This is a genomic window from Breznakiella homolactica (assembly GCF_016616095.2).
Classification (GTDB): Bacteria; Spirochaetota; Spirochaetia; order Treponematales; family Breznakiellaceae; genus Breznakiella; species Breznakiella homolactica.
Window position 1 is genome coordinate 2,705,756 of sequence record NZ_CP067089.2, and the last position, 56,523, is coordinate 2,762,278.

Sequence of the window (56,523 nt, forward strand, 5' to 3'; positions counted from 1 at the left end):
TTTCCGCGGATAATTCCGCCGGTCATGGTGAAGGTGGTGGTATCGGGGTTATTCACGCCGCCGCCTTGAGGTGCTTCATTTTTTTCGATCAAAGTGTTGCCGGTCATGGTAAATGAAGCGCCCTGGGACAGATGAATCCCGCCGCCGCCCTGAGCGGTTGTTTTATTTCCGATTATTTTCGCGTCCCCTTCCATTCGGAATTGTCCGTACGCTACTTCCAAACCGCCGCCGCCGCCGCTGGAAGTATTTCCTTCCCCGGAGTTGTAACCGCCGATGGTTCCGCCTCTCATTATAAATGAGGATTGGTTGCCCCATACATATACCCCTCCGCCGTAAGTCGCATTGTTGCCCCAGATCGACGCATTCCCCTGGATAATGAGAGTCCCGTTGTTTCCAAGATATATTCCGCCGCCGCTTCCGATATCAAAGCGATTGTTTTGAATCACCGAATTGTCCTGTACGGTCAGGGACCCGCCGGTGTCTATATACATTCCTGCGCCGTTGCCCTCAAAGATGCCGAGGAAACTTCCGCCGCCGTCATCAAAAGCACTGTCCTCGATTGTAGTATTTCCCTGTATTACTGCGGCTCCTCCGCTGCCGACATATATCCCGCCTCCATATCCGCTAACAATTCCCATAGAAGTACTATCAGATAATTTATTGTTCTTAATTAACGTGTTTCCCTGGAGTGTGAGGTTCCCGCCGGCGGATATATATATACCGCCGCCGTAAATCGAGCTGCCGAAAGAAGGCGCTACTGCGGAATTATCCAAAACAGTACAATCTTCCACTGTCAATGTACCCGAAGCAAGATAGATTCCCCCTCCATTTTCGTATTTTCCATTCTTAATGATCAGATCCTTGAGAGTAACAGAAGCGGAGCTGTTGTCGATATATAAAACCCGGCCTGAATTTTCGGCATCCAGAACAGTGGCTCCGCCGTAGCCCCGGACCTTCAGCGTTGATCCGCTGAAGCCGATGATTTCAACGAGCCCGCCGCTCCCCATGCCAGGGTTCACAGTATCCCAGGTGCCCATGAGATACAGGGCGCCATCACGGACGGACTTGGAATTAAGCATTCCGATTCCCGTATTTACACTTTGAACCGGATACCCCGGGAACCAGCCTCTGCGGGGTTCTCCGGGGTCGGAATCTATTCCCGCCACGGGATCGATAAATACCGAACCGTACACAAGGATGAGGCTTTTGTTTTTTTCCGATTCGGTGCAGCCGGTTTTCGTCGACCAGGCGGTAACTTCGTCCCCGGCGTCGACCGTAAACGGCCCCCAATACTGCAGCGTGGTTCCCGCGTTCACCTTGTACCATATTTTATCCGCCGCGGCGGTAAGCCCCACCGCGGCGGTGCGGGCATCATTGTCCTCACTGACCGTTTCGATACTGACCAGCGGCGCCTGTGACAAACCAAAACCCGGCGTCGCCGCTTCGGCGGAGAATCCGTCGCCGTCATACAGGGTTACGCTGAAGTTGTAATGGTCCGTCAGGGAACTTCCCGCGGCCTGCGGCATGGGAAAGAGGATGCTGTACGTTTCGGATTGGGTGTCGTAGGTGATGGTTTTTCCCGAGGCGTTCCGCCAAAGGGTTTCCCCAAGCCGGGAATATTCATCCGCTATGGGTGAACCTTCCTTTTCCCGGTAACGGATTACCAGCTTTTCCACATCATCATGGTCGCCGGAAACATTCATAGTCCAGGAAGCCAGGGGGTAACTCCCCGAGAGAGTTACCGAAAGATTTTCCGCGGCCTCCGGCGGGGTGTTGCAGTGTATAAGAGGGACTTCATAGGATTCGAAGGTCCTGAGTCCGTCAGTGGTTCTGAAGCTGAGCCTGATCTGTATGGTATCCCGGATTTTCGCCTTGAATAATTTAATGAGCACCCGGTCGTAGCGTTCGGCTTCCGCCGCGGCAAAATCCGCCGCCGCCGTGCCGTAGGTACCATCCGTATTTTTCACCTCCACCGTATACACGAGGCTGTACTGCCGGGGATTGCGGAGACGGATGCTCAGAACCGCGGGATTTTCCGCCGTGGCCGGGGCGATAACAACATTGCCGTTATTGGGAGCTGTATCCCAGGAGGTGATGAATTCCCACCGTTCGGCAGAGGCGTTCGACGTATATTCATCTATGTAATCTGGCGCGGAAAGATTGAATAAGTCACAGCCCGGGAGAACCATACACAGGATATATGGAAACAGAACATAGAGGGAAAATTTACGTACAGAACTTTTTACCAGACCATATTTCACTTGTTTAATTATATCATTACTAAATCAATAAGACTATATTGATGAATAAAAAAGCCGGCAAACCAGAGGTTTACCGGCTCCTCAATCAGCTCTCGCGGTTTTACCGGTTAATAATAGCCGCCAGGGTGTCGGCGGTAAATCCCAGATGGGCGGCGACTTTGTCCCCGGGCCCGGATTCGCCGAACCGGTCGACAGCCATGATATCCCCGGGTTTTGCCCAGCGTTCCCAGCCCGTCTTTGTACCCGCTTCGCAGGTAACCACCCGTACGCCCGCGGGAACAATGGTGTTCCGGATGTTTTCCGGCTGGGACTCGAAGAGCTCCCGGCTTGCCATGGAAACCACCTGGACTTTTTTGCCCGGCACTTTTTCCGCGGCCGCCAGGGCAAGGGATACCTCGGACCCCGTGGCGATGACCACCACATCGGGGGTTCCTTCGGTTTTTTTAACAATATACGCGCCGGTCCGGATGGTATTTTTCCAGTCCGGGTCATCCTTGGCAAAAACCGTAAGATTCTGCCGGCTCAGGACAAGCACCGTGGGACCGTCGCGGCGTTCCATGGCCATGGTCCAGGCCTGGGCGGTTTCTTCCGCGTCCCCGGGCCGGAGTACCCGGACATTGGGGATAATCCGCAGGGACGTCACATGTTCCACCGGCTGATGGGTGGGGCCGTCCTCCCCGATAAAGATTGAATCATGGGTCATTACGTACACCACGGGCTGGTTCATCAGGGCTGAAAGCCGCAGTGCCGGCCGGAGGTAATCGGTAAACACCAGGAAGGTCGCGCAGAAGGCCCGGAGTCCGCCGTGGATCTGGATGCCGTTGGAAATTGCCGCCATACCGAATTCCCGGATACCGTAGTATAGGTACCTGCCGGTGCGGCTTTCCGGGGTATAGTCCCCGGCTTCGGGAATAGCCACCGCATTGGGTCCCTTGAGATCCGCTGACCCGCCGACCAGGTTGGTATTCGCCGCGGCGATAGCTGCCAGGACTTTATTGGAAGCGTTGCGGGTAGCGATTTTTTCACCGGTTTTGAATTCCGGAAGCGCCGCGGAAACGGCGGTACCCGAATGGAAGCTGTCCCATTCCTTCCGCTTGTCCGGATTTTCCTTTGACCAGGCTTCGAACATTTCCTGCCAGGCCGCATGGTTCTTCTTCCATTCACCCTGCTTTTCCGCGAAATACGCCGCGGATTCGGGGGCTGTGTAGAAATCGCCGGAAATACCGAGATTCGCCTTGGCGGCGGCCAGTTCCTCGGCGCCCAGGGGCGCGCCGTGAATGCCGGCGGTATCCTGTTTGTGGGGAGCCCCTTTCCCGATAATGGACTTGAGAATTATGAGAGTCGGTTTGCCCGTTTCCGCCTTGGCCTGGGCGGTAAGCCGCTGGATTTCCTCAAAATCGTACATCGACCCCTTCAGAACCTGCCAGCCGTAAGCCTCATAGCGCTTGGCCGTATCTTCGGTAAACGAAATATCCGTCCTGCCGTCAATGGTGATGCTGTTGGAATCGTAATACACAATGAGCTTGCCGAGTTTAAGATGGCCCGCCAGGGAGCTGGCTTCCGCGGATACACCTTCCTGGAGGCAGCCGTCGCCGGTGAGGGCGTAGGTATAATGGTCAACGACGTTATGCTTGCCGGTATTGAAGCGGGCGGCCAGCATGGATTCGGCGATGGCCATCCCCACGGCGTTGGCGATGCCCTGTCCAAGGGGGCCGGTGGTGGTTTCAATACCCGCGGCCATTCCGTATTCCGGATGGCCCGCGCAGGGAGAACCGATCTGGCGGAAGTTTTTGATATCATCCAATGTGATACTTTTGTAACCCGACAGATACAGCATTGAATACAGCAGCATTGAGCCGTGTCCGGCGGACAGCACAAAGCGGTCCCGGTCGGTCCAGGCGGGATCCGCCGGATCGTGTTTGAGGATTTCCCCATACAGGATCGCGCCTAATTCCGCGGCCCCCATGGGAAGTCCGGGATGGCCGGAATTGGCCTTTTCGATGGCGTCCATTGAAAGCGCCCTGACGCTGAGGGCGACTTTTTCCAAAGCCTTGATGTTCATATATAACTCCTCTTCAAGAAATTTCTCATATACAATCCGGCCGGGACAGACAGTCCGGCCTATCTTTTTTTGTACGGCTTAACGCTGATGGTACCAAGCACCGCGGAACCGTTGATTACCAGTTCCCGGGTGTTGTAGCCGTCCTTTCCGGTATCGATGCCCCGGGCAATCTTAGCCTCCCCCAGTACCGGGACCGCGTTCATCCTGACGGTTATCCCCGGAGGAACCCTGAACCGGACCTCTCCCAGAATGGCCACTACGTCGACTTCGGTCCGGCCCGGAGGCAGGTCGTCTTCGTATATATCGATGGTATGGGTGCCCAGCAGGCTGATAAAGGTCTGGCCTTTTTCCGCGATGGCATCCCCGGATACATTTCTTGTGGACAGTATGGCGAAACTTGTCAGGGCGGGACTTCCGGATGTCCGCCGCCGGGAATAGCCGGCTTCGCCCCGTTCATCCGGCCCCCGGGAATACAGGGACGATTCCCGGACTATTTTTTCAATTATCACCAGCTCCCGGTCGCTTTCGGCGCGGTTGATGTATTCCACAAGCCGTTCGTACTCTTCGAGAGGAAGCTCATTGTGGGAATACTGCACCGAAAGAGTTTCTATGGCTCTGTTTTTCCGTTCATCCAACCGGACTTCCTTTGGCATTCGTTCCATGCTGCGCCGCCTATCCCCAGGTCTCTTCGGCCGCCCGGACCGCCGCTAAAATTTCTTCCCCGGGAGCGTTATCTTTGAGCAGTCTCCGGAAGGATTCCTGCTGGCAGAGGAAACTTACGCCCGAAAGTATCTGCAGATGCTCTTTGGTCGACGCGGAAACGATCAGGATCAGGGTTGTTACGGGCTTACTGTCCAGGGCTTTCCAGTCCGTATCTTCTTTAAGAAAACAGACCGCCACAAACTGCTCATCGGGATTGCTGATCAGGGGGCTGCGCGGATGGGGAATGGCAATGCCGTTCCCCACAGAGGTGGGCATAAGATCCTCCCGCTCCAGCATAGCCCGGAGAAGCGCTTCCGGATCCAGGGACGGAGGCAGGTGAATTTTTTCTATACAGGACCGGAGAATTTCCTTTTCCCCTGATCCGGTGATACCGTAATGTATCCCGCCCCGGTTAATGAGTTCCGCAATGTCCGGCCCCGCCTGCAATGGCGCCATGGTTTCCTCCAATTCTTACATCCCAGAAATAGAATATCCGGGTTTTATTGTAGTCTTTTACCGCGTTTCTGAGAATGCCCGGGCAAGACGGCCGTTGTATTCCTCAAGGTCGAACGCGTTGGGATCGAAATCGGCCCCCAGTTCGTGGCGGGCCAGTTTATTTTCCGGACCCGTTTCGTGTTTAAGGGCGGAAACAAAACGCCGGAACCGCAGCGGTCCCCCAAGGGATTCCGGCGGGGACGCGCCGGCGCCGGATATACAGGCGACGGCGGTATCATCCTTCATTTCCTGGTTAAAAAGAAGCAGTATCTTTACCAGCCATTTGCTGCCGTATTCGTACCACAGTTCCATGATACTCTGGGATTTCAGGTCGCTTATCTTTAACTCCGGATCCAGGGGAGAACCGCTCTGCCCGGCGGTGTCCTGGGATTTTCCCTCGGTACTGAAACTGTACTGGTATTTTCCGGTCCAGCCGTACAGGATCTGGATAATACGGTGAACTTCCCGGAGACTGTATTGGTCGGAAACCACGAAGCGGCGCCATACATCGGTGCCGCCCAGGGTCGCCTGGACAACCATCCCCCCGAGGCCGGGTCCCGCCGCGGCGCCGGGCTTTACTACCGAAAGATTACACCGCCGGAAGCTGTCCATGGATTCATCTATAAGATCCTTCATGTCCTCATAGGTTTCTATCATGCTGTCCAGGGAATTTTCGATGGCTTCCAGTTCGGATTCCGACGGCGCTTCATCCACATCGAGATCCTCCAGCACGCTGGCGGCGTGCCCCTGGATCTGTGAAAGAATGACAAAGGTATGCTTGGGATACCATGAACTGTCGATATCCGCCCGCTTGAGCCGGGCCATAAGATCCGCCACCGCCGTATGGAGCTCCCCCACCCGGAGGCGGGTATCACCCATGGCTTTTTCCGCGAACCGCGAGTCCTGCTCTGAAAATTCAGCGTACACGTCTTCGATATACCGGGAAAGATACCGTTCCTCGTCCCGGTTAAGGGTAATAACCGGCGGCACTATCCGCCGCAGTATTTTTCCCGGATCCTCCTCCCTGCGGAACAGGGCATCGCGGATATAGGACTGCACCGCGTATTCCGAAACGGGAATACCATGGCGGAAGAGAACTTCTTCCACCAGGGTCCTGTCCGGAGGGGCCTGGTCCGCGTAGTAATGGACCTGATCGGGAATCTCCTTGCCGGCGTACCAGAAACGGGTCTCGATACCATAGGGGACGGTTTCAATCTGCTCTGTTTTGTTATAGATAAAATCGTCCAGAGCGTAGGCGGGAAGTTCCCGCATACGCTTGCCCCCGTACCAGTAGGCGTAGGAGATCTGTTCCTCCGTGGAGGAGCCGGGACCCTTGTATTTAAAGGCGTCCCGGAACCCCGCCTCGGCTGCCTCAAACCAGTCGTACAATTCTGTCTGGTTCCAGGTATCCTTAGGAACCCGTTCGAGCTCGAAGGTTCCGCCCTTCCAGTCAATGGTTTGTACCGAAAACACGTCGTCAGGTACAAACGAAGTTTCCCGGTATATATTCCGCATATCCAGGGTATGCAGGGAAACTTCCGGCGGGTCTTCGTAGGGGTCGGCGTTAAAGGCGCTCTCGTTTTCCGGATTATCCCGGGCAATATACTGGGGAGCGTACTCCTCCCCGAAAAGGCCGTAATAGGGATAAAACTCCTCCGGCGGCGCTTCGGTGGTGGTAAGGGGAATGGGTTCCCCCTTCCAGGTAAAGATATATTCGTGGGGAAGCAGAATGGGGTTGGCGAAGGGAACACACCGGTGGCCGGGAATAAGGATGCCGTTCATGATTTCAAGCCGGGAAGGCTTAATCACAAAACGGACCGGCTCAAAGCAGCCCCGCCGGGAAATAAGATGTTTTTTATCAATATGAAACGCCAGGTTCCGGGCGTTTACCAGGGCGGATATTTCCATGGACAGCCGCCGGGTTCCCTGGGAGTCAACCATACGGATAAATGAAATCACATCATCAATGGTAAATGGTTCTGTTGCATTTTCGAGAAAATCGTACAATGCATCTTCTTGGGTAACGGTCATCTATGATTACAATATTGCCCGGAAACGCCTATGGAATCAAGAGATGGGGGAGCACAGGGTTGTATATACACCAAACATCCGGTTATACCAGGACCGCGGGTCCTGACGTATAAAAAGGGGATTGGCTCCTCGTCGGCCTGCGGCCTCGAAAGGCGCTCAATCCCCTTTTTATACGCCACCCGGCGCTGCCATCATGGCCGGATGCTTGGTGCTTCTACCTGCAGGGGGTAACTGTTTCCGGCGGGCGGCTCCCCCTGACTCCAGCCTTGCCGGCCCATCTGTGGAGTTTTGCTCTGCAAAACTCCTAAAAGACTTGGCGCCGCAGGCGGCAAGTCTTACGCCACCCCCACTTCGGGTTCCTCGGTCCGGCTTTTTTTCCGGGCTGGGGCGGTTCCGGAGAACGGCAGTCCAAGCAGATCCATGCACGGTTATGAAAACAGCATATCTGGGTCACTTTTGACCGCGCAAAATCCCAAAATGACACACTTGGGTCGTTTTGACGCATTCCAGAAAATAAATATCGTTTCTCCGGAAAAACCTGCCGGGGGTTAAGAAAATTCCGTCCGCGCGGAATAGTTTAATTTCATCATATTTCTTTATAATACAATAAATTAAAAATTTTCGCCGAAAACCGGCAATCTTCTGAGAAACTTGGCACGGATCCTGCTTATATATACATGAGGATGCAAAAGGACAGTTGGTCCGGAACATCCCGGAAACTTTATATAAATGAACCTGGAGGTATCATATGAAATCTGTTACCCTTTACCGGCCCGTATCTATCGATAAGGCACTGAATGATTTTGACCGCTACATGGAGTCATTCTTCGGTGATTCACCTTTAACCCCCGCGATGCGGAGTGGGAACTTTGTTCCCGCGGCGGACATCAGGGAAAACGACGAAGGCTACACCATCGATGTGGAGCTTCCCGGCTATGATGAGAAAAGTGTAGAAGTCCACGCGGACGGAAGAACCCTCACCATAGAATCCAAGAAAGCCGAGGAAACCGAAAAGAAGGAAGACAATTTCGTCCTGCGTGAACGGAGGAGTTCGTCCTTCAGCAGGTCATTCAGACTGCCGGAAGACGCGGACCGGGAAAGCATTTCCGCCCGCTTCAAAAACGGTATTCTGAGTCTTGAAATTAAAAAACAGGCGGAAGCCAAGAAACGGCTCATCGAAATCGAGAGCAAGTAAGTGACGGAAAGTTCCGTCTGACGGAGCTTTGAAGGAAAGGAGCGGCCGGGGCATCACTGATGTTCCGGCCTTTTTTTGCGCAGGATTTAAAACCCGAATTCTCCGCCGATGAGAATCACCTTGATCCTGCCGGCGGGTTTGCACAGCCGGGTGGTGACAATATAGGAACAGATGGAATCCAGGGAACTGCAGTTTGCGCAGGCGCCGTTTACGCTGCAGGGGGCCGAAAGCGCGGGGAACCGTTGCATATTGATCGGACCGGCTATGGTCCGGGCCCGCTGCACCGCGTCCTCCAGGGTTTTGACAACCTTGTTCATCCCGGCGACAACGATAACGCTGCGCGGACCGAAGCACATCGCGGCGACCCGGTTGCCGTTGCCGTCGACATTAACCAACTGTCCGTCTTCGGTGACGGCGTTGGAGCTGGTGATAAAGGTATCGCACAGAAGAGCCTGACGCATAAGCTCGGTCCGCTCCTCCTTTGATTGGGCCGTATCACGGTCGATCACGGTATATCCCCGTTCCCTGAGGGTCTTCTGGATTCCCAGGGTTTCGGCGGTTACGGAACCGCCCCAGGATACCGTATCCGATTGGGGGATCAAATCGAATACCTGTTTCAGAGCGTCCGCCGGATCCGCGCAGTACCACGCCTCAAAGTGGCGTTTTTTCAGGGCATCGGCTATTCTCGGCCCCAGTTTATCGTTCCGCAGCTGATAGGGTGTCGTATCCATCTCCAAACTCCTCTCCAAAAATTTATCCCAGCAGGGCTTTAAGGGCCGCCAGGTCATTGGGAATTACGGAACTGTGAATGGTCCGGTCCATGGCCTCCCGGAGGGAGGGAGGAACCGGCACGGGTCCTGTCAGGGGTTCCACCACTTCGGAGAATTTGGCGGGATGGGCGGTTCCGAGAATGGCCAGGGGGCCCTGGGGAACGATGCCGCCGGCCAGAAGTGTGTCCGCCGCCTGCCAGCCCACGGCGCCGTGGGGATCCAGGAAATAAGCCGCTTTGCCGCGGACGTCCCGTATGGTTTCCCGGGTGGCTTCATCCGAAACAAAAGCGCCCCGGATCCGTCTTTTCATTTCATCATAGGACCAGTGGGAGGCCATGCGCTCAAAATTGCTGGGAGCGCCTACATCCATGGCGTTCGAGATTGTAGCCTTCGAAGGCATGGCGTTATAGATACCGCTTTCAAGGTACTCCGGTACGGTTTTGTTGATATTGGTAGCCGCGATAAACCCGGCGATGGGGGCGCCCATTTCCATGGCGTACAGCCCCGCGGTAAGGTTTCCGAAGTTGCCGCTGGGAACGCAGAATCTGACCGGATGGCCCCGGACCGGGCCGTTCGTTCCCGGAACGGCCGAGGGTCCTTTCCGGGGAGTCGCTTCCCCGTCGGGATGCACCCTGCCGTCAAAAGCCGTTCCCGCGGCGGCGGCGTAGTACACAGCCTGGGGGATGAGCCGGGACACATTTATGGAATTGGCCGAAGACAGCTCGTGGCGTTCCCGCAGCCCACGGTCCGCAAAGGCAGCTTTTACCAGGGCCTGGCAGTCGTCAAAGCTGCCTTCCACTGCGGCCGCGCTTATGTTGCCGCCGAGACCCGCGATCTGGCGTTCCTGAAGGGGCGAAACCCGGCCCCGGGGATAGAGAATGGTCACGTCGATTCCCTCCACCCCGAAGAACCCATCCGCCACCGCGCCGCCGGTGTCCCCGGAGGTAGCCACCAGTATCCGCAGAGGGCGGTCTTCCCCGCGGCGCAGGTACGCGAAGGCCCGGGCCATAAACCGGGCGCCGAAATCCTTGAACGCCGCGGTTGGCCCGTGGAAAAGCTCCAGGACCATCCGGTCGCCCACGGCAATCAGCGGGGCGGTAAAGGGGTACGCCGATTCAATAATACCGCCGAGCACCGGAACCGGGATATCATCCTGAACATAGGGCCTGATTGTTTCCATGGCCACCTCATGGAAGGCCATGGTTCCCAGGGATGTTTTTACGGCCCCGGAGTATTCCGGGATAGTTTCCGGCACAAACAGACCGCCGTCAGGAGCCAGGCCCGCCAGGGCGGCCCGGGCAAAGGAAACCGGATCGGACTGTTTTCTCGTACTGTAATATCGCATAAGGTTCCTCTGTATTAGGATTTCCGGCCCGCGGCCATTGGGTGCGTACCGCTTACTTCAGCTTTTTCCGCAGCTTCCGCCGGGTTTTGCGGGATTCTTCCCGTTCTTCCCGGTCTTTGGCCGACTGGGTATCCGGATCGAAGACCAGAGGTTTGCTGTCCGGAAGCCGGGAAGCCACGATAAGCCATATACCGCCCCCCAGGATCATGAGAAAACACAGCACCTGGCCGGTGGAAAAATTGAACAGCGATGAAAAGAGCGCCGGGGGTATGCCGTTTTTTACCAGTTCAATCCGGTATCCCAGGCCCTCATCGGGTTCCCGGAAATATTCGATGATGAAACGGAACAGGCCGTATCCGATCAGGTACATTCCCATCATGAAACCCCGGAAGGGTTTCCGGTTCCTGAGAGCCCAAAGGATGAACCACAGGATAACCCCCTCAAAAAGCGCTTCGTACAGCTGTGAGGGATGGCGCGGAAGGTTTATCAGGGCGTTGGGGTTTGTTATTTCAATACCCGCCTTCGCGGCGATATCCCGGACCCAATCCAGGCTGGCGGAATACGGTTTCGCGTGGGGGAAGATCATACCGAAGGGGCCGGCGGTTACCCGGCCGTAGAGTTCACCGTTGATAAAATTTCCGAGCCGCCCGAAGGTAAACCCCAGGGGAACACCGGTAACCACCATATCACCGATTTCGCGCATATCGTATTTTTTTCTGGCGCAGTAGATAATGACCGCGATAAGGCAGCCGATAACACCGCCGTGGTAACTCATTCCCTGGAGCCCGACAAACTGGCCGTCCCGGAAGGGCCAGAAAACCAGCCAGGGCTGGAGCCGGTATATATCGGTGGGTTCGTATACTATTGTTGAAAAAATCCGGGCTCCCAGGAGCAGCCCGAGAATTCCCCAGAAAAAAAGCCCCGAGATGCCGTCGTCATCCATGGGAAAATTGCGTTCCTTAACCTGCTTCCGGAACAGAACATACGCGATGGCAAAGGCCACCAGATACATCAGGCCGTACCAGCGGAAGGGCAGCCCCGGTATAATTTCCGGGTTAATCCAGGAAGGAAAATCAACAGCCAATAACATGAATACCTCTACTGCAGGGGCCTTTCTTGGATACGTCCCAGTTCCCTATCGAAATAGAAAACAACACGGCTCCGTTTCTGCTTTACTTCATAATAGCGGTCATGACTCTCCATGACCACCCCCGGATATATGGTACCCCGAACCCGGATTTCCGATTCCTGGTGTTCCTCGAATTTTTCCCGCAGATTGAATACCCGTAATCCGTACTGCTCCAGGAGCTTCATGTATTTTACTTTTTCCGCCCGGGCGGCGCTGAGCGCCGCGGGGATGTGTTCGGACTGTTTGATTTTTTTATCGATTGCCAGAAGGTGGGTTTTGAGCTTTTCAATTTCCCGTTCCGTTACTTCAATCTGATCCTTGATGAGGTAATCCTGGCCAAAGGAAATTTCGGTGCGGGTTCCCTGTTCGGTTCCAATACTCGCGGCATCAACCCCGCGGCGGGCCTTGCATACACCGCCCACAAGGCGCCCTTTTTCTCCGGTAAGGACCAGTTTCCCGTTGGTTTTTATATTGCAGAGCACGCAGCCGTTTTTGACGCGGATATCCTCCACCGCCAGAAGGGTCGCCTGCTCCACGAAAGCGGCCTCAATAGTGCTCCGGGCACGGACGACTCCCTTTCCGGCGCCGATTACCCCCTGGGCAATCACCACCCGGCCGCCCGCCGAAACCAGGGCGGATTCCGCGGTTTCCCCGATCAGCACATCCTGCCCGCCCATAACGGCAAACCCCGGCAGGACCTTCCCGGAGATCCGTACCTCCCCGGAAAATTTTATATTCCCCGTGGCCGGCCCGACATCGCCCTTAACGGAATGCAGGGTGGCGATACTCAGTTTGTTCCCCTTCAGGGTGAGTTCCCCGGACCGGGCCGCCACCAGCCGGATTCCCCGTCCGGCGGGCTCCTCCCGGACGGAGTCGTCATGTTCAAGCACCACCGAAGTTCCCTGCTCCGGCGGCAGGACGTTTCCTAAAACATCAAATCCCGCACGGCCGTCCTCACCCTGTCGGTTTATTTCCGCCAGGGGAGTGTTTTCATCAACCGAAACGAGACTGCCCCGGTTCTTATAATCCGCCCTGCCCGACGCCCCGATATTTACCTGCTGCGGCTTATTAAGGGCCACGAGCCATTTAACCGCGGAGCCGCCTTCGGAGACCGGCGCTTCCCCCCGGGCGACTATCTGCGCCGGGGAATGCCCTTTCGCCATGGCGGTTCTGTAGGCAGTCTCCAGGGCGGCCTTATCGACACCCCGGACGACTCCCGCGTCCTTGAGGGCGGCGGTGATCATATCCGGCTTCAGGGACCGGCCGGCGCCGGATTCTTTGACGAGTTCCATGGACGCTTCCATGGAATCCTCCGAAACCTGGACGATTACTTTTGAATCCCGGTAATCTATCACCTGGCCCCAAAAAGTATTCCCGTTTTCATGGATAAGGAGCAGACCGGGATATTCGGTTATGATATCCGTTCCCCGCTGGTGCAGACCCTGGAATAATTTTATGTCCGGGTCGTTTCCGGGCATACCGGGGAGCTCATTCCCGAAAACGTCCTTTCCCGATTCCCCTTCCCGGGCGGGGCTGATATTCGCGACCCGGAGATCGCCCCGGACCGGGGCAACGCGGTTGGTTTCGGATAAGGGAAAATACTTATCTTCGGTGAGCAGAGACTGCCATTGGGGAATCTGGCCGAGCCGGTCCAGATAGTCCTTTGCTTCCTCATCGGGGAGGAATTCAACCAGGTAATTAATCCCCCGGTCTTCCCCCCGGGAAGCGCTTCTTCCTTCCGCCAGGGTGTAATCCTTCAGCTCCAGGTCAGGCCCCTGCATAAACGCGAGGATATCCGCCTTTACCTTCTCCGCATCGTATTCCCGGACCCCGGAATCCTTAATCGCCTGGGAAATGGCCTTCATCTCCAGGGGGCGGGCCCCGGCAACGCCTTTTCTGAGCAGAAGCCGGGCGCTGAGCTTATCCGGGGAAACTATGACCTTCGCTTCCGCTTCCTGGGTGCGGAACAGGGGATATGCGAAAACAGCCTCGCCGGAAGCAACCGACCGCGCTATCTCGCCGTCAATTTCCCCGGAGGTTACCAGTTTGGATTCGTCCGCACCCTGCTCAAGGGCCGCAGCGATCACCGCCTGTCCCGATGGAACCGCGAACCGGGGATCCCCGGGTTCAAATTTAAAAAAAAGCGTTACCCCGTCGGATCCTTTTTCCACGGACCAGAGGGGCTTTGCCAGGGGCAGTATGTCGGCCCAGTCTTCGCCTATCCGGACAATACCGCCGGCATCCGCGTAAATTTCATTCTTCTCCCGCCGGATCCCGTTCCCAAAAAGGAAAAGCCCGTCCCCCAGCTGGGAGGGAGGAACAGGCCGGCCGAAAACATTTTTTCCGGGTTTTCCCGGCTTTGGAGGCGCTATGGTGCCGAGCTTCACGCCCCGGTCCGCGTACCGGGTTTCCCGGACTTCAGGATTAACCTCGGCGGGCTCCCGGGTTTCTTTTTTGTCCCAGGTTACCACCACCTCTTCCTTCGCGGGAAGGAACGGAAGCTTTGACGGTTTCGTTACAATGGTTTCGCGTTTTATCTTTTCGGTTTTGATCCGGAACAGTTCCGGGGGGCCGGCTTTGGAAAGGGTTTCTCCGGCAAACGGCGCCACATCGCCGGGGACCGGCAGTTCTTCCCACTGGACCTGTTCGGCGGCCGGATCCTCCGGCGGGATCCCCTCATACAGAACCGCCTCTATAGGAGCTTTAGCTTTAGCGGCTTTTTTTAGAAAATCCTCAATAATATTCGGCGGCGGAAGGGGCGCCAGGCGCTGCTCACCGATAATCTTGAACAGGGCATCCGCGTCCCACGCGAGGCCGTCCTCCTCGGGAGTGAATAGGATTTTCGCCTCCAGTTCCCGAGGGTCGATTTCAATAGATGCTGTTCCTTTAGCAAACAATCCTGCCATACCGCCAGCAGTTCCGCCTCACCGTAAAAATAGGGAACTTCTAAAAACTGAAATTTTTAGAGGTTCCTGTAGATTCACCAACCGGGTTATCTCACAAGTCTATTATACTTTAAATCCCTGGGATATTGCCTTGGTCAGCTTGCTTTTTAAGAAATTATTTTCCTTTTTTAATTTGACAATCTCGAACTGCTGGGTTTTGACGGTTTCAACCAGATCCCCCTGGGTAAGCACGCCGCTGTGGAGCAGTTCCTCCACGTATTCCATTTTATTGTTGAAGTCCGTTTCCGCTTCAATGGTAGCTTCCTGGAAACTTTCGTCGATATCCCGCTCACTGATGGAAAAGTCCTCGTCGTCGCTCTGGAGTATCTTGTCGGCGATACGGAAGATCGCCTGAGAAAGGACCGACTGGGGCTTGTAGAGCACAATGGGAAGCCGCGACGAAAGAGCCACATCCTGCATGTTGTCCCGGTACATTATTCCCAGGTGCTCAATTTTCAGATCCAGATACTCCTCACAGGAACGCCGGATTTTCATCGCCACATCCGCGTCCTTGGGGTCCTCAATCATGTTCATAATAAGCCTGGGATGGAAACGATCCATGGTTTCCCGGAATTTGGCGTAGGATTCGGGGTCGATTTTGCTGATTTCCTGGAGCATCCGGGGAATATACAGTTTCTGCAGACCCGTGCTGTCCCGCCGCATGGATTCGAGGTACTCCAGGGCCTTGGTTCCCTTGGTAAAAACCGTGTACATCAGCCGGAATACCGTATTCTTGAGGAACACATAGGCATTGAGGGTCGCGGTAACCGTGGGGGCGCTCACCACAATGCCCTGGCCGGACAGCAGGAAAAAATCAAGGATAAACTGGTGTGTCCCGGCCCCGAGGTCGAGGATCAGGATATCGGCGTCCAGGGAAAGAAGTCGCCGGACCAGGGCCTTGCGCTGCATGAGCTTGACATTGGCGCTTCCCGGTATTTCGCCGTCTCCGGGAATAAATCTAAGGTTCGGGATATCCGTATCGATTATTATTTTAGAAAAATCGGTTTTCGTGTCATTGAGGAACGTACCGATCCCCGCCTTCGGGGCCTGGCATCCGATGACCAAATGGAGGTTCGAGGCCCCCAGGTCAAGATCGGCCAGTACAACCCGCTGGCCTGCCTGGGCAAAAGCCACGGCGAGATTTGCGGCGACCAGGGATTTTCCGACGCCGCCCTTACCGCTGGCTATGGGAATAATACGCATTAAAAACCTCCGTTATCGGGCTCCCCGGCGGGTTCTTCCGAGGACTCCCGGGCCTGCAGGCGGCCTTCTTCCGTTTGACGCGGGCCTATGCGTCTGAGCAGCAGAGACACTCCCAGGATAGTACCAATATCGGCAAGACACAAAAGAAGTGTGAGCCCCAGGATCATGAGTCCCGAGACGGCATTCATGGGAAGTGACACGAGAATATTATTGAAGGAAAAGCCCAGCCAGGCGATAAAAGAACCAATGCCGATAAGCTTGCCCGCCAAATACAGCGGCAGATACGACGCGTACCTTGCAAGGCTGGCCCATATAAATAAACTCATCAGCGGAAAAAGCGCGTTGGGAGCCGCAAAAAATATGTACGGCATGATTCTGCTTCCCGGGTCACCCATGGAGGGACTGAAAAAAGCGACCATACAGACAACAAAAACAAGCCGGAAAAGATCGTAAACAAACAGGGCGAACCTGAAAGGCCGGTAAACTTCCATGCTAAAACTCTACGGTTCTCCGGGAATGCGGTCAAGGGGGAAGCACAGAATCTTTGAAACCGGAAAGCATCCGTGGGTATCGGTTCTGCGGGGCCTGTCATAGTGGAATGGGAATGGCTCCTCAGCGGCCTAAAGGCCTCGAAAGTCGTTTTATTCGAGAGACCCGGCGATACCGTTACGGCCCGGGTGCTTTCCGGCTTAACCGGCTCGGTACTTCCCTGCGCGGGGTGCTGGGTATGAGAAGCTATTCCGTATTAAGGAAAACCCGGGACGGAGATTGACCACTTGGCTTGACCGGCCACCTGACAATACTCGGCCCAGCATCCCACACCCACCCTCCCCGCGGAAGGGCAGCCGCAGTCCCGGAATCTTGCAGACAAGGCAAAGAAGCATGGCCCATAATGGTAACGCGGGGTATCCGGGGACATGGGGTATGAGCGACTTTCGAGGCCGCAGGCCGACACGGAGCCATCACCCTTTCTCTGTGACAGGACCCCCGGTCCCGGTATCCACCATGCTTCTTTGTGTTATATCCAGGGTACACTGCCGCTGCCCGGCAGTATCATTGACAAAACCCCAGGCTTTTCTAGAATGAAGTAATGAGAGAAGATATGTCACCGGCCCCAAAAGGCCCATTTCCCTTCAAATCACTCTGGGTTTTTTCAACCATTGCGTTGTGCGCTATATTCATTCTGGCTTCGGTGCCCCCGGCGGGAGCTCAGACCAGGGAACAGGATACCCGGCGTTATACATCGATTATCCAGAATGTGTTCGATTTTATTCAGAAACATTATGTGGAAGAAGTTGAGCCCCAGGCATTGTTCGAAGGCGCCATGAAAGGCATGTTCGATGCCCTGGAGGATCCCTATTCTTCGTTCCTGTCGGAATCCGACATGTCCGACCTGAACGAAACCACCCAGGGCAGTTTCGGCGGGGTCGGACTGTACATATCCAAGCCCGTGGGAGAAGGTACCGGCGGAAATCCGCCCTATGTGGAAGTGGCTTCACCTATCGAGGATACGCCGGGATGGCGGGCGGGGATCAGCCCCGGGGATCTCATAATTGAAATAAACGGGGAGTCCACCGACAAGCTGACCATGGACGAAGTGCTTGCCCGTCTCCGGGGGGAACCCGGTGTTGATGTGAAACTCATCATCCGCCGGGGAGAAAAACTGGAATTTCCCGTTACCCTGACCCGGGCAATTATCGAAGTTCCTACCATAAAATACGACATGATCGGCGACGTAGGGTACCTCAAGATCATAACCTTTACGCCCATGACGGTGGACCGCGCAAAGGACGCCATTGAATTCTTCAAAACCAAGAATTACAAATCCCTTATTATCGACCTCCGGAACAACTACGGCGGCCTGCTCCAGTCGGCTATCGGCATCTGCGACCTTTTCCTGGAAGGCGGAGTGGTGGTTTCCACAAAATCCCGGATTGCCTCGGAAAATATGGTGTTCACCGCGCGGCGCAGTACCGCCGTGCCGACGGCCATGCCCATCGTGGTGCTCATAAACCGGGGATCCGCGTCAGCATCGGAAATCGTTGCGGGGGCGCTGAAAGACCGCGGCCGGGCGTTGCTGGTGGGTGAAAAATCCTTCGGCAAGGGTTCGGTGCAGCAGGTATTCCCCATTGACCAGGTGGGTTTCAAGCTGACCACAGCCCGTTACTATACTCCCAGCGATGTTAATATCGATAAGATCGGAATCCCCCCGGATCGGGAGGTCAAATTCCCCGAAATAAATGAAGAACAGGCTGAAGCCTTGGGGCAGCTTATTATTTCAAACAAGATTCCCGATTTCGTAAAGGAACGGCCCGAGGCAACCCAAACTCAGATCGACGGGTTCGTCAGGGATCTCAACCGGGAATACGGTATTGACGCTTCCCTGCTCCGCCGCCTGGTCAGAAATGAACAGAACCGGACCACCATTGCCCCGGTTTACGACCTGGAATACGATGTACAGCTTCAGGAAGCGGTTAATATTATCGGGAACAGCAGTTACAATCAGCTCCTGCGGGACGCAAAGACACTGAAAACCCTGCAGGATGAAGCAGCCCGGGAAGAGGAGGCCATTGTGTCCTAAGGCTGGGCCCGTCCGCAGGACGGTTCCTTCCGCGGGACTCATACCATGAAGCAGTTTCTGCTGAAAACAGCACCGGATGATTCCGGCACTGTTTCCGTTACCGGCGACGATTTCCATTATCTCGTACGGGTACGGCGGCTTAAGCCCGGGGATGTCTTTTCCGCGGTCACCCCGTCGGGAGAAAAAGTGAACCTCCGGGTCGGCTCCGTGTCGTCCCGCCGGCTCACCGGGAGCTGCACCGCATCCACCGGGAATTCCGCGGAACTTCCGGAACAAACCGCGGTGACCTGTCCGGAACCCCGGATACTGCTGTTCCAGGCTATACCAAAGGGTTCAAAAATGGACCTTATCGTCCGGCAGGCCGCGGAAGGGGCGGTATCGGAAGTGGTTCCGTTTTATTCCGCCCATTCAATTCCCCGGGATACCGGGAGAGAAGCGAAAACCGAACGGTGGCGGAAAATTATCAGGGAAGCCCGCCAGCAAAGCGGTTCGCTGGTGGAAACCACTGTCAGGCCGCCGGACAGCATCGGAGGGATTCTTTCCTACTGGGAAACCATTAAAAGCCGGAACAGCAGCGCCCTGGGACTTCTGCTCCATCAGGACCCACTTGAACAGGGGTCCTTCCACGGCTATCTTGGAAGCAATCCCGAACTCGTTGCCCTGGCGGTTGGCCCGGAGGGCGGCTTTTCTGCAGCGGAAACCGCGTTATTTGCGGATGCGGGTTTTAAACCCCTGGTAATTGGATCCACCGTTCTCAGGACGGAAACCGCGGCGCTCTGCGGAGTCGCCGCGGTCAGAATTATACTTTTGGAGAAATCATCGTGGATGCCGCAGAGCAGACAGCAGCCGAACGGATAAGTATTTTAAAAGTTCCCCTGGACATTCTTCCCCCCGAAGCCATGGAAGAAAAAATTTACGGATTGCTGAAAACAGAGAAACCCCAGAATATTGTACTGCTTTCATTGTGGGACCTGCTCAGAGCCAGGAGAAACAGCGAGTACCGTTCCTACGTCCTCAACGCCGCCCTGGTAATTCCCATATCAAAAAGCCTCATCGGCGGGGCCCGCTTTTTAACCCGGAAAACCCCGGTACGGTACATGCCCTTTGACTTCGTGATCCGGCTCCTCACAATCCTGGAGAAGCGGGAATACTCCCTGTACCTGCTGGGCGGGAAAAAGTCCATACTCCAGAAAACCGAAAAGAACTTACGCCAGACCTTCCCCAAGCTGCGGATCGTCGGACGGTATATCGGACGGTTTGAGCAGGCGGAACAGGGAACTATCCTCCAGGCGATCCGCAAGGCCGGCCCGTCGCTGCTTCTGGTGGGGAAAGGCGTCCGGGGCCGGGAGAAATGGATTGCCCGGCACGGCGGCGCTCTCAATCCGGCGCTCAGGCTCTGGTGCAGCGATCTCTTTGATGTGTTCGCGGAACGCCGCCGGAGGCCTTCCGAAGGAGTTTTCAGACGCGGAATGGAATGGATCGGGTTCTGTCTGCGGAATCCCTTTAAACTATTCAGGATTTTTCCGTACCTGTACTACAAACTGCTCCTGGTGGTGTACCGCCTGTTCGTAAAACCCTCGGCTCCGGAGACCGGTTCCGAATGATTGCGCCGTTACTGCGGTGTTCTGTTTTTACCCCCAAGCCAGGCGATTTTGGTAAAAATGGCCTTAACATACCGGCCTTCCCTGATTGTCAGCCCCGCTCTTGAGAATAAATCCCTAAAAAAGCGCTCCTGTTCCTCCCGGCCCTGCTGCTTGTAGAATCCCAGGGTTTCCAGGGACGCGCTGACGGAGGCGGTCACCTCATCGGCAGCCTTCCGGTCCATCGGCGCCCACCGTTTTCCCGGCGGAGGGCCCAGGGCCGTATACAGCTCATAGGCGTATACCTGGACCGCGTGGGAAAGATTAAGGGAAGGAAAATCATCACAGGCGGGAATATGGGAAGCCAGGGTGCACAGGGCCAATTCGTCCCGGGTCAGACCGGTCCGCTCATTGCCGAATACCAGGGCGGCGGTTCCGTCTTTGCCGCTGAGGTACTCCGCAGTTTCCCGGGGGGTGATGGTGACGGATTTCCGGCGCTGCCCCATACGGCGGGTAGTCCCGATCACCAGAGAACGGTCGGCCAGGGCGTCCTCCAGGGAGGAAAAATGCCTTGCTTTGTCCCAGACATTTTCCGCGTGTACCGCCCGGGCCCGGATAACCGCCTCGTCGGGAACACATTCCGGGGCGACAATACGGAGATCCCCGAGCCCCATATTGGCCATGGCCCTGCAGACGGCCCCGATATTTCCGGATTCCGACGGCCGGACCAGGACAACCGCAATATCACCGGGACCCATAGGTTCCCCGCGGAAAAAAAGACAATATCCAGGGTAACTCGGAACGAACCATCACAGAACACCTCATTTTATGAGTCTCGCACACTCTGCACCGGCAGACTGGCGCCAGGGGCCATGTTCCTCACACACCCAGCCCTCCCGCGAAGGGCAGCATAGAGCCGGTTAAGCCGGAAAGCACCCGGGCCGTAATGGTAACACCGGGTCTGTCATATAAAACGACTTTCGAGGCCGAAGGCCGACACGGAGCCAATCCCCTTTTTATACACCAGGACCCGCGGCACCGGTACACCCCGGGTGCTTTCCGGATTGAAAGATTCTGTGCTTCCCCGCATAACTTTATATAAAAATTCGCTATAATAAAAGATATGGAACAGTGTTTCAGCGGCAGGAATGCCCTGGTTATCGGCGGAAGCGGCGGAATCGGAGCCGCGGTTTCGGTGCTCCTGGGTGAAGCGGGTGCCCGGGTCTGGGTCCACGGCGGGAATTCCCGGGAACGGCTCGGCCGGACCGTCACCGCCATCCGGGACAAAGGGGGAACCGCCGAGGGACTTCTCCTTGCCCTGGATAAACCGGAGGCGGTCCGGGAGATTTTTGACCGGGTTCCGCCGCCGGATATACTCGTCTGCGCCTGGGGCCCTTTCAAGCGGGGTTCTCTCGGCGCGATGGCCCCGGAAGACTGGACCAGTCTCGTATACGGCAACCTGGCCATTCCGGGGATCCTTGTGTCATGGGTGATCGGTAAAATGATGGAAACAGGCTGGGGACGGATACTGCTGTTCGGCGGTACCGGAACCGCCGCGGTAAGGGGTTTTACCAGCACAGCCGCGTATTCTTCGGCAAAAACAGCCCTGGGAGTCCTTGCCCAGTCAGCCGCCCGGCAGGCGGGGTCCCGGGGGGTTACCTGCAACGTCCTCTGCCCCGGCCTGGTGGATACAGAATATCTGAATGCGGAAGCCCGGGCGTACAACCGGGAACACAGTCCGGGGAATTCCCCCATGATCCCGGAAGATGTGGCGAAAACGGCTCTGACGGTGCTGGGGAACCCCCGGCTCAACGGCGCGGTCATTCCCTTTGACGGAGGTATCGTTTTATAATAAAAAATCGTGAAATATTGTAAAATTTGGGTATATTATTGGATACAGAATGGTATGAATGCAGTATCCCAGGTTTGACAAATTTATAGTGAAATAATAATATATAATGGAGCGTAAGTGGCCGATACTGTATTATATATATGATTTAATTAACCATCCAATTCCCGCGGGGGACAGGGTTTTGGGACGAAGGGAGCGTCATGACTAACAACGATATAGTTCCTGGATTTGATGATGAGAAAGATGAAAGCCTTAAAATAAAGCTTCAGAAGATTCCTGAGGTGGAAGGCTGTCTCGTTCTCTATCTTACAGGGTATATAGATACATACAACTCAAACTACTTCCAAAAACGTGTCGCCAAGGCGATTGAAGCGGGATTTATCCGGCTGATTTTCCAGTGCGGAGGGCTTAACTACGTATCATCCACGGGCATCGGTTCCTTTACCGCCTTTCTTAAGTCAGTAAAACCCAGAGGGGGGGATCTCGTGCTTCTTGAGATTCAGCCCAAGGTTTATGAAGTATTCCAGCTCCTTGGTTTCTCCCAGTTTTTTAATATCAAAGACAATCTGGATGATTCCATCGATTTTTTCCGCACCGGTTCATCAACGGAAAAGGTTTCGGTTTTTCCCAAAATTTTTGCCTGCCCGATCTGTTCAAAAAAACTCAAGGCAGTCAAATCCGGCCGGTTCCGGTGCTCCGAATGCAAAACAATCCTAGCAATCGACAATTCAGGTCAGGTATTCCTCGGCTAAGGACGGAACCGCTAATCCCAAACTCCGCAGAAGGAACAGTCCATGCAGGAAAACAAGGTTGAACAGTATCTCATCGAACTCATGTATACCTACCGTGAAATCGAAAAAAACATGTGGCTCATAGATGATGAGGAACACGATCTTGAAGGGATCGTTGTCATGTATACCGAACCCCTGGTGATCATCCGCGCGGTGATTATGGACGCCCCCCAGGAAAAAAGACTCGAGTTTTTCACCAAGCTGCTGGAATTGAACGCCAATGACGTCCTCCACGGAGCCTACGCACTGGAAGAAGATCAGATTGTATTAATTGATACCTTAGAATATAATTCTATGGACTTTACGGAGTTTAGGGCGACCCTGGATGCCTTTAGTCTGGCTTTGACCCAGCACTACCCTATTCTCTCAAAGTACCGCGCTCAATAGTACCGGTAAGCGCCGGCGTTTTAAGCCCGGCGGCAGGGAGGCAGGATAATATGGGAATTTTTTCGAGGTTAAAAACCCTCATTTCATCAAACGTAAATGATGCAATAAATAAAGCCGAAAAACCGGAGAAAATGCTCAACCAGCTGCTCATTGATATGAACCAGCAGCTGATCGAGTCCAAGAAAGCCGTGGCCATGGCCATCGCGGATGAAAAAAAGCTGGAACGGGAGGCCTTGAACCAGCAGACCCAGTCCCAGGAATGGGAACGGAAGGCCATGCTGGCGGTCCAGGCCGGCAAGGATGACCTGGCCAAGGAAGCCCTTCTCCGGAAACAGGAACACGACAACAATTTCGTTGAGTATCAGAAACAGTGGGAAACCCAGAAAGCGTCGGTGGACCGTCTCAAGGAATCCCTCAGGGACCTTCAGAATAAAATAGAGGAAGCCCAGCGGAAGAAAAACCTCCTCGTCGCCCGGGCAAAACGGGCGGAAGCCCAGCAGAAGATCCAGAGTACGATTTCTACCATGTCCGGAAACAAAACGGCCTTCGAAGCCTTTGACCGCATGGCCGAGAAGGTGGATCAGATGGAAGCCCAGGCCGAAGCCGCCCGGGAACTTGACGATCTTACCGCCGGTTCAAACCTGGAAAAACGTTTTGCGGAACTGGAAAAATCCGACACCTCCGCGGACCTGATGCTTCTCGAACTGAAAGAAAAAATGAAATCCCTGCCGGATAAATCGGAATAAACCCGGCGGCGGCGCAGGAAGGGGTTTACCGGACGCAATTCTTTATAGTGAGAGGAGTTGTCCGTCCGGCAGGACCCTGGCAGTCTGTTAATATTCTGTGGATAACTTGTTTATAGTTCATAATGACCCATACCACTGTATCCGTTTGTATACATTTGTAATTTTCCTATATAGAACCCACTACAGGCAAAAACACTTATCTCTTTATAATAAAAGGAATTATTTTAATAAAAACCGCGCTTCCCTAAAAATGACATCTGTAAATTGCTGATGACTGGAGTCATAAATCAATTTTTTTTTCAGTAAAAAAAATTCCTTCTGTGGAAAACCTGTGGATTATTTCCGTATTACCATTAAAAAACAAACCGGCCCCGGCAGTTCACGGATCTGCCTTTTGTCCGCAAATATCTCTTCGCGCTTGCATTCGGACTTCAGCCATGCTAGGCTAAAGTAGTGAAAGGTTTAGCGCGCTTAGTGATATTTTTTAGTATCTGTTTCGTTCTAACACTCCTGTTATCGTCTTCGGTTAAATTTATTGACATCTGGATCGGAGAAGCGCTGCAAATTCCGGCTAAATCCATCGCAGTACTCCCTGTGTTTCTTGATTCCGTAAAAAAATCGATACCCTTTACCATATATTTAACGGTTCTTCTTACCCTGAGCTATTCGGTCCGGCGAAAAATATCCGCCCCGGTGACTATTATTGCCGTTTTCGCGCTGTCCCTTGGGCTCACCGCGGCGGTTTTTATCGGCGGCAGGGATATATCGGGAATTCCGCCGAACCAAACCGTGACCGATCCGAAAACATTGGGTGAACCGGGGCTGATGCTTTCCGAGGGCCCCATCACCATGGTGCTTCTGGAGAGCCCCGCGAAAGCCGACGGAGCCCGGGTGGTGGCAATTCCGGGCCAGCCGCTGCTGTACCAGGCCGTTCCCCGGGGGCCCGGGAACACAATCCTGCCCCTGCCGGCGGCTTCGTTTTCCAATGAGGCGCCGTACTTTCTGAAAAGTATAATCCTGGATTTTTCTCTGGTTGCGGATAACTATGAAACCCTGGTCAACCAGGGGATTCTGCATTTTATACTCTACGCCGCCGCGGTTATCCTGCTGCTGAGCTCCCTTCGGTTTCTGTTTGAGATGAGTGTCTGGCCCCTGGCGAATCTTTTTTTGGGAGCCCTGGTATTCCGGGGGATTGTGGCCTTTGAAACGGCGCTGAATTCCCGGGAGGTCCGGGAACTCCTCACGGGGTTTACCCGGGACAGGATACCTTCTTTCGCTCTGGGACCTTCAATTCTCGCGGTCTTTGCGCTGCTGATCATCCTGTATACCATCCTGGTCCATATCGCCCGGGGAAAGAAGGCTGACAATGGATAAAAAAAACCAGCCATTTTCCGCGGTAAAAATATTCCTTCTGTATATTCCGGCTTCCCTGGTAATCATCCTGGGATTCAGGATGATATTTCCGGACCAGGCCGCTCCCCTGCCGGTATTTTCCTTTAAATGGCGGCTGATCCTGGGGCTGATTGATTTTATAAAGCTTTTTCCCGCCCTGGCTCTGTCGGCGCTGGTCATATCCTTCGGTCTACAAAGATCACCGGCGGAACAGTTCCGGAGTTTTTCATCCCAGTTTCTCGAAATAATCAAGGGCCATATAATAACAGCCATCATAGCCACGGCCCTGTACGGACTGCTTTTTCTGCTGGCCTATCCCTTGGCTCTTGACGCCCGGTCGGACATGGCTTTTGAGGGATACCTCTTCAGAACTTCAAAAGAACGGGCCCTGGAAGAAGCCGATACGGAGTCGTGGCCCGAAGCGGCCCAGTTCCTGGCCATCTGTGAACGAATCTGGCCCCAGAGCTACGAAACCGAATCCCTGCGGATCCGGGTATCCATAGGCCTCGACGAGCTCCGTCTGGCGGACGGGTCCGGGAACGCCTACGGGTATGAACCGCGGGCATCCCTGGGCATACCGGAAGAATGGGTTCCCGTGGATGCCACCGAGGCCTATACCATGGCCCAGGAAGCGTTCAGCCAGGAACGGTACTACGATGCCCACTGGCTGGCAACCCTTGCGGGGCGCCTTGCCAGGCAGGGAAGCGCGGAACAGCTGCGGTTTTCCCTCCTCGCCAATGAAGCCTGGAACGCCATAGCATCACTGGAACCGAACGCCCGGGAACAGTATTCCTATTCACTGTTTCATAAAAAACGGGACGGCTATAACGCGCTGGTTTCGGGAGATTGGATCAGGGCCTACTATATCTTCAAGGAACTGGAGGGACTCACACCCCAGGATCCGGATGTCCGCAATTTTCTTGCCCTGAGCGAAGACGGGGTCCGGGAAATAGCCTTTTTTATTGATGAAATGGACATGGCCATCGGGGAAATCCTCAACGGGGCAATTTTTTCCATACCCAGAACCGGGACCGGCGGAATCCCCGGAGGCCGTCTGGTGATTCGGTTCTCCTCACTTTCGAATTTCCCCGATTTTTCCTACGTTATTGGCGTCGAGGCAATTGCCTTTAACCGGGACGGCTCCATGGCTTTCCGGGTGGAAGCGCCCTACGGCAAGATACTTCCCCTGCGGCTCGATACGATGGATGAACGGACCCGGCGGACCAGTACCAGTAACCAGCTGGTGCTGCTCATGCGGACGCTGGACAGGGATCTCGAAACCATCCAATGGGGCCCCGAGTGGACCGGGCCGGAGCGGCCGGAACTGAGCGATACCCAGATGATTCTGAATATATCCTATAATGATTTTCTGCTCTCCGCGAAAACCCACCGGGGTCTTGAAAGCCTGTCCATCAGGGATCTTGCCGCCGGAGCCGCCGGGCTCGGAACCCGCGGGCATATACCGGAGGTTTTCCAGGCGGAAATGCTTCACAGAATCGCGGAACCGGTCATTCTGCTTCCCCTGGCAATCCTGGTGATTATTATGGGCTGGCGCTTCCGGGCGCTCCGGCGGCCCCGGTACCTCGGCATACCCATGCTCGTTATTATTCCCGCGGTTTTTGCCGGCATGATGGCTTTTCTGCGGTATTTCAGCGGCAGTATGGGTATCTGGATGATCCTGGTAATGGGTTTTTCCGCGGCCATGGTGGTATTCTGCGTGTTTTCCCTGGTGCTTTTTGTTACCGCTCTCATAATTCTCGCGGGACAGCATGGCTGATACGTTCCGGGGATTCCGGAATTTACGATCCGCCGCCGCCTCTTTATTGAAGAAACTGAAGAACCGGCGGTTCCCCTGGTTAGGCCCTCTTGCGGGGGGCCTTATCGGGCTTTTCGGCGGCGCCGCGGGGGTAATTATCGGTATTATCCTGGGCTATCTCATCCGGGAACTGTTCGGCCAGTTTAAGAGTGACCGGGATCTCCTGGAGTATCTGGTAAATCCCGGACAATCGAATTTCAGCGAACCGGACCCGGGAATGGCGGCGTACTGCGCCCTGGGGGTAATTATCATCGCGAAATCCCTGCAGGCCCGGGACCGCAGATACATCGCCGACGGCAGTGAGACGGCGCTCAAACCGGTCCAGATAAGCGCCGCGGAATCCTTTCCCAACGGCGGCGACCATGCCCCGGAACTCGAAGCCTTCTGCCGCCTGGCCGCTTCCAAGGCGGATATGCTCAACGCCGACCTGCTGGCTGAAAGTCTGGCCGCCCGCAGGCTCCCTTTCCGGGATCAGGCGTACCTCGGCCAGCAGCTGGAAATGCTGGCCTTCGGCCCGGGGATTGAAACCGGCTACTATATTCGGACACTTCTCGATCCCGATTATTCCGGCGGAGGGACACACGAAAACGCTTCCCGGGAAATACACACCGAAGCCGACCCATGGCTGATTCTCGGGCTCGACCCCGGGACTCCCCGCCACGAAGTAAAGTCAACCTTCCGGAAGCTGGCGGTCCAGTTCCATCCCGACTCGCTCCAGGAACTGGATAAAAAACACCAGGAAGATGCGGCGCGGGCCTTTATTACAATTAAGGAAGCCTACCGGCAAATCATGTCCCAGAGGGACAGCGGAAAACAGCCGGATCCTGTTTATCAGCAGTCGTCCCGGCGCTGAATACGCGCGCCCAGGGATGAAAGCCTGGCAGCCAGATTTTCATACCCCCGTTCAATCTGATAAACATTCCGGATAACGCTTTTTCCCTCGGCGGCCATGGCGGCGATCACCATGGCCATACCGGCCCGCACATCGGGGCTGGTGAGCTCCGTTCCGGTCAGCTTTGTCGGACCGGAAACAACAGCCCGGTGGGGATCGCACAGGACAATCCGCGCGCCCATACCGATAAGCTTATCCACAAAGAACATCCGGGACTCAAACATTTTTTCATGGACCAGCACGGTACCCTCAACCTGGGTGGCAACCACGGTTATAATACTTGTCAGATCAGGCGGAAATCCCGGCCACGGCGCGTCGTCGATCTTCGGAATCATGCCTCCGATATCACAGTTGACCTTGAGCTGCTGGTCCTTCGCGACCCGGAGGGTACTGCCTTCGTGTTCCCAGGTTATCCCCAGCTTGCTGAACGCCACCTTCGCGGGGCGCAGATCCATGGGCCTGGTTTCTTCGATTATAAGTTCGCCCCGGGTAGCCGCGGCCAGCCCCAAAAAGGAACCGACTTCCATAAAGTCAGCACCGATTTTGAAATCACAGCCGCCCAGTTTTTCGACACCGTTTATCGTGAGTATATTGGAACCGATGCCGTCAATCCGGGCGCCCATGGCCACAAGCATCCGGCAGAGATCCTGGACGTGGGGTTCGCTGGCGGCGTTGGTAAGAATCGTCTGGCCCTTGGCGAGAACCGCCGCCATGACGGCGTTTTCCGTGGCCGTCACCGAAGCTTCGTCCAGGAAAATGTCCGCACCCGTGAGCGCGGGGGCAGAAAAAATAAAGGCTCCGTTTATTTCAACCTGGGCGCCCAGTTCCGTAAGAGCCAGGAAGTGGGTATCCAGGCGGCGGCGGCCGATAACGTCACCCCCCGGGGGCGGGAGTACGGCCTTTGCGGTCCGGGCCAGCAGCGGTCCGGCAAACAGAATAGACGCCCGGATTTTCCGGGCATAATCCTCGGGGACCTCCGACTGCCTGATATTGCCGAGAACCATCCTGTAGGCATTGGGTTCCAGTTTTTCAACGGCCCCGCCGAAGGACCTGTACACATCCAGCATAACCTGGACGTCTTCAATATCGGGTATATTGCGGAGCACCACCGGTTCATCCGTGAGCAGCGTAGCGGCGATACAGGGCAGCGCGGCGTTTTTATTGCCGCTGGCCCGGATCGTTCCGCCTACGGGGTATCCGCCTTCAATTAAATACTCATTCATAAAACTGACTTTAACCCTCTATAGGAACCGCGTCAACAGTATTAGCGGTACCTGCATTATATGCAACTCAGCAAAGAAGCATGGGGATATTGGTCTTCGGGTCCTGCCCGGCTGTATGGGCTCTGGCTCCTCAGCGGCCTTCGGCCTCGAAAGTCGCTCAGAGCCCATACAGCCGGGCACCCCGTGTTACCGTTATTACACCCATGCTTCTTTGCTGCTTTTCTGTAGCAATGCAGATACCGCTGTTGGAAAAGAGGGTGGAAAACCGAAGATTTGGAGCCAGGGGGAGGAGCCCTTCCATGCAGGGCAGCATAGAGCCGGCTGAGCCGGAAAGGACCCGCGGCACCGGTAACTCCCGGGTGCTTTCCGGCTTGCCAGACTCTGTGCTCCCGCATAATACTGGAAATAAGGGGCTCGGGAATGAAAGCTTTGTCTATGCCGCGGCGGCTGGCGGTGCTTGCCGCGGGATTGTTTATTTTATGCAGCGCCGTTCCCGCGGCGGCCCAGAATTTCAAACCCTTCACCTTCCTCAGGTTCATCGAAACCGAACATTTCCGGATTATCTTCCCGAAGGAATCGGAATCCACCGCCAGGACACTTTCCCAGTACGCCGACGGACTTTACGAACGGATTTCATCCCTCCTGGGCATTACCGTGCCCGGGAAAATTCCCGTAACCATAACTCCGCACACGGACCAGTTCAACGGATACATGAATTCCATGCCCTACCCGCATATTGTTCTGTTCGATACGCCCATGGATCCGGAATGGACGGTTTTTGAGAATTCCCTGAAAAGCCTCTTCCTCCATGAGCTGACCCACGCGGTTTCCCTGAGCAGCCGCGGTCCTTTTCTGGAGGCGCTCCACAGGATTTTCGGCGGATGGGTATATCCCGCGGGACTGAACGCGCCGCTTTTTATGGTCGAAGGGGTAACGGTAAGTTTTGAAAGCCTGGACGGGTTCGGCAGGGCCAACGATCCGGTGATTAAGCAGAAACTCCGGCAGGCTATCCATGAGGGAAAATTTCTTACCCCATTCCAGGTGTCCGGGGTCTACGACCTGCCGCCGGATCAGGCGGCCTATTACGAATACGGCGGGCTTTTTTCAGCGTATCTGCAGGATACCTATGGTATGGAAAAATACGCCAGCCTCTGGCAGGCCATGGGCAGGCGGTTTTACCTTTCCCCGGTGGTGTATAATTCAGGGTACTACCATCTTTTTACTGCCGTCTATGGAATCACCTTTACCCAGGCCTGGGATGATTTCCAGGCGTCCCTGGCGCTGCAGGGCCTGAAAGAGAACAGCGATATAATTCCTCTGAAGGGACCGCGGCCTTTTATCGATGCCATGGCGGCGGGCGATGGCCGGGTGTTCCTGCTGGACCGGCGCGGCAGGAAAATTCTGGCCTATGATCCCGCGGCGGATTCCCTGGAAACCCTGGGCCCGGCGGATTCATCGGCCTATTATTTCGGTATTTCCCATGACGGAAAATACCTGCTCGTATCGGGCTACCGGTACGCCGATTCTCTGGCCGCCGCCGCGGCCGAGGAATACCGGACCGATACCGGAAGAAGAACCGGGCGGTCATGGAAAAACCTGTACAAAGCGGGATATTTCCGGAAGGGACTGATCGGGATCGGATCGGACCTTCACGCAAATACTGTTGTATACCAGCCATTCTCCGGAGAACGGGAAATCCTGTTTGCCGGCAGTGAGGAACTGGTCTTCTCCAATCCCTGCGCCATTGACGATTCCTGGATCGCCTTTGTCGCCGTCAGGCGCGGTATCCGGGAACTGTGCGTCTTTAATTACGATACGAAACAAACCTTTACGCTGCATTCGTCCCTGGAGGACGACGCGGAACGGTGGCGGTATATCCGGGACCTGCGGGTGTCCGGCGGCCGGATCTTTTTCAGCTACAACCACGATGACCGGATGTACAAACTGGGAATAATCGATGTTTCCGGGATTGCCTCGGCGGCCCCTTTAGGCACGGTGGAGGCTTTTTTCGGGGAAACGGATTTTTCCGGAGGGGTTTTCTCTCCCGTCGCCGTAAACGGTGAAATTTACTACCGCGGGGCCTTTGCCTCCCGGGACGGATTGCTGCGGTACCCTGGGATTCCGCAGGGTACCGCCGCGGCCCTGGAATTCAGGCCCTGGGAAGGAGAGGCGGAAGCCCGGCGGAACCGGCAGGTTCAGGAACCGCCGCCCCTGGAATGCCGGAAATACTTCGCCATCCGGTACCTCAACCCTTTTAAGCTGTGGCTTCCCACAGTTTCGGTACGGTATGAATCGGATTACCTGCGCTTCGGCGGGGTCGGAATCGCTTCGGTAATGATAGATCCCACGGATACCAATACGGTCATACTGCAGGCCGCGGCGGATATCCCCGCCGCAATGGCCATGGTGGATGTTCAATGGCAGAATTTGTGGTTCGGGATTCCCCTGACGGTCACGTTCTCCGATAAGGTTGACCGCATGACCGGAGATTCCTACCGGGCCACCCGGGCCGGCATCAGCGGCTCTTTTTCCCGGGGCATGGGGAACGAGCGGAATTACCTGAGCCTCAGCGCCGGAGTTTCGGCGGCCTTTACCGCGACAAATCCCAAGGACGGCTCCAGCGCGTATACCTGGGGATACGATGAATCACGGTACAGCGCGTCCCTGGGGATTGGTCTAACAAGTCTCCGCCGCCAAAGCTGGCAGTTTTTCGGCGATGGGATCAGCGGCTTTGCGTACGGCAGATCCCAGTTCAGCGCCTGGGAACCCCGCTTTGACGGGATTATCCGGGCAGGATTCGAATCCCGTTTTCCCCTGGGGCTGAGTTTTTACGGAGCCTGGGACGAGACCGGAATGGATCTTCATGGAAAATCGAGAACCTACGGCGGATCGCATTTCGATTCCCTGGCATCATCGGAATACCCGGCTCCGGGCAGCCTGGATCTAACGTGGCTCGCGGGGGGCGAAATGGCTATAAAAATATTCTCCCTGGAGATTCAGAAAAACCTGTCCCACCTGTATTTTAACCGGTTTTACGCGGCGGCGGCATACCGCGCGGCGGTCTATGACAGTCAGGGCCATCCCGATGCCCAGGGAACCGCGCTCGCCGGGGATATACGCCTGGCCCAGTCTGCGATTCTCCGGATTGCTCCGGTTATTTCTCTTATCCCCATAAAAGCCGTTCCCATCAGCGTGGAACCCAGCGTCTGGGGCGCGTGGAAACTTTCCAATACCCTGAATAAGTCCGCGGAAACATGGACCGACCACGTTATGTTCGGATTTTCCCTTTCCCTCGGCTGGTAGGAATTTCCAGCATGGCCAGAGTTACGCCGCCTATTACCAGGGCGGCGCCGGCCCACTGGAGCGGGGTCAGCCGGTCTCCCAGGATGAAGAATCCCGCGATACCCGTAACCACGGGAATGAGGTTAACGAAAACCGTGGAAACCACTGCCCCCAGGACCGCCAGGCTCTGGGCGTAGAGAAGATATCCCAGGGCGGAGCAGCAAATCCCCAGGAAAACCACGTGAAGGATGGTCCCGGCATCGGGGCTTCCCCAGCGCGGGAATTCCAGCGCCGCAAAGGGGAGGAACCCCAGGAGCCCGAAAACCGACTGCCAGAATACGATAAAGATCCGGGAATGCCGGGCAAAAAGCGGCCGGGTCAGGAAACAGTACGCCACCCAGCTCAGGGCGGCGCCGAGCATATACAGGTAACCTGTAATGCTTCCGGATACCGAAAAAGATACCCCCGCCACAAGCCAGACCCCTGCCACGGATACCCCCGCCCCGGCCCACCGGACAGCGGAAATCCTCGGCCGCGGGTCCGCTGCGGAATCCGGGTTTTTGCCGCGCCGCGCCCGTACAAACGCGATCCGGCCGCCGAGCCATTCGGCCGCCATGGTCAGAACGGGGATAGCGCCGACAATAATGGATGCCTCCGAAGCGGTCACCAGGGAAACACCGGTATTTTCAAAAAAGAAGTACAATGTAATACCGGTAATACCCGCCGCGATCAGCCCCGGCAGATCCCGCCGTCCGAGTTTTTCATCGGGTATAACAATTTTCTTAATAATGAAAAGAAAAAATACCGCTATGGCAAAACGGAAAGCCCCCAGGGTCATGGGAGGGAATACCCTCAGGGCAACCTTAATCGAAATAAAGGAAAAACCCCAAAACAGGACACACACAACAATCGCAGCTAAAGCCTTCCGCCGGTCATTCATGGGACTATGGTACAGAATGCAGCCAGTTAAGACAAGGAACGGACATACACTTTAAGCCCGAAAGCTCCCGGAGATACCGGGGCCGCGGGTCCTGTCATGAATAAAGGGGAATGGCTCCATGTCGGCCTCCGGCCTCGAAAGTCGCTCATTCCCCTTTATTCATAACACCCGGCGTTACCATTACGGCCGGGTGCTTTCCGGCGTGCCTGGTCAGTTGACCCTTCCGTATAGGCTGCTTCCAACCGGCGAAGGGGGTGTCACATGAAAAGAAATACCGCCCAGCGGGATTTCTTTTCATGTGACAGGCCCCCCGGACCCGGTATCTCCATGCTTCTGTGCTGGGCAGGCCGGATAGTGCAGGTACCCCGCGGTATTTAACTTGCATACTCGGCATAAGTAGGGTAAAACTATCTCAGAGGTAATATAATGAAACTTTGCCCCTGCGGTTCCGGGAGGGCGTACACTGAGTGCTGCGGGCCCTATATTACGGGAGCCCAAAAGGCCCCCACCGCCGAAGCGCTCATGCGCAGCAGATATTCAGCGTACGCGGAACACGAAATCAATTACATCCTCAATACCTGCACCAGCTCCGGGGAGCGGGACATTGATGAAAAGCAGACCCGGGACTGGAGCGAAAAATCAGAATGGCTGGGCCTGGAAATCCACTCGGTTATCAAGGGCGGCCCCGGGGATGATGAAGGAACGGTGGAATTCACCGCGTCGTATATGACGAACGGGCTTAAGGACCGCCACCACGAACGGGCACGGTTCACGAAGACCAACGGTGAATGGCTCTACAGCGACGGCGACATTATACCGGAAACCATCGTCCGCCAAGGGCCGAAAGTAGGCCGGAACGAACCCTGTCCCTGCGGAAGCGGGAAAAAATATAAACACTGCTGCGGCCGGGGAGCTTAATAAGGAGATGTCCATGAAAATCGATCCCAACCTGAAAAATCTCGATGACCTGTTTCCTTCCGATTTTACCGAAGACCAGAAAGCCCAGGCGAAAACGCTGTTCCTCAAGAACTTGTCCCTGGAAGCCCACAAATTCTACGGCGGAAAAATGCAGACCGTCCCCAAGTGCGGTATTTACAGCCTTAACTGGTTTAATGTCTGGTATACCCCGGGGGTATCGAAAATATCCACCACCATCCGGGATAACAACGATACGTCCTTTTCCCTTTCCAACCGCGGCAATCTCGTAGCGGTTGTTTCCGACTCCACCCGGGTACTCGGTGACGGGGACTGTACCCCTCCGGGCGGCCTCGGGGTCATGGAAGGAAAAGCCATGATCATGAAATACCTCGGCGGGGTCGACGCGGTCCCCCTGTGCATCGATTCCAAAGGAAAAGACGGCAAGAACGATCCCGATAAAATTATTGAATTCGTGAAAATGGTCCAGCATTCCTTCGGGGCGGTTAACCTTGAGGACATCAGCCAGCCGAACTGCTTTAAGGTCCTGGACGAACTCCGGGAAGCCTGTGACATTCCGGTTTGGCACGACGATGCCCAGGGAACGGCCTGCGTAACCCTGGCGGGTCTCATCAACGCCCTCAAGCTGGCGGGAAAGAAAATGAGCGACGCTAAGATCGTCCTCCTGGGAGCCGGTGCGTCCAATACCACCATTGCCCGGCTGATCCTCACCGACGGCGGCGATCCCTCAAAGATGGTCATCTTCGATTCCAAGGGCTCCCTGCATACCGGCCGGGAAGATATAAAGAACGATCCCCGGAATTACCGGAAATGGGAACTCTGCGAGCAGACCAACCCCAATAAGGTGGCCACCATGGAAGAAGCCATGGCCGGCGCCGATGTTCTGATCGCCCTCTCAACCCCGGGGCCGGATACGGTCAAGCGGGAATGGATCCGCTCCATGGCGGAAAAATCAATCGTATTCGTCTGCGCCAACCCCGTGCCGGAGATCTGGCCCTACGCGGCCAAAGAGGAAGGCGCCTTCATAGTCGCCACCGGCCGGGGAGACTTCCCCAACCAGGTCAACAACTCGGTCTGTTTCCCCGGGATCCTCAAAGGAGCGCTCCTGGTACGGGCCCGGAAGATCACCGACGGTATGGCCATCCGCTGCGCCCACTCCATCGCGGACTTTTCGGAGAAACGGGGCATCACCCCGGATAATATTATCGCGACTATGGAAGAGACCGAGGTCTTTGCCCAGGAAGCCGCCGACGTGGCAATGGAAGCGATCAAGGAAGGGGTCGCCCGGGTGGAGCTTACCCGGGACGAAGTGTACCGCAGAGCCAAAGAGGATATTGAAGCGGCCCGGGCTCTGGTGGAGGATATGAAAAAGCTGGGACACATTCCGGAGCCGCCGGCGGAAATGCTGGAAGCGGCGCTGGCGAAGGCGATCAGCGAAGTTAAGTAACAAAAAGGGCTCCTTATGGAGCCCTTTTTTATGTACCGCTGGTTTCCGCTATTTTCTTAAGCTGCGTAGTGGCGACCTTCGGATTGGCGATAACCAGGGGACCGGCGACACAGCCGCCGGAGCAGGCCATAACCTCAAGGATATTGCCCGTATGGTTTCCGTCGGACCAGGTCTTGAGGATTTTCATCCCCTCCTTGTTAAGGCCGTCCACAAGTTCCGGCCGGAATTCCGGAATGGATGATTCCGCCAGATTGAGTTTAACCGCCCCGGCAACACCGCCGGACCAGGGGAAACTCCGGCCGCCGGTTTTCGCCGGCCGCTCCACGGCGGTTTCTTCCACCGCCATGACATCGATGTCCATGGCGACAAACAGCGCGCCGATCTCCTCGGCGGTAAGCACATAGTCGACCAGCTGGTCGTCGATACCTTCCTTGCGTTTGGCAAGGCAGGGGCCGATAAAAACCCTGAGATGGTCCGGGTGCTCCCGTGCGGAAATCTCCGCGGTATAATGCATGGGGGTCCTGGTCTCCGATACCCGGGGAGCCAGACCGGGAATATGCTTTTTAACGGTCTGAACGTAGGCAGGACAGCAGCTGGTGGTCATGAAGGGCTCCCCCCGTTCCATGCGTTCGGCAAATTCCTTGGCTTCCTTTTCCGCGGTTATGTCCGCGCCCAGGGCAACTTCGTAGACCTCATCAAAACCCGCCAGCTTCAGGGCGTTGATCAGTTTACCCAGGGAAGCCCGGAACTGACCCGCCACCGCCGGAGCGAAGAGGGCGGAGAGTTTTTTTCCCGCCTTCTTCGCCGCCAGGACATCAACTATCTGGGATTTATCCATCATGGCGCCGAAGGGGCATTCCCGCATACAGCTTCCGCAGTACACGCATTTTTCATAATCGATCCGTTCTTTGCCGTCGGAGTCCTTGGAAATGGCCCCCACGGGGCAGGCTTCCTCACAGGGAACGGGAATTTTTATTATGGCGTGATAGGGACAGACCTGGAGGCAGATGCCGCAGTTGACACATTTTTCCTTGTCTATCACCGCGTGGCCATCCGCCATGGATACCGCTTTTTTGGGACAGTTCATATAACACGGCCGGGCAAGGCAGCCCTGGCAGGCATTGGTCACCAGGAACTGGGTTTTAACACAGGCGTTGCAGGCATCATCCAGCACCGTGAGGATCGGTTCTTCAATCTTCTTCCGGTCTAAAGCTTTGCGGACATACACAGCCAGGGAGGTGCCGTCATCCTCATATCCCTCCACCGAAAACCCGAGCCTGGCCAGCATTCTGGTTTTTAGGATCTCCCGGTCATGGAACACGCAGCACCGTATAGGCTGGTAATCCTTGTCTGAGGTCATTTCATAAGGAATCCGGTCGATGCCTTCCTCCAGTTTGTCTTCGAGAAAAAGCCGGATAATGGATACCAGCAGCTCCCGCTTTATCAGGGCCGCGTTATTGTTGTAATGCATCAGGTCTCTCCAAGTTTCTCCGCGATTATTTTCAGAACCTCCGGAATGGTTGCCTGGGATACGACTGTCCCGTCAACCTCCGCAAAAGGCGCCTTGCCGTTTTTTTTGTCCTTGCATAACCCGAGGCAGGGCGCTCCTTCCAACTGAACATTGTCTTTCCATTTTGCCGGTATGTGATCGTCCAAAACCAGCAGCTCCGATCCGCCCATGACGTAGCAGGCCGTACCGGAACACACAACAACCTTAACAATACTATCAGTCATAACCCTCTCCTTTTCCGCGGGAACAGCATCCGGGGTTCTAGATAAAACGAACCACAGTTTCCTTAAGGTACTTCTCTTCCAGAATCGCCGCAATACGTTTAACCACGTTCCGCCGTATTTCAAGCTCCACGGGCATGGCCGGATCCTGATGGGCTTCGTTGATTTTGGTGCCCACTACAAATTCAATCTGGTCGGAATCGAGGAACAGCTCCACCATACGGGACGCCGGGTTCGGCTTATACCGTTCCCCGCCGGAATACCCTTCGAGGATTTCCGCGACCTTCCCCAGAGTAATGATTCCCTCGGTAACGAGATCGGCGCCGTCCATGACCGAAGCCGGCGGCATCCCGGGATCAATGTCCTTAAGCGAAACCTTTACGGTTTTTCCCAGCTCCCGGGCCAGAATCTGGGCGGTTGTTCCGCCGCAGACCACCCGGCGGCCGGGGAAATTTTCAAAATTCTCCGCCATCTCCCGGTCGCGCTCTTTTTCCACCGACGGCCCGGTCATGACCAGGAGCTTCCGCGGCATCCTGAAGTACACCACCCCGCAGGTTATGTCATCCTTGGAAGTATAGGCGTCGTTGGCTTCCGCTTCCTTTACGATTCTCCGGGCCAGTTCCCGGGCGGAAAGATCGGGGTTGTCCCGGACCATGGTAAGGGCGTAGCGCTGGACCGCGGGATTCCCCCAGCCCAGGGGCTTCGTTTTCGTTCCCATTCCGGACTGGGTAACCCCGTCGGAGAAGAAAACGAGCCGGTCCCCGGGAAGGGCCAGAAATTCTGAATACTGCATCACCGCGTCCCGGATCTGCGGGACCGCAAGCACCGCGGTTCCGCCGCCTGTGGACCGCTTCCGTTCCCGGGGGCTTTCCCGGTGAACCGTGATGTCCCCTTTCATCGGCTCAATCTGGGTCTGCTCCCGGATGAGAATATAGGGCGGGTTGTCGTATTCGATAATCTTGACCCGGTCTTCGGTATCGATATCCACGATGGTGAATGTGGCGTAGCTGATCCGCCGTTCCTTGCAGACCGGCAGGGTTTTCATGATGATGTCCGCGGCCCGGCGGATGGGAATATCCTCGGCAATGAATTTCATAGCCATGGTCGCCGTCAGGGTCGCCAGGACCCCCGCTTTTATTCCCGAGCCCAAGCCGTCGGAGAGCACCGTAATGATCCGGCCGTCCTCGGTTTTTCTCGAAAGGAAAACATCCCCCTCCGCGCCCTGGCCGTGTTTTTTCGTCTGGTAATACCCGACCTCTACGAATGTTCCCCCGTTCATCGCCGGCTGTCCCCGCTTTCCTGGTCGGCCTTTCCCGAGTCATCAAAGGACTCTATTATTGAACTGAGGGTCGCTTCGGTTTCCGCGGCGTTTTCCCCGAGCAGGAAGGCGATTTTCTGGACCACCGCCAGGTTTTTTGAAATGACCTTCCGGGCCTGGGAGACGACCCGGTCCTTGCGAACCCAGGGGGCGGTAACATCCTGGAAAACCCCGCCGGCGAATTCTCCCCGTTCGATTCCAAAAATCGTGGCGTGGAAAATCCGCCGGTCCAGTTTGATATCCTTGTCCAGGGCGGGCGCGCCGTTGAGCACATCCCGGAAGTACCGGTGGAAGGGCACCATCTTATCGAGTTCCGCGCCTTCGAGTCCGGGCTTTGCCTCCCAGAGTTCTTCGGCGTCGCCGCCGATAAGTTTTACAAAGTTGCGGTTGCATTCCACGATCCTGAGGTCCTTGTCGACGATGACCACCCCGCTGGGGATAGCCCGGATGAGGCCGTTGGCTTTTTTCTGGGCCAGCTTCCGCATATAGGAAACACACATCTCCTGTTCGGCCTTGCCGCTGACCATGGCCCGGGCAAAATCACGGCAGGTATCGTAGCCGCAGCCGCCGCAGTTGAGTTCGTCCTCACGGCTGTATTTGCCAGTCCGGCGCAGGGCTCCGGCGATTTCTTCCGCCGACGGTTCGGTCTCCCGGATCGGTTTCATGTACCAGGTATTGGAAATATCCGGCGACGGCCCGGTGTAAATTTCCGGAGCGTCTTCTGCGTAGGAAAAAACCGAAAGCCGTTTCCTGATGGTTCCGGTCCGGCTCCGTACCCGGGGACCGTTGATACAGCCCCCGGCGCAGGCAAGCAGTTCCAGGAATACGGGAGCGTCCAGTTCCGTCTCGGACAGTTCCTTCAGAGCCCGGTCGATTTCGCCGATACCGGAAAACGCCATGTACCGTACCCCCGGAGGAATCGAATACCGCTTAACCGCGGCGATCATGCCGCCGTCCATGGGATACAGCGCGCCCTTTCCCGCCCGTTCGGGGATAAACGCGGCCTCGTCCGCCGGGCTGATGATTTCCGGCAGGATACCCTTTTCACCAAACCAGATTTCCAGATCCCTGAAGTCGATAACCGCCTCCACCAGATCCCGGTGCAGGTCCGACTCCCGTTTCTTTGAAATACAGGGACCGATAAAAACAACCGCTATATCATTGCCGTATAAGGCCTTAAGTTCCTCCGCGTGGGCCATCAGAGGCGAATGGAAATCCGTTACGCCGCTGCCGAAGGCCCCCTGGTATTTTTTTACGTACTCCACCACCGTGGGACATGCCGAAGAAATCAGCACCTTCGGGAATTTCCCTCCCCTATCTTCGTCCCGGACGGTCAGCTCCCGGGCAACCTGCCGCGCCACCAGATCAGCCCCGCGGGCCGTCTCCGACACTCCCCAGAATCCGAGTTTTTTCAGCGCCCCGGCGAGTTTACCCGGCGCGATACCGGAAAACTCCGACGCAAACGCCGGGGCCACCGACGCAATAACCCGCCGGCCGGACTCCAGGAGCAGTTTTGCCCGGGGAAGATCGTTCCGCACACGCTTCGCGCCCACGGGACAGACCTCGACACAGTGGCCGCAGAGGACACACAGCTCCGGCACGACCGCCGCGCGGCCCCCTTCAACCTTAATCGCCTTAACGGTACATTCCCGCAGGCATTTATAGCAATCCTGGCATTCGGCCTTTTCGGTATAAACGGGATTAAGCAAATCCATAATTACGCGGAAACCTCATCTCTCTTTTTCAGCAGATCCTGGAGCACAATGGGCGTAACATGCCGGTATACGGTTCCGTCGATGATCACAATGGGACCATCCTTGCACAGACCCTCGCAGAGGGTACCGGAAATTTCTGCGGAAGAAAATTTTCCGATGTTTTCACCGTCGGACATCATCCGCTGTATCAGCTCCGCGTTCAGCCCGTTGCCCCGGGAAAAACACGAACTTCCCATACATATCTGTATTGAACAAACCCCATCAGCCATACGTTGCTCCTTTTTCAGGATACGATCAATATATAAAATTATATCGATAAAGTCAACACGATATGCGGGGGAGCACCGGGTCTGACAATCCGGAAAGCACCCGTGTTTACCGGTACTGCGGGTCCTGTCGTATAAAAAGGGGATTGGCTCCTCAGCGGCCTGCGGCCTCGAAAGTCGTTTTATACAACAGACCCGGCGTTACCGTTACGGCCCGGGTGCTTTCCGGCTTAACCGTCCCGGTACTGCCCGGTTGCGCGGGCTGCTCCCCCTCGCTCCGAAGGTTTGTGCCACAGGTGACACAAACGCTTCTGCGCTGCCCCCTCTTCGAGTCCCCGGCTAGTCCCTATGTCAAAGCGCCCGCATCATACCAGAGAAGCAGCAGCGAAGCATGGTGCCATAATGGTAACGCGGGGTGCCGGAGAATATGGGGTATGAGCGACTTTCGAGGCCGCAGGCCGACGAGGAGCCATACCCCATATTCCCCGGCAGGACCCCCGGACCCGGTAAAACACCATGCTTCGCTGCTGAATACCGGCATAATGTATGCGCCTTGACATGGGGACCCCTTTCATGGGATTATTCACTATTGCTCTATAAGCATATCATCCGCTGATGCCAATCCGGATGAAGGTATTTTCAGTCCGGTGGACTGGAAACCCGGACCGCCGCATGGGTTTTAACCGTTACAAAAAATCCGTCCGGCTTCGGTAAAACTTAGTAACTTGAGTAAGGTATAGTATGAAAACTGTATTCGTTAAACCCGCGGAAGTGGAACGGAAATGGTTTGTGATCGACGCCGAAGGAAAAGTCCTCGGCAGAGTCGCAGCCAAAGCCGCGTCCATTGTACGGGGTAAAGAAAAACCCATATTTGCCCCGCACCAGGAAGTGGGTGATTATGTGGTGGTTATAAATGCCGATAAAATTGCCGTCACCGGCCGCAAAGCGCAGCAGAAGATGTACTACCGGCACACCGGTTACGTCGGCGGATTAAAGGCGGTTAACTTCGAAAAGCAGATTGCACGCCATCCCGCGTCGCCCCTGGAACTGGCTATCAAGGGAATGCTCCCCAAGGGGCCCCTGGGCCGCAAACTGCTCAAGAATGTAAAGGTGTATGCGGGGTCTGATCACCCCCATGCTGCTCAGAATCCCCAGGCTATCGAACTGTAATGAAGAGGTGATAAGGTGATAAAAAATCTCGGTATCGGAACAGGAAGAAGGAAAACCTCCGTTGCCCGGGTATATATTCGGGACGGTAACGGAAAAATCGTGATTAACGGCAAAGAGCTGAATCAGTATTTTCCCCAGGGCGAGCATGCCATGATGGTGCGCCAGCCCCTGATGGTCACTTCCAGTGAAAACAAATACGATATTCTCATTAATGTATACGGCGGCGGTATCAACGGCCAGGCCGGCGCCTGCCTGCACGGCCTTTCCCGGGCTCTGTGCCAGGTGGACCAGACCAATTATACCGCGCTGCGGAGCAATGGATACCTGACCCGGGATCCTCGTATGGTGGAACGGAAAAAATACGGCCAGGCCGGCGCACGCAAGCGCTTCCAGTTCTCCAAGCGCTAAAACAGCTCTATCGTTTACGTACCATGACGGTACTGTCTTTCAAACAGGGAACCGATCCGGAGGTCCTGCGAATAGGGCTTTCGGACGGTTCTTTATTTTCCCTGCGTATCATCTATTTGCCCAGCCATCTCCAGGACAGCACTCTTTTTAACCCCGAATCAGAACTATCCGAATCCCAGGAAGAAGCCCTCCGTTTCGCGTCCCGGTGCTTCCGGGCGGAAAAAGCCGCCCTGAGCCTCGTTTCGCGGGCGGAACAGTGCTGTTTTGGTATCACCCGGAAGCTGGAACAGCGGGGTCACTCCCGGGAGTGCACCGCGGCTGTTATCGGGCATCTTTCCGGTTTAGGCATTATCGATGACCGCCGTTTCGCGGAACGGCTGATCCGTTCCCGGATCTCCGGCGGAGATAGCCCCCTAAAAATGGCGAATGCCCTATGCCGCCGGGGAATACCCCAGCGCCAGGCATGGGAAGCGGTACGTTCATCCATGGATTCCGATACGGAAATGGAACTTTTGACGCTATTTCTCAAAAAAAAGAAATTAGATATCCAAGACGAGGCACAATCTGTAAAATACCGGCTGAAAGCCGAGAAATTCTCAAAAAGTGTGATAGACTGTTATTTTGAGCAGAAATAATTATGATTTTATTGAGCAATTATTACAAATTTTATGTTTAACATACTAGTCATGTATGATATACTCATATTAATATGATAAATGTAATATTTGTCATACGATAAATTAATGAGTTACAGCGCTGGGGGAGATTATGGCCAAGAACGAACGTAAGATAAGAATTTTCTCGGCCCTTGAGGTTGCAAATATTTGCGGTGTGGTAAACCAGACCGCAATCAACTGGATACGGAACGGTCATCTTAAGGCGTTTACCACGCCAGGCGGTCAATACCGGGTCTATGCTGAGGATCTGTCTTCTTTCTTGGATAAGCGGGGCATGCGGATTCCCGATGAAGTTACCAATATTCTTAAACGTGATATTGATTGGGATACCATGCTCATTGTCGATGACGACCGCGAGTTAAACGATCTCCTTAAACGGTGGGTGGAAAAAAAACTGCCCAAGTACCGGATTATTCAGGCCTATGACGGTTTTGAGGCGGGAAAGGAACTCATAGCTTCAAAACCAGGGTTCATTATTCTCGATATTGACCTGCCCGGAATTGACGGCTACGAATTGTGCCGGAAAATCAAGGAAGATCCTTCCTTAGGGAAACCTTTTGTAATCATAATTACCGGCCTCGATATCCCCAAGGAACGGAAGGATGTTATTTCCAACTGGGCCGACGCGTATCTGGCCAAACCGCTGAATTTCAACAGCCTTGCCAGTGAAATACTCGAACTGGAAAAAAAGGTCGTCGAGAAAGCTTATATCTGACAGCGGAATCCTGCGGTTTTATGGAACATAAAAAATCGGGCGCCTGCGCTTTTTTCGCGGTCGTCAGCGGCACTGTCCAGGGAGTAGGATTCAGGTATTCTGCGTTTACCGAAGCCCGCAGACAGGGTCTCTGCGGATGGGTACGCAATACCAGCGACGGAACCGTGGAGGTTTTTGCCCAGGGCCCCAAAGAAAAAACCGAAGCCTTTCTCCGGTGGCTCAGACACGGCCCGCCGGGCGCCCGGGTAGAATCGCTGCACCACGAAGCAAGGAACATTGACCGCCGATACAGCTCATTCACCATTGATTACTGACAGCAGGGTACCTGCTGCATTGTCCGGATAGGACTAGCCCCGGAACCCGGCGTCACAATTTTCCAGAAAAATCACCGCATCCAGCCCCCTGTCAAAGTCAGGGCAACCGCAGTGTATACGGAGAAATGTATAAAAGTATGGTGTGAAAAAGCGGAGCGGGGTGTCAGATGAAAAGAAATACCGCTTTGCGGATATTTTTTTCATCTGACGGGCCCCTCAGAATGTTCCTCCATACTTCTTTACCGTTATACACATGTATACTGCGGCTGCCCTGCAAGCCCGTTATTGACAAGCCATAGGGTTTCCGGTAGAGTAAAAATCCCGTAAGGTCCACCGAAGCGGCCGTTGTATAACGGTATTACCCGAGCTTCCCAAGCTCGTGACGCGGGTTCGACTCCCGTCGGCCGCTTCGGTGGGCTTTTTTATTTGGGGTACTCCAGCCTGTCCGGCCCGGGGTTCCCGATAACTTCACCGTACCTGCCGGCTTCCCACTTTGCCATATCCAGATTCTGTTCCTGCCAGTTCCCGCATTCCGCGGCTGCGGCTCCCGGAATGGGCCCCTCAAAAGCAAGAATCCATCGAATCATTTCGGAAAGAAGCGGAAGAATGTCCCGGGATTCCAGATCCCCTTCGAGAATAAGATAAAACCCGGTCCTGCACCCCATGGGGCCGAAATAGACCACCCGGCCGGACCAATCCGGATGGGACCGGAGAAAGGTTGCCCCCAGGTGCTCAATCGTATGCAGGGCCGGCATATCCATCACCGGCTCGTTGTTGGGTTCCTTAAAACGGAGATCAAAAGTCGTAAGCAGGGTTTCCCCGAAACGGTCCTTCCGGGAAACATACACACCGGGTTTGAGCCGCAGGTGATCAATCTGAAAACTGGCGATTTTTTCCATTGGTAAGTCCTTAAGAATCCCGCACTATCCGGCGGACAATTTCGCTGGAATGCTTGGAAGCCACCGGGAGAAATTCGTCAAAGGTGACCGGAGATTCCGTACCCGCGATATCCGAAAGCGCCCTGATGATAAGCGAGGGAACTGAAAACATGGAGCAGGCGTGGGCAATGGCGGCGCCTTCCATTTCAACGGCGCACATAGCGGGAAAAAGCTTTCTTGCTTCGGCGATCCGCTCCGGTTCGTGCATAAATACGTCCCCGGAACCGATAAGCCCCCGGACGTGGGTGAATTCCCTGGGAAGTGTCCCTTCCGCTTTGAGGCTGTCCACGGCGCTTTCGGCTCGGTTGATAAGGTCCGCAGGAACCGGAAAAATTTCCGGGCAGCCGGGAACCTGGCCCATCTTATAACCGAATGCGGTCACGTCCACATCGTGGTACACCAGCCCATTGGAAATAACCGCGTCCCCGAAATTCAGGCTGGGATCTATTCCTCCGGCGGAACCGGTATTGATAACGAAATCGGGGGCGAATTCCGTAACAAGCAGGGCACAGCCTACCGCGGCGTTGACTTTTCCGATGCCGCACCGCAGGAGAACCACCGCTTTTTTCTCGAGGTTTCCGCTGATGAATTCAAACTGGCCGACGGTTTTTGCCACCGCGCCTTCCATGGCGGAACGCAGAAGCGCGACTTCGTCTTCCATAGCTCCAATAATACCGATCATGGGCACCTCCAACGAAAAATATAGCCCATGCGCGGCAAAACCGCAATTGCCGGACAGCGGCGCTGCGATGGGGAATACTTCGGAATAAGGGAGGTGATTCTTTTAAATGCGGCTGTCCGGGGTTTCAGGAGCTGCCAAATCCGGCGATTCCGCCATTTCCCGCTGTCTCTTCAGCTCCCGCTCAATCCTGAACAGAAGGCCCATGCCCCACACGGTTGTCATATTCCGCCCCCGGGCTTTGGACAAATAGAGAGCCTCATCGGCACGGTTAATGATTTCGTCAGCGGTCATACCGGAGCGCTCGTCAAAGGTGATTACCCCGGCGCTGATGGTGACCTGGGGAAGCGGGGGGACCCAGGGCACTTTCATACCCGATATCGCCATTCTCAGGCGCTCCGCGACGGTCCAGGCCATTTCCTTGCCGGTGTTCGGCAGCAGGATGGTAAATTCCTCCCCGCCGAAACGGGAAGGTATGTCTTCGGAGCGGACACTTTTTTTTATTGAACGGCCGATGTATTCCAGAACCCGGTCACCCGCCAGATGGCCGTAGCTGTCATTGAAGTTTTTGAATTTATCAACATCCATGACAATCAGCGATGAAACCGTCCTGAACCGTTTTGTCCGGGCAATTTCCTCATTCATCCTGCTGATAAAAAACCCGTGGTTGAAGAGCCCCGTCTTAACATCCCTGACGGAATGTTCGTAATGAAGGTGGTTCTGAATGGCCTGGGAAACAAACCCCATGAGTCCGCCCAGATACGACAGCTCCCGGGAAGAATACTCATCCCCGAGCATTTTGGGCCCTATGAGGATGAGGCAGTACAGTCCCGAAGGTCCGAGGATCGGGACAACAATTTCGGGGTGGAGTTCTTCCAGGGGTTTGATGGCCTCATCGTCCGCCAGCTGGTAAACCAGAAGATCAAAATTAATGGGTTTTGGATACTTCTGGAAAAACGCTTCAAAGGGGCTTATGGTTTTTAGGTCCAGGGACAAATCGATCATTTTGTAATTTTTGTAGCCCTTGATGGTTATTTCTTCCCGGTTGTGAAGGGGCCTCCAGAGGAAAACAATAAATGACGGGAGGAATTGGTCGGAAATCTGCCATACCGTGGCGTCCATGATGTCGTTGATGGTGGTCCGGTTGAAAATATCCGCGGCGCTGCCGAGCAGGCTTTTGTAACTCCGGATTTCCCGGTTCATTTCGTCGATATATTTGAAAACGCCGATATCCTGGAGCAGTGTATAATTTTCTAAAACCTTAGGGCTGGTTAGAAAATCCTCAGCATGCTCGCCGTTGTTCATTACGTTGTAGAATACCTGTCGGCTACGGTTTTACGCCATTCGGCCCGGTTTTCTTTGTCTTCGCATTCGAAGACTTTTTTTATCTGGAAATTCCTGCGGTCCTGAGGGTTCGGATAATGGAGAATACCGAAACGGCCGCCGCCGATGTAGCTTACGGTATCGCCCTCGCCGAGGGGTTCCTTCGCGGCGATCTGGGCAGCCATGCATTCAAAATGGACCGGCTGGCCGAATTTTTTATCGGTAATGGCGGAGGCAATATCCTTGATGGGTTTTCCGCAGATGGGGCAATCCGGCACAGGCAGCGGCTCGGTGCTTACCTTCGGGGGAGCCCATTTCGGGCGGTCGACAATAACGCCTTTCTGTTTGTCGTACCGGGGTTTTTCGTTCCTGTTCCGGCCGTCCTGTGCCCAGGTTTCACGGTCACGGTTTTTAAAAGACCGCCGCCGCTTATTTCCGCCCCGTCCATTGCCGCTCATTGTAAGCCCCTCCCTCGGTGGTGCTGAGGATCTCATTGCTCAGAACCTGAGCAATCCGGTGTATCGCATTGTGCAGGTATTCCTCATTATCTACCATTTCACGGAGTTTTTCAATTCTCAAATCATCGGTGTGCTGCTTCAATTGATTTGCGGCCATACTTACTCCATAAATGCAGATACCAAATGCTGAATATCCCGGGGGCTCACGAACACTACGTCAAACCGGACTGCCATACTGTTATATTCTCGATGGGATGACAGGAAATACTTAGCGGTTTCTATGATCCGCCGCTGTTTTTTCATATCGATACTCTGTTCCAACGCGTCAAACCCGTAGCCGCGCCAGCTCTTAACTTCAACAAAAACGAGGGTATCCCCGTCCTTGGCAATAATATCAACCTCTCCGTATTGGGACCGGAAGTTCCGCCCGACAACGGACATTCCCGCGTCGGCAAGGAACCGGGCGGCCCGGCTTTCGCCCTGGGTCCCGGCGGCGGAATTGGTCACTGCTTTTTGTTAATTTCCTTGGGGTCAAGGGCCCGGGCGATAAAAAGGCTCTTTTCAGTGAGCAGTTCTATCAGGTCACCTTCATCCTGTTTGTAGACTTTGCCGAATTCATCTATAAGGATACGGATATTCGGCCGCAGGGGGGCGTCGCCCCTGACTTCCACTACCCGGGCAATGGCCCCGTTGTTGAGCAGGATAATGGAGCCGATGGGGTAAATTCCCATGGTCTGAATAAAGGCTTTGAGTACATCGGGATCAAAACGCCGGGAATTATCCGACAGCAGGTTTTTCATCGCCTGGTACCCCATCATGGAGTTGCGGTAGGGTTTCTCGCTGACCATGGCCTCAAAGGCGTCGGCCACGGATACAATCCGGGCGCCGATATCGATATTGGTACCCGCGATGCGGCGGGGATACCCCTCGCCGTCCCAGCGTTCATGGTGCTGCAGGGCAATGACACCCACATCCTCGGGATACAGCAGTTCCTTGCAGATTATTTTATAGGTATACAGGGGATGGGCCTGCATCCGCTGCAGCTCGGCGTCCGTAAGGCCGCCCTTCTTTTCCAGAATCTCCTTGGGAAGCCGGAGCATGCCCACATCGTGGAGAAGCGCGCCGGTGGTAATCTGCATTATCTTATGGTTGGGAAGCTTGAGCTCCATGGCGATCAGGGCGGAAAGGATGGCTGTGTTTACGGAACTTTTCGAAAGGCTGTGGCCGGTGACTTCGCCTCCCAGGATAAATCCGATAATCTGGTCCCGCTGCTCTCTGACCGCGTGGAGCAGGTTTCCGGCAATGTTGTCAATTGAACGGACTTCCACGGATATTCCCGAAGAAATGTTGGAAAAAACGTTTTCCAGCCGCTCGATAAGGTCTATGTAGGTACGGTAGGCCCCTTTGTTTTCCTGCACCGCGGAAAGGGAGAGCACACTCTTTGCCTGGCGTTTTTTGTCGGCCATTTCGGCGGCTTTACCGTCTTTTGCCTTCTGGGACTCGGTGATCATCGCACCGTCGGTGTATACCTCTTCAATGCCCCATGACTCAAGCCGGTCGATATCCTTTTTTCTGACCGCGATTCCCGCAGGGACCAGAAGGCTGTTTCCTTCGACATAGACCGGTTCGGTGAACGACTGTCCGGCCCGCAAAGATTTTACCGGTATTTTTTTCATTTCTGTTCCTTTGAAATTACGAATGCGAGAATCTTAGCCACAGCCTCCCAGCACCACTCCGGTATATATTCCCCCACTTTGGAACTTGAATCAAGTAGGGCCGCCAAAGCGGGGTCCTCCACGACTTCCACACCGGCCTTTTCGGCCGCCGCGACGATCAGCTCCGCATCCCTCCCCGAACCCTTGGCAATGACCTGGGGCGCGGGGGTTCCGGCGGTATACATTAGGGCGGAGGCTTTTTTCCTGCCCGGGCCTTTCACGCTACACCTCCTCGTTGACCGAAGGCAGTTCATCATTTCTGCCGTCGGGAAACCAGGAAAACCCATCCCCGTCAACGACCCGGACTCTCCGGACAAATCCGGCGAGCAATTCCGACAGCTCACGTTCCAGCTTCTTCCGCTCCGCTCCCATGGGGGAAACCTGGACCAGACCCGCTGAATCCGCTTCGCCGGGGCGGTCCAGTACAAAAAGCCACCGCCGGCGGGAGGAACGGATATCCGCGGCCAGCCGCCCGGCTTTGCAGGAAGAATTATTCTCCCCTATTAATAATATTCGTACAGTTACGGCAAATTCTTCACCCTGGGATTCAAATTTAAAGGGAAATACCGCCCATCTGCGGCCATTTTTGCCCGGAAGCCGGTTAAGTATGCCCTGAACGGTTTCTCCGGAAGCGCCGGCCGCGGCCATTTCCCGGACAGCGGATGCGTCCGGCGGGACCTGCCGCGGTTTATCCGTCTTTTTTTCCGGATCGCCGGCATCGTCCCTGGTTCCGCTGCCGGAGCGGCCGCTTCCTCCGCCGGAAGAATCCCCGGAATTGGATCCCGGGGGAGAATCTTCGCCGGAACCGCCCCGGGAGCCGGGATCAATGGCATCCGCGAACAGGTGGAGGGATTCCTTGGTAAGCACCGCCCCCTTGTCTTCCGCGGCGGCGGCCCCCAGGGCAGCGGCTTCCCGTCCATGCCTGAAGCTGCTGATAATCCGGTGAAACTGAAGCAGCCGGGAGGGTTCGAGGTCCAGGGAAAAATAACGGGCGAAGGAAATAAGGGACGCCGAAAGCGCATCCGGGGGAAGCCCCAAAGAAGTGATGAGCTGTTTTACATTCTGCGGAATTTCCGACCCCAGTTTATGGGGCTGCACAAAAAAAGCGTCCGCGGAGGGAAGAGATTTGCCGGCGTAGGCCGCAGCGGAATTGTTACTGTCTGCTGAATTTGATAAAAGCGGGGACGGCGCGTTTGTTTTAGCCTGGCCGGATGAAACATCACGTTTCATCCGGTGAGCGTCCGGGAAATCCGGAGGCGTCAGCCTCACGGAAAACCTCAGTTCTGGGCGGCTTCGGCTGTGGTATTGGCAGTTTCCGCCGCGGGAGCCGCTGCCTTGGCAGCCGCTTTAGCAGCGGGGTTCTTCTTGATGATAAGCTCTTTAATCTTCGCAGCCTTGCCGATCTTGCCCCGGATATAGTACAGTTTCGCCCGCCGTACTTTACCGGGCCGGACCAGTTCAACCCGGGCGATCCGGGGTGAATGAATGGGGAATACCCGTTCTACGCCGACGCCGTAGGAGTTTTTGCGCACGGTGAAGGTTTTTCCCACCCGGCTGTTTTTCATGGCAATAACCAGGCCTTCATACACCTGGATACGTTCGTTTTTTCCTTCAACAATTTTGAAGTGAACCTTGACGGTATCACCGACTTTGAACGAATCCAGTTCTTCCTTCATCTGGGAGGCTTCGATAGCCCTGATCTCATTCATGTTTCCCCCTCGGGATCCGCCGCGCAATCCTGCGCGTCCCGCATCTCCTGTATAAGTTTACGCGTCTCTGCGTCAAAGGCATCTTTTTCCAGTCCCCGGCGGATCAGATCCGGCCGGACCAGCAGGGTTTTTTCAACCCGCTGCCTTAAACGCCAACGCCGTATGTTTTCATGGTGACCCGAAAGCAGAACATCCGGGACCCGCATCGTACCATAAATTTCCGGCCGTGTATACTGGGGATATTCCAGCAGTCCGTCGGAAAAACTCTCTTCCTCCAGGGACTCCGGGGTTATCACCGCGTCAATAAGCCGGTAACTCGCGTCTATGACCACCAGGGCCGCTACTTCCCCGGAGGAAAGCACGTAATCCCCGATAGAAATTTCATCATCCACATAGGCATCGATAATCCGCTGGTCGATGCCTTCGTAGCGGCCGCAGATGAGCACCAGCTCTTCTTCCGCCGCGAATTCCCGGGCAAGCTCCTGGTTAAAGGGCTTCCCGGAAGGGGATAGATACACGACCCTTGGCCGGCTGGATTCCGACGGCGGTCTGCCCGGGACAACACCCTGGGCTTCCAGGGCCATCCCCAGGGGCTCGGCCATCATAAGCATTCCCGCGCCGCCGCCATAAGGGCTGTCGTCGCAGCTGTGGTGCTTATCCAGGGCAAAATCCCGTATATTGACGGCACGGTACCCGATTATGCCCCGCTGCACGGCCTTGGCCATGATGGAACTGGAAAAAAAGGCGTCCACAATCTCGGGAAAGAGGGTCAGGACCGTATACTTCATTCCAGAATCCATGGTTCCAGGAGCACCGCACGGCGCTCCGTAAGGTCTATGTCGCCGAAAAATTCCTTTCTGAAAGGAACGAGCCGGTATTCTCCGGAGCTGAGGCGGATCTCAATCAGTTCTCCGCCGCCGCCTTCCATAACATCGGTAATTTCCCCGACCGGGGATTCGGCATCCCCCGTATATACAACCCGAAGCCCCTTGAGGTCTTCGATATAGTATTCATCCTCATACAGCGGAACCGCCTGGTCCCGGTCAACCAGGATTTCCGCGCCCGCCAGAAGCTTTGCCGCTTCGGGGCTGTCGATTCCCCGGAATTTCACCAGCAGCGCCGCCGCCGTATCGGTTACTTCCTCAATTTCGTACTGCTGTTCCCGGCCTTTGTGCCAGAGGACAGCGTTTTTTAGTTCAAAAAAATGGTCCCGTTCACCGGAAAGGGACCGGATTTTTACAAAGCCTTTTATGCCGTGGGGACTCCCCACGAGGCCGGCAACAAAACGTTCAGTCAAAGGGAATCCTAGTCCAGTATCTCCAAAACAGTCCGCTTGCCGCTTTTTGCCGTGGCCGCCTGGAGCACCGTGCGGATAGCCTTGGCAATGCGCCCATGTTTTCCGATAACCTTGCCGATATCATCGGGGGCTACCCTAAGTTCGAGGATGGTGGATTTTTCTCCTTCAATGACATTTACCTGCACCGACGAAGGATCATCCACCAGGGATTTGACAATATATTCAACAAGATCTTTTTCCATTACAGACTCCTTATACGGGATATACCATTTTCCGCATTACACATTCCAATCCTGAGAACGCGCCGCGCCGCGGCATGTTAAGTAAAGAAAAGGATTATAAGGAGATGCTCTTTTTGTTCAGAATCTTATGGACCGTATCGGAAACCGTGGCGCCGTTGGAGAGCCAGGTTTTTACTTTCTCGGTATTCAGCTGAATCTGCTTGTCTTCGGTTTCAATCGGATGGTAGTATCCGAGTTCGTCAATGGTTTTGCCGTCCCGGGGAGCCCTGCTGTCCATGACAACGATACGGTAATAGGGTCTCTTCTTGCTGCCAAATTTCTTGAGCCTGATTCTTGCGGCCATTAAAGTCCTCCTAAAAGTTCCACTTTCGGTGAAGTCCGATCAGCTGGATTAAACCGGCAGGGGCTCGGACAAACCCGCCTGACGGTTACGGTTCGCCATCACAGGGCGTGGGATTCAGTTATACCGGAAAGCGGCTGATTAGTCAAGGATGAGGGGGAGCACTGAGCTGTATATGCACCAAGAACCCGAGAATCAGTTCTGCGGGTCCTGGTATACAACAGAGGGCATGGCTCCGTGTCGGCCTGCGGCCTCGAAAGTCGCTCATGCCCTCTGTTGTATACCACCCGGCGTTACCTTTTCGACCGGGTACTTGGTGCTTCTACCTGCCGGGGATAACTATTTCCGGCGGGCGGCTCCCCCTGATTTCAGCCTCATCGCGGGAAAACGTTCCGTTTTGCCGCTCCGGGGGCTTCCATCACCCCCACTTCTGGTTCTCGGTCCGGCTGCCTTTCAGGTGTCTGTGTTTTTAACGTCCCCAAAAGGGTTACTGCGGGTCCTGGGAGGGCTTTTCGGGGCCTTTTCCGGAGGGGCGGCCGCGGTCCTTCATATCGGCGATGCCCACCAGCACGACTACTATGCCCGCGAGGAACAAAAGAACCGGGACAAAACCTTTAAGGAAGAATACCACCGCGGGGCCCCAGCCGAGTCCGGCGGGGATAACCGCGGCAACGGCGGCGAGAAGAATTACAATCCCGATAATCAGCGATTTCATACACGGTCTCCTGGTGCGGGGCGCCTTATCTTCGGCGGGTTTTGCGGGCCACCATTACCATAAAGGCGGCGATAAAGAAAATCGTAGGCAGATTGGGCAGTATTATGGATACCAGCGGAATCCTGCCGATGGAGACCACATTGTCCCCGACAATACCAAAGTTTTCAAGTATGGAATATACGGTTTCCACGTAAGCCGCTATGGTCCCGATCACAATGAGCATCCACGCTATGTCCCTGGTTTTAGACCAAAGCATGATAGCGAAAAAAGACGCCAGCGCACCGAGCAGCAGACGGCTGGAAATAAATATAATTTCACCTATATCCATATTATATTCCTTTAATTTAAGTTTCTGATAATCAGAAACACTTACAATCGGAAATAGTCAAATAATTCAGATTATTTGACTATAGTATCCTTTCTTACGGCTGAAATGGCAAGAGTGAAATCAACAACCCCGCCCTGAAGTCGAACCTACGGTTCGGCGGGGTATGTTGGTTCTGCAAGGTATTCGCACATCGCGTAAGCGATGTATATAATCCTTTCCATATCAGAACCAGCCGAAGGCTGAAGGATTGTATGTGGGTTTAACCCAGGCGAAGCCTGGATTAAACCCACATGCGAATAAGTTTTGCCGCTTCCCCCGGAGACATTTCGCCGGGAAGTATAGCCGGAAGGTCCGGGGTCGGCGGAAGGATAAATCCGGCTTCCAGGAACCGGAGAAACAGGCTTTTGTAGGCTTCTTCGTCCAGGAGGTTCTGAAATACCAGATAGATACCGGTCCGTTTCCAGGGCCCGTTCTGAAGGGCTCGGTCCACGGCGGAGTAATTACGCCAGGACCGGAGGGCCTGCCCTTCCCCGGCCAGGGTATGGACAACCCTGGCGGCGGCGGAAAGCAGTACCGGCGAAACCGGATCGGATCCGGGAAATGCCGCCGCTGCCGAAGCATCGAGGGCGAGAACCCGGAAGGAATGCTCCAGGGGAAGGGGCAGAACCGGCATGAGAACGGGCTGGTCTTCCGGAACCGTGAATATCCGGGAGGGATCATCGGAAAGGAATGGCCGCCAGAGGGTGATGCCTCCGGACGCGGCCGGATCTGTTTTTAAGGCAAAAGCCGGGTCCAGCAGCGGCTTGTCCGCAGGAACCCGGTACCCCGCGGCTTCCAGAGCCGCCTCAAGGGAACGGTCATCCCGGTACACCCGGAATTCCCTGCCGGGGAACAGCCGGCCCAGGGCTTTTTCCAGCCGGCCCAGGCCTGTGGGGTCGAAAAAAGGCGCAAAGAGTCCCCGGGAGGCGGTGTTTTTCAGCACCTGGAGCATTCCCGGCGGATTGTGACCCAGGAGAGCCCTGCCGCCGTACTGCCAGAGATCCAGAAAACGGCGGCCGTCCCCGGTGTACAGCCGGTATCCCCGGGCGCGCCGGATAGGAGGAATATACTGCAGCAGTCCGGAACCGGACCCGTCATCATACATAGGCTGTCCTCAAAAATCGTCCGCTTGGATTTTCATAAACCGGGAACTCTGGAATTCGCTTAAAAAACGGACTTCTCTTCCGGTTTCAAACCCGACCTGAATCACCGGGCCGTCATCCCCTTCCCGGATATTGGTCACCGCCCCGTACCCGTAATCATCGTGGAACACCCGGTCCCCAACCTGCCAGCGGCCGTCGGAGGACCGTTTCGCCTGCCCGTTTATCGGTCCGCTCCGGTTCGGAACCATCCCGGAGGACCGGTCCGCCGGGGGCTGCTCCGTCGGGGTAAACCCGTAGGGACAGCTTCCTATGATACGGACAGCGTCGGGGGTTATTTCATGGAGAAACAGGGAGGGCTGCGTCGGCTGGGTCCGGCCGAACAAACGGCGCTGGGCGCAGGAAGTGATATACAGTTCATCCATGGCCCGGGTGGCCCCGACGTAAAACAGCCGCCGCTCTTCCTCAAGGTCATCCCCCTTCTTGTCGTCCCGGGGGAACACCCCCTGTTCAAGGCCGGTCATGATGACCCGGGGAAATTCCAGTCCCTTGGTGTTGTGCAGAGTAATCAGGGTAACCGCATCATCAACGCCTTCATCCTGTTCCATAGAACGGTCCAGTTCCACGTGCTCCAGAAATTCCAGAAGCCCCTCCTCGCCGGCGGGGTACAGACTGGCGGCGTTGGCCAGTTCCTGGAGGTTGGCGATCCGCTGGTTGCCGGCAATTTCATCGTGGGCCAGATGGTATTCGGCGATCCCCGCGTCCTGGACGAGCCGGACCACACAGGCGGAAAGGCCCACGCCGCCCCGGAGATCGGGGGCGGCTTCCTTTTTTTTCCCGCCCTTCTTTGATTTGGTTTTCGGGCTTTCAGGGTCAGAGGCGGAACCACCGCCGTCATCTTCACCGCCGGGACCGTCCCCCGAGAGAAGCGTCCGGGCGCCCTCCACCGCGGAAAGAAAGGTCTCAAGACCGGCTTTTGCCTTCGCGGACAGCGAAGAAAGCACTCGCCGGGAAGCGGCGGCCAAATCGCCCTCCAGTCCGTCCTGGGATAAGCCAAGGCCGCCGTCTCCGGCAAACATCCCGGCGGACGCTTCCAGAACGATACGGTCCACAGTGGCCGCTCCCACCCCGCGGGCGGGCTTATTCACTACCCGGCGGAAGGCGACTTCGTCCCGTGGATTCACCAGGAATGAAAGGAGGGCCAGGGCGTCCTTGACTTCCTCCCGTTCGTAAAACTTAAGGGATCCCACCACCCGGTAGGGGATGCGCCGCCGGAGAAATTCCGTCTCAAATCCCAGGGACTGGGCGTTGGTCCGGTACAGA

Annotated in this window: 57 protein-coding genes and 1 tRNA gene (2 of these 58 only partly in view); 21 read left to right on the forward strand and 37 right to left on the reverse strand. The window is 55.4% G+C overall.

Annotated features, from left to right (window positions below; genetic code table 11):
• From JFL75_RS12210 to JFL75_RS12230, 5 genes are all read right to left on the reverse strand, one after another.
• Positions 1 to 2,189 carry the 5' portion of a right-handed parallel beta-helix repeat-containing protein gene (locus JFL75_RS12210; RefSeq protein ID WP_215626963.1) on the reverse strand. It extends 802 nt beyond the left edge of the window, so only the first 2,189 of its 2,991 coding nucleotides appear in the window; its start codon is at positions 2,187 to 2,189; its stop codon lies off the left edge, out of view.
• A gap of 172 nt (positions 2,190 to 2,361) precedes the next feature.
• The gene (gene tkt, locus JFL75_RS12215; protein ID WP_215626964.1) at positions 2,362 to 4,323 is read right to left on the reverse strand and encodes a transketolase; all 1,962 of its coding nucleotides are present in this window, start codon (positions 4,321 to 4,323) and stop codon (positions 2,362 to 2,364) included.
• 59 nt (positions 4,324 to 4,382) lie between these two features.
• A complete protein-coding gene (locus tag JFL75_RS12220) occupies positions 4,383 to 4,985 on the reverse strand; it encodes a LiaF domain-containing protein (protein WP_215626965.1) in 603 nt (200 codons plus the stop codon).
• Between the two features lie 10 nt (positions 4,986 to 4,995).
• Entirely contained in the window at positions 4,996 to 5,481 is a 486-nt protein-coding gene (locus JFL75_RS12225) for a PTS sugar transporter subunit IIA (RefSeq protein ID WP_215626966.1), read from the reverse strand.
• Positions 5,482 to 5,538: 57 nt separating this feature from the next.
• A complete protein-coding gene (locus JFL75_RS12230) occupies positions 5,539 to 7,551 on the reverse strand; it encodes a plasmid pRiA4b ORF-3 family protein (protein ID WP_215626967.1) in 2,013 nt (670 codons plus the stop codon).
• Between the two features lie 748 nt (positions 7,552 to 8,299).
• Here JFL75_RS12230 and JFL75_RS12235 point away from each other — a divergent pair.
• Positions 8,300 to 8,746 carry an Hsp20/alpha crystallin family protein gene (locus tag JFL75_RS12235; RefSeq protein ID WP_215626968.1) on the forward strand — a complete coding sequence of 149 codons (447 nt, stop codon included), beginning with the start codon at positions 8,300 to 8,302 and terminating at the stop codon, positions 8,744 to 8,746.
• A gap of 86 nt (positions 8,747 to 8,832) precedes the next feature.
• On the opposite strand, the gene JFL75_RS12240 is transcribed toward JFL75_RS12235, so the two are convergent.
• The 6 genes from JFL75_RS12240 to JFL75_RS12265 all read right to left on the reverse strand — a co-directional run bounded on the left by JFL75_RS12240 (position 8,833) and on the right by JFL75_RS12265 (position 16,629).
• The gene (locus JFL75_RS12240; protein WP_215626969.1) at positions 8,833 to 9,477 is read right to left on the reverse strand and encodes a lactate utilization protein; all 645 of its coding nucleotides are present in this window, start codon (positions 9,475 to 9,477) and stop codon (positions 8,833 to 8,835) included.
• A gap of 22 nt (positions 9,478 to 9,499) precedes the next feature.
• Complete coding sequence (locus JFL75_RS12245; protein WP_215626970.1) at positions 9,500 to 10,861, reverse strand: pyridoxal-phosphate dependent enzyme; 1,362 nt, start codon at positions 10,859 to 10,861, stop codon at positions 9,500 to 9,502.
• 52 nt (positions 10,862 to 10,913) lie between these two features.
• The gene (lgt, locus tag JFL75_RS12250) at positions 10,914 to 11,951 is read right to left on the reverse strand and encodes a prolipoprotein diacylglyceryl transferase (RefSeq protein ID WP_215626971.1); all 1,038 of its coding nucleotides are present in this window, start codon (positions 11,949 to 11,951) and stop codon (positions 10,914 to 10,916) included.
• A gap of 8 nt (positions 11,952 to 11,959) precedes the next feature.
• The gene (locus JFL75_RS12255; protein ID WP_215626972.1) at positions 11,960 to 14,896 is read right to left on the reverse strand and encodes a FapA family protein; all 2,937 of its coding nucleotides are present in this window, start codon (positions 14,894 to 14,896) and stop codon (positions 11,960 to 11,962) included.
• Positions 14,897 to 14,998: 102 nt separating this feature from the next.
• Positions 14,999 to 16,138 (reverse strand): nucleotide-binding protein, encoded by a 1,140-nt coding sequence (locus JFL75_RS12260; RefSeq protein WP_215626973.1) that lies wholly within the window; start codon positions 16,136 to 16,138, stop codon positions 14,999 to 15,001.
• Positions 16,138 to 16,629: a hypothetical protein gene (locus JFL75_RS12265; RefSeq protein ID WP_215626974.1), complete on the reverse strand. Its 492-nt coding sequence runs from the start codon at positions 16,627 to 16,629 to the stop codon at positions 16,138 to 16,140. Before JFL75_RS12265 ends, JFL75_RS12260 begins: the two co-directional genes overlap by 1 nt.
• A gap of 72 nt (positions 16,630 to 16,701) precedes the next feature.
• Here JFL75_RS12265 and JFL75_RS12270 point away from each other — a divergent pair, with 72 nt between their 5' ends.
• From JFL75_RS12270 to JFL75_RS12285, 4 genes are all read left to right on the forward strand, one after another.
• Complete coding sequence (locus tag JFL75_RS12270) at positions 16,702 to 16,869, forward strand: hypothetical protein (protein WP_215626975.1); 168 nt, start codon at positions 16,702 to 16,704, stop codon at positions 16,867 to 16,869.
• Between the two features lie 371 nt (positions 16,870 to 17,240).
• Complete coding sequence (locus JFL75_RS12275) at positions 17,241 to 18,719, forward strand: S41 family peptidase (protein WP_223292641.1); 1,479 nt, start codon at positions 17,241 to 17,243, stop codon at positions 18,717 to 18,719.
• A 45-nt stretch (positions 18,720 to 18,764) separates the two neighbouring features.
• The gene (locus tag JFL75_RS12280; RefSeq protein WP_215626977.1) at positions 18,765 to 19,577 is read left to right on the forward strand and encodes an RsmE family RNA methyltransferase; all 813 of its coding nucleotides are present in this window, start codon (positions 18,765 to 18,767) and stop codon (positions 19,575 to 19,577) included.
• On the forward strand, positions 19,541 to 20,323 hold the full coding sequence (locus tag JFL75_RS12285; RefSeq protein WP_223292642.1) for a WecB/TagA/CpsF family glycosyltransferase: 783 nt from the start codon (positions 19,541 to 19,543) through the stop codon (positions 20,321 to 20,323). Before JFL75_RS12280 ends, JFL75_RS12285 begins: the two co-directional genes overlap by 37 nt.
• Positions 20,324 to 20,331: 8 nt before the next feature.
• Here the strand turns inward: JFL75_RS12285 and JFL75_RS12290 are convergent, their stop codons facing one another.
• Positions 20,332 to 21,057, reverse strand: coding sequence for an RNA methyltransferase (locus tag JFL75_RS12290; RefSeq protein ID WP_215626978.1), 726 nt, complete (start codon positions 21,055 to 21,057; stop codon positions 20,332 to 20,334).
• 365 nt (positions 21,058 to 21,422) lie between these two features.
• Here JFL75_RS12290 and JFL75_RS12295 point away from each other — a divergent pair, with 365 nt between their 5' ends.
• The 7 genes from JFL75_RS12295 (at position 21,423) to JFL75_RS12325 (ending at position 28,136) form a co-directional block, all read left to right on the forward strand.
• Positions 21,423 to 22,151, forward strand: coding sequence for an SDR family NAD(P)-dependent oxidoreductase (locus tag JFL75_RS12295; protein WP_215626979.1), 729 nt, complete (start codon positions 21,423 to 21,425; stop codon positions 22,149 to 22,151).
• Between the two features lie 200 nt (positions 22,152 to 22,351).
• Positions 22,352 to 22,903, forward strand: a complete 552-nt coding sequence (locus JFL75_RS12300) for an STAS domain-containing protein (RefSeq protein ID WP_215626980.1) — start codon at positions 22,352 to 22,354, stop codon at positions 22,901 to 22,903.
• Between the two features lie 42 nt (positions 22,904 to 22,945).
• Positions 22,946 to 23,329, forward strand: a complete 384-nt coding sequence (locus tag JFL75_RS12305; protein WP_215626981.1) for a YbjN domain-containing protein — start codon at positions 22,946 to 22,948, stop codon at positions 23,327 to 23,329.
• Positions 23,330 to 23,379: 50 nt separating this feature from the next.
• Positions 23,380 to 24,075 (forward strand): PspA/IM30 family protein, encoded by a 696-nt coding sequence (locus tag JFL75_RS12310; RefSeq protein ID WP_215626982.1) that lies wholly within the window; start codon positions 23,380 to 23,382, stop codon positions 24,073 to 24,075.
• Between the two features lie 594 nt (positions 24,076 to 24,669).
• Positions 24,670 to 25,449, forward strand: coding sequence for a hypothetical protein (locus JFL75_RS12315; RefSeq protein WP_215626983.1), 780 nt, complete (start codon positions 24,670 to 24,672; stop codon positions 25,447 to 25,449).
• Entirely contained in the window at positions 25,442 to 27,244 is a 1,803-nt protein-coding gene (locus tag JFL75_RS12320; RefSeq protein WP_215626984.1) for a hypothetical protein, read from the forward strand. The genes JFL75_RS12315 and JFL75_RS12320 overlap by 8 nt, the downstream gene beginning before the upstream one ends.
• A complete protein-coding gene (locus JFL75_RS12325) occupies positions 27,237 to 28,136 on the forward strand; it encodes a J domain-containing protein (RefSeq protein ID WP_215626985.1) in 900 nt (299 codons plus the stop codon). The genes JFL75_RS12320 and JFL75_RS12325 overlap by 8 nt, the downstream gene beginning before the upstream one ends.
• Here JFL75_RS12325 and murA read toward each other — a convergent pair.
• Entirely contained in the window at positions 28,115 to 29,398 is a 1,284-nt protein-coding gene (murA, locus tag JFL75_RS12330; protein WP_215626986.1) for a UDP-N-acetylglucosamine 1-carboxyvinyltransferase, read from the reverse strand. The two genes, JFL75_RS12325 and murA, sit on opposite strands and share 22 nt — an antisense overlap.
• Positions 29,399 to 29,818: 420 nt before the next feature.
• Between murA and JFL75_RS12335 the strand changes: the two genes are divergently transcribed.
• Positions 29,819 to 32,701, forward strand: coding sequence for a hypothetical protein (locus JFL75_RS12335; RefSeq protein ID WP_215626987.1), 2,883 nt, complete (start codon positions 29,819 to 29,821; stop codon positions 32,699 to 32,701).
• Here the strand turns inward: JFL75_RS12335 and JFL75_RS12340 are convergent.
• Positions 32,667 to 33,620 (reverse strand): DMT family transporter, encoded by a 954-nt coding sequence (locus JFL75_RS12340; protein WP_215626988.1) that lies wholly within the window; start codon positions 33,618 to 33,620, stop codon positions 32,667 to 32,669. The genes JFL75_RS12335 and JFL75_RS12340 overlap by 35 nt on opposite strands.
• Positions 33,621 to 34,046: 426 nt before the next feature.
• Between JFL75_RS12340 and JFL75_RS12345 the strand changes: the two genes are divergently transcribed.
• On the forward strand, positions 34,047 to 34,538 hold the full coding sequence (locus tag JFL75_RS12345) for a YchJ family protein (protein WP_215626989.1): 492 nt from the start codon (positions 34,047 to 34,049) through the stop codon (positions 34,536 to 34,538).
• A 13-nt stretch (positions 34,539 to 34,551) separates the two neighbouring features.
• Complete coding sequence (locus JFL75_RS12350; protein WP_215626990.1) at positions 34,552 to 36,003, forward strand: NAD(P)-dependent malic enzyme; 1,452 nt, start codon at positions 34,552 to 34,554, stop codon at positions 36,001 to 36,003.
• Between the two features lie 28 nt (positions 36,004 to 36,031).
• On the opposite strand, the gene JFL75_RS12355 is transcribed toward JFL75_RS12350, so the two are convergent.
• From JFL75_RS12355 to JFL75_RS12375, 5 genes are read right to left on the reverse strand one after another with little or no spacing between them, the layout of a single operon-like run.
• Positions 36,032 to 37,474, reverse strand: a complete 1,443-nt coding sequence (locus JFL75_RS12355) for a monomeric [FeFe] hydrogenase (protein ID WP_251106203.1) — start codon at positions 37,472 to 37,474, stop codon at positions 36,032 to 36,034.
• A complete protein-coding gene (locus JFL75_RS12360) occupies positions 37,474 to 37,737 on the reverse strand; it encodes an NAD(P)H-dependent oxidoreductase subunit E (RefSeq protein WP_215626991.1) in 264 nt (87 codons plus the stop codon). The genes JFL75_RS12355 and JFL75_RS12360 overlap by 1 nt, the downstream gene beginning before the upstream one ends.
• Positions 37,738 to 37,774: 37 nt before the next feature.
• Complete coding sequence (locus tag JFL75_RS12365) at positions 37,775 to 39,013, reverse strand: SpoIIE family protein phosphatase (RefSeq protein WP_215626992.1); 1,239 nt, start codon at positions 39,011 to 39,013, stop codon at positions 37,775 to 37,777.
• On the reverse strand, positions 39,010 to 40,767 hold the full coding sequence (locus tag JFL75_RS12370; protein ID WP_215626993.1) for a [Fe-Fe] hydrogenase large subunit C-terminal domain-containing protein: 1,758 nt from the start codon (positions 40,765 to 40,767) through the stop codon (positions 39,010 to 39,012). Before JFL75_RS12370 ends, JFL75_RS12365 begins: the two co-directional genes overlap by 4 nt.
• A 2-nt stretch (positions 40,768 to 40,769) precedes the next feature.
• On the reverse strand, positions 40,770 to 41,036 hold the full coding sequence (locus JFL75_RS12375; protein ID WP_215626994.1) for a (2Fe-2S) ferredoxin domain-containing protein: 267 nt from the start codon (positions 41,034 to 41,036) through the stop codon (positions 40,770 to 40,772).
• Between the two features lie 738 nt (positions 41,037 to 41,774).
• On the opposite strand from JFL75_RS12375, the gene rplM reads away from it, so the two are divergent.
• The 6 genes from rplM (at position 41,775) to JFL75_RS12405 (ending at position 44,726) form a co-directional block, all read left to right on the forward strand.
• The gene (gene rplM / locus JFL75_RS12380) at positions 41,775 to 42,203 is read left to right on the forward strand and encodes a 50S ribosomal protein L13 (protein WP_215626995.1); all 429 of its coding nucleotides are present in this window, start codon (positions 41,775 to 41,777) and stop codon (positions 42,201 to 42,203) included.
• A 15-nt stretch (positions 42,204 to 42,218) separates the two neighbouring features.
• A complete protein-coding gene (rpsI, locus tag JFL75_RS12385) occupies positions 42,219 to 42,611 on the forward strand; it encodes a 30S ribosomal protein S9 (protein WP_215626996.1) in 393 nt (130 codons plus the stop codon).
• A gap of 23 nt (positions 42,612 to 42,634) precedes the next feature.
• Positions 42,635 to 43,246, forward strand: a complete 612-nt coding sequence (locus tag JFL75_RS12390; protein WP_215626997.1) for a regulatory protein RecX — start codon at positions 42,635 to 42,637, stop codon at positions 43,244 to 43,246.
• Positions 43,247 to 43,379: 133 nt separating this feature from the next.
• A complete protein-coding gene (locus JFL75_RS12395; protein ID WP_215626998.1) occupies positions 43,380 to 44,003 on the forward strand; it encodes a response regulator in 624 nt (207 codons plus the stop codon).
• 20 nt (positions 44,004 to 44,023) lie between these two features.
• Complete coding sequence (locus JFL75_RS12400) at positions 44,024 to 44,317, forward strand: acylphosphatase (RefSeq protein ID WP_215626999.1); 294 nt, start codon at positions 44,024 to 44,026, stop codon at positions 44,315 to 44,317.
• Between the two features lie 338 nt (positions 44,318 to 44,655).
• Positions 44,656 to 44,726 (forward strand) — tRNA-Gly (locus JFL75_RS12405).
• Between the two features lie 13 nt (positions 44,727 to 44,739).
• Here JFL75_RS12405 and JFL75_RS12410 read toward each other — a convergent pair.
• From JFL75_RS12410 to JFL75_RS12495, 18 genes are all read right to left on the reverse strand, one after another.
• Positions 44,740 to 45,216, reverse strand: a complete 477-nt coding sequence (locus tag JFL75_RS12410) for an S-ribosylhomocysteine lyase (protein ID WP_215627000.1) — start codon at positions 45,214 to 45,216, stop codon at positions 44,740 to 44,742.
• A 10-nt stretch (positions 45,217 to 45,226) separates the two neighbouring features.
• Positions 45,227 to 45,937, reverse strand: a complete 711-nt coding sequence (gene mtnN / locus JFL75_RS12415; RefSeq protein WP_215627001.1) for a 5'-methylthioadenosine/S-adenosylhomocysteine nucleosidase — start codon at positions 45,935 to 45,937, stop codon at positions 45,227 to 45,229.
• 102 nt (positions 45,938 to 46,039) lie between these two features.
• Entirely contained in the window at positions 46,040 to 47,239 is a 1,200-nt protein-coding gene (locus tag JFL75_RS12420) for a GGDEF domain-containing protein (RefSeq protein ID WP_215627002.1), read from the reverse strand.
• Entirely contained in the window at positions 47,239 to 47,715 is a 477-nt protein-coding gene (locus JFL75_RS12425; RefSeq protein ID WP_215627003.1) for a hypothetical protein, read from the reverse strand. Before JFL75_RS12425 ends, JFL75_RS12420 begins: the two co-directional genes overlap by 1 nt.
• The gene (locus tag JFL75_RS12430) at positions 47,687 to 47,872 is read right to left on the reverse strand and encodes a hypothetical protein (RefSeq protein WP_215627004.1); all 186 of its coding nucleotides are present in this window, start codon (positions 47,870 to 47,872) and stop codon (positions 47,687 to 47,689) included. The genes JFL75_RS12425 and JFL75_RS12430 overlap by 29 nt, the downstream gene beginning before the upstream one ends.
• 2 nt (positions 47,873 to 47,874) lie before the next feature.
• Complete coding sequence (locus JFL75_RS12435; RefSeq protein WP_215627005.1) at positions 47,875 to 48,222, reverse strand: YraN family protein; 348 nt, start codon at positions 48,220 to 48,222, stop codon at positions 47,875 to 47,877.
• Positions 48,219 to 49,391 (reverse strand): HD-GYP domain-containing protein, encoded by a 1,173-nt coding sequence (locus tag JFL75_RS12440; protein ID WP_215627006.1) that lies wholly within the window; start codon positions 49,389 to 49,391, stop codon positions 48,219 to 48,221. The genes JFL75_RS12435 and JFL75_RS12440 overlap by 4 nt, the downstream gene beginning before the upstream one ends.
• Positions 49,388 to 49,651 carry an EscU/YscU/HrcU family type III secretion system export apparatus switch protein gene (locus tag JFL75_RS12445; RefSeq protein WP_223292643.1) on the reverse strand — a complete coding sequence of 88 codons (264 nt, stop codon included), beginning with the start codon at positions 49,649 to 49,651 and terminating at the stop codon, positions 49,388 to 49,390. The genes JFL75_RS12440 and JFL75_RS12445 overlap by 4 nt, the downstream gene beginning before the upstream one ends.
• A gap of 1 nt (position 49,652) precedes the next feature.
• The gene (locus JFL75_RS12450) at positions 49,653 to 50,660 is read right to left on the reverse strand and encodes a hypothetical protein (protein ID WP_215627007.1); all 1,008 of its coding nucleotides are present in this window, start codon (positions 50,658 to 50,660) and stop codon (positions 49,653 to 49,655) included.
• A gap of 47 nt (positions 50,661 to 50,707) precedes the next feature.
• Positions 50,708 to 51,139 (reverse strand): 50S ribosomal protein L19, encoded by a 432-nt coding sequence (gene rplS / locus JFL75_RS12455; RefSeq protein ID WP_215627008.1) that lies wholly within the window; start codon positions 51,137 to 51,139, stop codon positions 50,708 to 50,710.
• Positions 51,136 to 51,927, reverse strand: coding sequence for a tRNA (guanosine(37)-N1)-methyltransferase TrmD (gene trmD, locus JFL75_RS12460; RefSeq protein WP_215627009.1), 792 nt, complete (start codon positions 51,925 to 51,927; stop codon positions 51,136 to 51,138). The genes rplS and trmD overlap by 4 nt, the downstream gene beginning before the upstream one ends.
• Complete coding sequence (gene rimM, locus JFL75_RS12465) at positions 51,924 to 52,436, reverse strand: ribosome maturation factor RimM (RefSeq protein ID WP_215627010.1); 513 nt, start codon at positions 52,434 to 52,436, stop codon at positions 51,924 to 51,926. The genes trmD and rimM overlap by 4 nt, the downstream gene beginning before the upstream one ends.
• A gap of 8 nt (positions 52,437 to 52,444) precedes the next feature.
• The gene (locus JFL75_RS12470; RefSeq protein ID WP_215627011.1) at positions 52,445 to 52,678 is read right to left on the reverse strand and encodes a KH domain-containing protein; all 234 of its coding nucleotides are present in this window, start codon (positions 52,676 to 52,678) and stop codon (positions 52,445 to 52,447) included.
• 94 nt (positions 52,679 to 52,772) lie between these two features.
• Positions 52,773 to 53,021 (reverse strand): 30S ribosomal protein S16, encoded by a 249-nt coding sequence (gene rpsP, locus JFL75_RS12475; RefSeq protein ID WP_215627012.1) that lies wholly within the window; start codon positions 53,019 to 53,021, stop codon positions 52,773 to 52,775.
• Positions 53,022 to 53,505: 484 nt separating this feature from the next.
• A complete protein-coding gene (locus JFL75_RS12480) occupies positions 53,506 to 53,733 on the reverse strand; it encodes a hypothetical protein (protein WP_215627013.1) in 228 nt (75 codons plus the stop codon).
• A gap of 25 nt (positions 53,734 to 53,758) precedes the next feature.
• Positions 53,759 to 54,061: a hypothetical protein gene (locus JFL75_RS12485; protein WP_215627014.1), complete on the reverse strand. Its 303-nt coding sequence runs from the start codon at positions 54,059 to 54,061 to the stop codon at positions 53,759 to 53,761.
• 280 nt (positions 54,062 to 54,341) lie between these two features.
• Entirely contained in the window at positions 54,342 to 55,205 is an 864-nt protein-coding gene (locus JFL75_RS12490; protein ID WP_215627015.1) for a hypothetical protein, read from the reverse strand.
• Between the two features lie 9 nt (positions 55,206 to 55,214).
• Positions 55,215 to 56,523, reverse strand: the 3' portion of a protein-coding gene (locus JFL75_RS12495; protein WP_215627016.1) for an ATP-dependent helicase. Its footprint extends 1,067 nt past the window's final position; the window shows 1,309 of its 2,376 coding nt (coding positions 1,068–2,376); its start codon lies beyond the right edge, outside the window — the gene reads right to left on this strand; the stop codon is at positions 55,215 to 55,217.

Excerpts from the sequence above, each read along its gene's own strand:
- tkt (WP_215626964.1), bottom strand. The coding sequence starts at position 4,323 with ATGAACATCAAGGCTTTGGAAAAAGTCGCCCTCAGCGTCAGGGCGCTT.
- JFL75_RS12220 (WP_215626965.1), bottom strand. The coding sequence starts at position 4,985 with ATGGAACGAATGCCAAAGGAAGTCCGGTTGGATGAACGGAAAAACAGA.
- JFL75_RS12225 (WP_215626966.1), bottom strand. The coding sequence starts at position 5,481 with ATGGCGCCATTGCAGGCGGGGCCGGACATTGCGGAACTCATTAACCGG.
- JFL75_RS12230 (WP_215626967.1), bottom strand. The coding sequence starts at position 7,551 with ATGACCGTTACCCAAGAAGATGCATTGTACGATTTTCTCGAAAATGCA.
- JFL75_RS12235 (WP_215626968.1), top strand. The coding sequence starts at position 8,300 with ATGAAATCTGTTACCCTTTACCGGCCCGTATCTATCGATAAGGCACTG.
- JFL75_RS12240 (WP_215626969.1), bottom strand. The coding sequence starts at position 9,477 with ATGGATACGACACCCTATCAGCTGCGGAACGATAAACTGGGGCCGAGA.
- JFL75_RS12245 (WP_215626970.1), bottom strand. The coding sequence starts at position 10,861 with ATGCGATATTACAGTACGAGAAAACAGTCCGATCCGGTTTCCTTTGCC.
- lgt (WP_215626971.1), bottom strand. The coding sequence starts at position 11,951 with ATGTTATTGGCTGTTGATTTTCCTTCCTGGATTAACCCGGAAATTATA.
- JFL75_RS12255 (WP_215626972.1), bottom strand. The coding sequence starts at position 14,896 with ATGGCAGGATTGTTTGCTAAAGGAACAGCATCTATTGAAATCGACCCT.
- JFL75_RS12260 (WP_215626973.1), bottom strand. The coding sequence starts at position 16,138 with ATGCGTATTATTCCCATAGCCAGCGGTAAGGGCGGCGTCGGAAAATCC.
- JFL75_RS12265 (WP_215626974.1), bottom strand. The coding sequence starts at position 16,629 with ATGGAAGTTTACCGGCCTTTCAGGTTCGCCCTGTTTGTTTACGATCTT.
- JFL75_RS12275 (WP_223292641.1), top strand. The coding sequence starts at position 17,241 with ATGTCACCGGCCCCAAAAGGCCCATTTCCCTTCAAATCACTCTGGGTT.
- JFL75_RS12280 (WP_215626977.1), top strand. The coding sequence starts at position 18,765 with ATGAAGCAGTTTCTGCTGAAAACAGCACCGGATGATTCCGGCACTGTT.
- JFL75_RS12290 (WP_215626978.1), bottom strand. The coding sequence starts at position 21,057 with ATGGGTCCCGGTGATATTGCGGTTGTCCTGGTCCGGCCGTCGGAATCC.
- JFL75_RS12295 (WP_215626979.1), top strand. The coding sequence starts at position 21,423 with ATGGAACAGTGTTTCAGCGGCAGGAATGCCCTGGTTATCGGCGGAAGC.
- JFL75_RS12300 (WP_215626980.1), top strand. The coding sequence starts at position 22,352 with ATGACTAACAACGATATAGTTCCTGGATTTGATGATGAGAAAGATGAA.
- JFL75_RS12305 (WP_215626981.1), top strand. The coding sequence starts at position 22,946 with ATGCAGGAAAACAAGGTTGAACAGTATCTCATCGAACTCATGTATACC.
- JFL75_RS12310 (WP_215626982.1), top strand. The coding sequence starts at position 23,380 with ATGGGAATTTTTTCGAGGTTAAAAACCCTCATTTCATCAAACGTAAAT.
- JFL75_RS12320 (WP_215626984.1), top strand. The coding sequence starts at position 25,442 with ATGGATAAAAAAAACCAGCCATTTTCCGCGGTAAAAATATTCCTTCTG.
- JFL75_RS12325 (WP_215626985.1), top strand. The coding sequence starts at position 27,237 with ATGGCTGATACGTTCCGGGGATTCCGGAATTTACGATCCGCCGCCGCC.
- murA (WP_215626986.1), bottom strand. The coding sequence starts at position 29,398 with ATGAATGAGTATTTAATTGAAGGCGGATACCCCGTAGGCGGAACGATC.
- JFL75_RS12335 (WP_215626987.1), top strand. The coding sequence starts at position 29,819 with ATGAAAGCTTTGTCTATGCCGCGGCGGCTGGCGGTGCTTGCCGCGGGA.
- JFL75_RS12340 (WP_215626988.1), bottom strand. The coding sequence starts at position 33,620 with ATGAATGACCGGCGGAAGGCTTTAGCTGCGATTGTTGTGTGTGTCCTG.
- JFL75_RS12345 (WP_215626989.1), top strand. The coding sequence starts at position 34,047 with ATGAAACTTTGCCCCTGCGGTTCCGGGAGGGCGTACACTGAGTGCTGC.
- JFL75_RS12350 (WP_215626990.1), top strand. The coding sequence starts at position 34,552 with ATGAAAATCGATCCCAACCTGAAAAATCTCGATGACCTGTTTCCTTCC.
- JFL75_RS12355 (WP_251106203.1), bottom strand. The coding sequence starts at position 37,474 with ATGCATTACAACAATAACGCGGCCCTGATAAAGCGGGAGCTGCTGGTA.
- JFL75_RS12360 (WP_215626991.1), bottom strand. The coding sequence starts at position 37,737 with ATGACTGATAGTATTGTTAAGGTTGTTGTGTGTTCCGGTACGGCCTGC.
- JFL75_RS12365 (WP_215626992.1), bottom strand. The coding sequence starts at position 39,013 with ATGAACGGGGGAACATTCGTAGAGGTCGGGTATTACCAGACGAAAAAA.
- JFL75_RS12370 (WP_215626993.1), bottom strand. The coding sequence starts at position 40,767 with ATGGATTTGCTTAATCCCGTTTATACCGAAAAGGCCGAATGCCAGGAT.
- JFL75_RS12375 (WP_215626994.1), bottom strand. The coding sequence starts at position 41,036 with ATGGCTGATGGGGTTTGTTCAATACAGATATGTATGGGAAGTTCGTGT.
- rplM (WP_215626995.1), top strand. The coding sequence starts at position 41,775 with ATGAAAACTGTATTCGTTAAACCCGCGGAAGTGGAACGGAAATGGTTT.
- JFL75_RS12390 (WP_215626997.1), top strand. The coding sequence starts at position 42,635 with ATGACGGTACTGTCTTTCAAACAGGGAACCGATCCGGAGGTCCTGCGA.
- JFL75_RS12395 (WP_215626998.1), top strand. The coding sequence starts at position 43,380 with ATGGCCAAGAACGAACGTAAGATAAGAATTTTCTCGGCCCTTGAGGTT.
- JFL75_RS12400 (WP_215626999.1), top strand. The coding sequence starts at position 44,024 with ATGGAACATAAAAAATCGGGCGCCTGCGCTTTTTTCGCGGTCGTCAGC.
- JFL75_RS12410 (WP_215627000.1), bottom strand. The coding sequence starts at position 45,216 with ATGGAAAAAATCGCCAGTTTTCAGATTGATCACCTGCGGCTCAAACCC.
- mtnN (WP_215627001.1), bottom strand. The coding sequence starts at position 45,937 with ATGATCGGTATTATTGGAGCTATGGAAGACGAAGTCGCGCTTCTGCGT.
- JFL75_RS12420 (WP_215627002.1), bottom strand. The coding sequence starts at position 47,239 with ATGAACAACGGCGAGCATGCTGAGGATTTTCTAACCAGCCCTAAGGTT.
- JFL75_RS12425 (WP_215627003.1), bottom strand. The coding sequence starts at position 47,715 with ATGAGCGGCAATGGACGGGGCGGAAATAAGCGGCGGCGGTCTTTTAAA.
- JFL75_RS12430 (WP_215627004.1), bottom strand. The coding sequence starts at position 47,872 with ATGGCCGCAAATCAATTGAAGCAGCACACCGATGATTTGAGAATTGAA.
- JFL75_RS12440 (WP_215627006.1), bottom strand. The coding sequence starts at position 49,391 with ATGAAAAAAATACCGGTAAAATCTTTGCGGGCCGGACAGTCGTTCACC.
- JFL75_RS12450 (WP_215627007.1), bottom strand. The coding sequence starts at position 50,660 with ATGAAACGTGATGTTTCATCCGGCCAGGCTAAAACAAACGCGCCGTCC.
- rplS (WP_215627008.1), bottom strand. The coding sequence starts at position 51,139 with ATGAATGAGATCAGGGCTATCGAAGCCTCCCAGATGAAGGAAGAACTG.
- trmD (WP_215627009.1), bottom strand. The coding sequence starts at position 51,927 with ATGAAGTATACGGTCCTGACCCTCTTTCCCGAGATTGTGGACGCCTTT.
- JFL75_RS12470 (WP_215627011.1), bottom strand. The coding sequence starts at position 52,678 with ATGGAAAAAGATCTTGTTGAATATATTGTCAAATCCCTGGTGGATGAT.
- rpsP (WP_215627012.1), bottom strand. The coding sequence starts at position 53,021 with ATGGCCGCAAGAATCAGGCTCAAGAAATTTGGCAGCAAGAAGAGACCC.
- JFL75_RS12480 (WP_215627013.1), bottom strand. The coding sequence starts at position 53,733 with ATGAAATCGCTGATTATCGGGATTGTAATTCTTCTCGCCGCCGTTGCC.
- JFL75_RS12485 (WP_215627014.1), bottom strand. The coding sequence starts at position 54,061 with ATGGATATAGGTGAAATTATATTTATTTCCAGCCGTCTGCTGCTCGGT.
- JFL75_RS12490 (WP_215627015.1), bottom strand. The coding sequence starts at position 55,205 with ATGTATGATGACGGGTCCGGTTCCGGACTGCTGCAGTATATTCCTCCT.